General features: G+C 74.3%; 47 protein-coding genes and 1 pseudogene (1 of these 48 cut by a window edge). 30 read left to right on the top strand and 18 right to left on the bottom strand.

Going from position 1 to position 54,038, the window contains the following annotated elements:
- The 3 genes and pseudogenes from AB0E77_RS15095 to AB0E77_RS15085 all read left to right on the top strand — a co-directional run.
- Window positions 1–543, top strand: a pseudogene (locus AB0E77_RS15095) (hypothetical protein); the annotation flags it as partial.
- A 27-nt stretch (window positions 544–570) separates the two neighbouring features.
- Entirely contained in the window at window positions 571–2,313 is a 1,743-nt protein-coding gene (locus AB0E77_RS15090) for a pyruvate dehydrogenase (RefSeq protein ID WP_361569932.1), read from the top strand.
- A gap of 210 nt (window positions 2,314–2,523) precedes the next feature.
- Window positions 2,524–2,922: an ATP-binding protein gene (locus AB0E77_RS15085; protein ID WP_361569930.1), complete on the top strand. Its 399-nt coding sequence runs from the start codon at window positions 2,524–2,526 to the stop codon at window positions 2,920–2,922.
- A 58-nt stretch (window positions 2,923–2,980) separates the two neighbouring features.
- On the opposite strand, the gene AB0E77_RS15080 is transcribed toward AB0E77_RS15085, so the two are convergent.
- Together AB0E77_RS15080 and AB0E77_RS15075 are read right to left on the bottom strand one after the other, a co-directional pair.
- Window positions 2,981–4,036 carry a DUF2637 domain-containing protein gene (locus AB0E77_RS15080; protein WP_361569929.1) on the bottom strand — a complete coding sequence of 352 codons (1,056 nt, stop codon included), beginning with the start codon at window positions 4,034–4,036 and terminating at the stop codon, window positions 2,981–2,983.
- A 248-nt stretch (window positions 4,037–4,284) separates the two neighbouring features.
- Window positions 4,285–5,136 (bottom strand): (2Fe-2S)-binding protein, encoded by an 852-nt coding sequence (locus AB0E77_RS15075; RefSeq protein WP_361569928.1) that lies wholly within the window; start codon window positions 5,134–5,136, stop codon window positions 4,285–4,287.
- A 167-nt stretch (window positions 5,137–5,303) separates the two neighbouring features.
- Between AB0E77_RS15075 and AB0E77_RS15070 the strand changes: the two genes are divergently transcribed.
- Window positions 5,304–6,131, top strand: coding sequence for a GntR family transcriptional regulator (locus AB0E77_RS15070; RefSeq protein WP_361569926.1), 828 nt, complete (start codon window positions 5,304–5,306; stop codon window positions 6,129–6,131).
- 192 nt (window positions 6,132–6,323) lie between these two features.
- Here the strand turns inward: AB0E77_RS15070 and secD are convergent, their stop codons facing one another.
- The 4 genes from secD to AB0E77_RS15050 all read right to left on the bottom strand — a co-directional run bounded on the left by secD (window position 6,324) and on the right by AB0E77_RS15050 (window position 10,985).
- Entirely contained in the window at window positions 6,324–8,696 is a 2,373-nt protein-coding gene (gene secD / locus AB0E77_RS15065; protein WP_361569925.1) for a protein translocase subunit SecD, read from the bottom strand.
- An 80-nt stretch (window positions 8,697–8,776) separates the two neighbouring features.
- On the bottom strand, window positions 8,777–9,184 hold the full coding sequence (locus tag AB0E77_RS15060) for a hypothetical protein (protein WP_361569923.1): 408 nt from the start codon (window positions 9,182–9,184) through the stop codon (window positions 8,777–8,779).
- Between the two features lie 86 nt (window positions 9,185–9,270).
- Window positions 9,271–10,023 (bottom strand): response regulator transcription factor, encoded by a 753-nt coding sequence (locus AB0E77_RS15055; RefSeq protein WP_361569921.1) that lies wholly within the window; start codon window positions 10,021–10,023, stop codon window positions 9,271–9,273.
- Window positions 10,024–10,025: 2 nt separating this feature from the next.
- Window positions 10,026–10,985 (bottom strand): HAMP domain-containing sensor histidine kinase, encoded by a 960-nt coding sequence (locus AB0E77_RS15050; protein ID WP_361569919.1) that lies wholly within the window; start codon window positions 10,983–10,985, stop codon window positions 10,026–10,028.
- 336 nt (window positions 10,986–11,321) lie between these two features.
- Here AB0E77_RS15050 and AB0E77_RS15045 point away from each other — a divergent pair, with 336 nt between their 5' ends.
- From AB0E77_RS15045 to AB0E77_RS15030, 4 genes are all read left to right on the top strand, one after another.
- The gene (locus AB0E77_RS15045; protein ID WP_361569918.1) at window positions 11,322–11,645 is read left to right on the top strand and encodes a TraR/DksA C4-type zinc finger protein; all 324 of its coding nucleotides are present in this window, start codon (window positions 11,322–11,324) and stop codon (window positions 11,643–11,645) included.
- Window positions 11,646–11,706: 61 nt separating this feature from the next.
- Window positions 11,707–12,051 carry a TraR/DksA C4-type zinc finger protein gene (locus AB0E77_RS15040; RefSeq protein WP_361569945.1) on the top strand — a complete coding sequence of 115 codons (345 nt, stop codon included), beginning with the start codon at window positions 11,707–11,709 and terminating at the stop codon, window positions 12,049–12,051.
- Window positions 12,048–12,884 (top strand): rod shape-determining protein, encoded by an 837-nt coding sequence (locus AB0E77_RS15035; RefSeq protein ID WP_361569916.1) that lies wholly within the window; start codon window positions 12,048–12,050, stop codon window positions 12,882–12,884. The genes AB0E77_RS15040 and AB0E77_RS15035 overlap by 4 nt, the downstream gene beginning before the upstream one ends.
- Window positions 12,885–13,007: 123 nt before the next feature.
- Entirely contained in the window at window positions 13,008–13,643 is a 636-nt protein-coding gene (locus tag AB0E77_RS15030) for a hypothetical protein (protein WP_361569915.1), read from the top strand.
- A 61-nt stretch (window positions 13,644–13,704) separates the two neighbouring features.
- On the opposite strand, the gene AB0E77_RS15025 is transcribed toward AB0E77_RS15030, so the two are convergent.
- On the bottom strand, window positions 13,705–14,484 hold the full coding sequence (locus AB0E77_RS15025; RefSeq protein WP_361569913.1) for a hypothetical protein: 780 nt from the start codon (window positions 14,482–14,484) through the stop codon (window positions 13,705–13,707).
- 149 nt (window positions 14,485–14,633) lie between these two features.
- Window positions 14,634–16,307 carry a PucR family transcriptional regulator ligand-binding domain-containing protein gene (locus AB0E77_RS15020; RefSeq protein ID WP_361569911.1) on the bottom strand — a complete coding sequence of 558 codons (1,674 nt, stop codon included), beginning with the start codon at window positions 16,305–16,307 and terminating at the stop codon, window positions 14,634–14,636.
- 366 nt (window positions 16,308–16,673) lie between these two features.
- On the opposite strand from AB0E77_RS15020, the gene AB0E77_RS15015 reads away from it, so the two are divergent.
- The 5 genes from AB0E77_RS15015 (at window position 16,674) to AB0E77_RS14995 (ending at window position 23,335) form a co-directional block, all read left to right on the top strand.
- A complete protein-coding gene (locus tag AB0E77_RS15015) occupies window positions 16,674–17,564 on the top strand; it encodes an FAD binding domain-containing protein (protein WP_361569910.1) in 891 nt (296 codons plus the stop codon).
- Window positions 17,564–18,082, top strand: coding sequence for a (2Fe-2S)-binding protein (locus AB0E77_RS15010; RefSeq protein ID WP_361569908.1), 519 nt, complete (start codon window positions 17,564–17,566; stop codon window positions 18,080–18,082). Before AB0E77_RS15015 ends, AB0E77_RS15010 begins: the two co-directional genes overlap by 1 nt.
- A 2-nt stretch (window positions 18,083–18,084) precedes the next feature.
- Entirely contained in the window at window positions 18,085–20,469 is a 2,385-nt protein-coding gene (locus AB0E77_RS15005) for a molybdopterin cofactor-binding domain-containing protein (RefSeq protein WP_361569907.1), read from the top strand.
- A gap of 194 nt (window positions 20,470–20,663) precedes the next feature.
- Window positions 20,664–22,121, top strand: a complete 1,458-nt coding sequence (locus tag AB0E77_RS15000) for an NCS2 family permease (RefSeq protein ID WP_361569905.1) — start codon at window positions 20,664–20,666, stop codon at window positions 22,119–22,121.
- Window positions 22,122–22,171: 50 nt separating this feature from the next.
- Window positions 22,172–23,335 carry an XdhC/CoxI family protein gene (locus AB0E77_RS14995; RefSeq protein WP_361569903.1) on the top strand — a complete coding sequence of 388 codons (1,164 nt, stop codon included), beginning with the start codon at window positions 22,172–22,174 and terminating at the stop codon, window positions 23,333–23,335.
- On the opposite strand, the gene AB0E77_RS14990 is transcribed toward AB0E77_RS14995, so the two are convergent.
- Both AB0E77_RS14990 and AB0E77_RS14985 read right to left on the bottom strand, forming a co-directional pair.
- Window positions 23,322–23,762, bottom strand: coding sequence for an SRPBCC family protein (locus AB0E77_RS14990; protein ID WP_361569901.1), 441 nt, complete (start codon window positions 23,760–23,762; stop codon window positions 23,322–23,324). The genes AB0E77_RS14995 and AB0E77_RS14990 overlap by 14 nt on opposite strands.
- Before the next feature lie 76 nt (window positions 23,763–23,838).
- Window positions 23,839–24,630 (bottom strand): polysaccharide deacetylase family protein, encoded by a 792-nt coding sequence (locus AB0E77_RS14985; protein WP_361569900.1) that lies wholly within the window; start codon window positions 24,628–24,630, stop codon window positions 23,839–23,841.
- Between the two features lie 143 nt (window positions 24,631–24,773).
- Here AB0E77_RS14985 and AB0E77_RS14980 point away from each other — a divergent pair, with 143 nt between their 5' ends.
- From AB0E77_RS14980 to AB0E77_RS14925, 12 genes are all read left to right on the top strand, one after another.
- Complete coding sequence (locus tag AB0E77_RS14980; RefSeq protein WP_361569943.1) at window positions 24,774–25,736, top strand: UDP-glucuronic acid decarboxylase family protein; 963 nt, start codon at window positions 24,774–24,776, stop codon at window positions 25,734–25,736.
- A 155-nt stretch (window positions 25,737–25,891) separates the two neighbouring features.
- On the top strand, window positions 25,892–27,532 hold the full coding sequence (locus AB0E77_RS14975) for a carbamoyltransferase C-terminal domain-containing protein (RefSeq protein WP_361569899.1): 1,641 nt from the start codon (window positions 25,892–25,894) through the stop codon (window positions 27,530–27,532).
- 11 nt (window positions 27,533–27,543) lie between these two features.
- On the top strand, window positions 27,544–28,548 hold the full coding sequence (locus tag AB0E77_RS14970) for a glycosyltransferase (RefSeq protein WP_361569942.1): 1,005 nt from the start codon (window positions 27,544–27,546) through the stop codon (window positions 28,546–28,548).
- Window positions 28,545–29,171, top strand: coding sequence for an HAD family hydrolase (locus tag AB0E77_RS14965; protein ID WP_361569897.1), 627 nt, complete (start codon window positions 28,545–28,547; stop codon window positions 29,169–29,171). Before AB0E77_RS14970 ends, AB0E77_RS14965 begins: the two co-directional genes overlap by 4 nt.
- Window positions 29,168–30,157, top strand: a complete 990-nt coding sequence (locus tag AB0E77_RS14960; protein ID WP_361569895.1) for a glycosyltransferase family 9 protein — start codon at window positions 29,168–29,170, stop codon at window positions 30,155–30,157. The genes AB0E77_RS14965 and AB0E77_RS14960 overlap by 4 nt, the downstream gene beginning before the upstream one ends.
- On the top strand, window positions 30,154–31,104 hold the full coding sequence (locus tag AB0E77_RS14955; RefSeq protein WP_361569893.1) for a glycosyltransferase: 951 nt from the start codon (window positions 30,154–30,156) through the stop codon (window positions 31,102–31,104). The genes AB0E77_RS14960 and AB0E77_RS14955 overlap by 4 nt, the downstream gene beginning before the upstream one ends.
- Window positions 31,101–32,318 carry a glycosyltransferase gene (locus AB0E77_RS14950; protein ID WP_361569891.1) on the top strand — a complete coding sequence of 406 codons (1,218 nt, stop codon included), beginning with the start codon at window positions 31,101–31,103 and terminating at the stop codon, window positions 32,316–32,318. Before AB0E77_RS14955 ends, AB0E77_RS14950 begins: the two co-directional genes overlap by 4 nt.
- The gene (locus tag AB0E77_RS14945) at window positions 32,318–32,917 is read left to right on the top strand and encodes an SIS domain-containing protein (protein ID WP_361569889.1); all 600 of its coding nucleotides are present in this window, start codon (window positions 32,318–32,320) and stop codon (window positions 32,915–32,917) included. The genes AB0E77_RS14950 and AB0E77_RS14945 overlap by 1 nt, the downstream gene beginning before the upstream one ends.
- Window positions 32,918–32,925: 8 nt before the next feature.
- On the top strand, window positions 32,926–34,296 hold the full coding sequence (gene rfaE2 / locus AB0E77_RS14940) for a D-glycero-beta-D-manno-heptose 1-phosphate adenylyltransferase (RefSeq protein WP_361569887.1): 1,371 nt from the start codon (window positions 32,926–32,928) through the stop codon (window positions 34,294–34,296).
- A 263-nt stretch (window positions 34,297–34,559) separates the two neighbouring features.
- Window positions 34,560–35,552 carry a glycosyltransferase family 9 protein gene (locus AB0E77_RS14935; protein WP_361569940.1) on the top strand — a complete coding sequence of 331 codons (993 nt, stop codon included), beginning with the start codon at window positions 34,560–34,562 and terminating at the stop codon, window positions 35,550–35,552.
- Window positions 35,549–36,496, top strand: coding sequence for a glycosyltransferase (locus AB0E77_RS14930; protein WP_361569885.1), 948 nt, complete (start codon window positions 35,549–35,551; stop codon window positions 36,494–36,496). The genes AB0E77_RS14935 and AB0E77_RS14930 overlap by 4 nt, the downstream gene beginning before the upstream one ends.
- A complete protein-coding gene (locus AB0E77_RS14925; RefSeq protein ID WP_361569883.1) occupies window positions 36,493–37,389 on the top strand; it encodes a glycosyltransferase in 897 nt (298 codons plus the stop codon). The genes AB0E77_RS14930 and AB0E77_RS14925 overlap by 4 nt, the downstream gene beginning before the upstream one ends.
- Window positions 37,390–37,458: 69 nt before the next feature.
- Here AB0E77_RS14925 and AB0E77_RS14920 read toward each other — a convergent pair whose 3' ends face one another.
- From AB0E77_RS14920 to AB0E77_RS14910, 3 genes are all read right to left on the bottom strand, one after another.
- Window positions 37,459–37,770 (bottom strand): DUF3040 domain-containing protein, encoded by a 312-nt coding sequence (locus AB0E77_RS14920; protein ID WP_361569881.1) that lies wholly within the window; start codon window positions 37,768–37,770, stop codon window positions 37,459–37,461.
- 56 nt (window positions 37,771–37,826) lie between these two features.
- Entirely contained in the window at window positions 37,827–38,714 is an 888-nt protein-coding gene (locus AB0E77_RS14915) for a polysaccharide pyruvyl transferase family protein (protein ID WP_361569879.1), read from the bottom strand.
- Window positions 38,715–38,840: 126 nt separating this feature from the next.
- Window positions 38,841–39,566, bottom strand: a complete 726-nt coding sequence (locus AB0E77_RS14910; RefSeq protein WP_361569877.1) for an MgtC/SapB family protein — start codon at window positions 39,564–39,566, stop codon at window positions 38,841–38,843.
- A gap of 112 nt (window positions 39,567–39,678) precedes the next feature.
- Here AB0E77_RS14910 and AB0E77_RS14905 point away from each other — a divergent pair, with 112 nt between their 5' ends.
- Window positions 39,679–40,785 (top strand): winged helix DNA-binding domain-containing protein, encoded by a 1,107-nt coding sequence (locus AB0E77_RS14905; RefSeq protein WP_361569876.1) that lies wholly within the window; start codon window positions 39,679–39,681, stop codon window positions 40,783–40,785.
- A gap of 132 nt (window positions 40,786–40,917) precedes the next feature.
- Here the strand turns inward: AB0E77_RS14905 and AB0E77_RS14900 are convergent, their stop codons facing one another.
- Window positions 40,918–41,706 (bottom strand): serine protease, encoded by a 789-nt coding sequence (locus tag AB0E77_RS14900; protein ID WP_361569874.1) that lies wholly within the window; start codon window positions 41,704–41,706, stop codon window positions 40,918–40,920.
- Window positions 41,707–42,053: 347 nt separating this feature from the next.
- Between AB0E77_RS14900 and AB0E77_RS14895 the strand changes: the two genes are divergently transcribed.
- Window positions 42,054–42,884, top strand: a complete 831-nt coding sequence (locus AB0E77_RS14895; RefSeq protein WP_361569872.1) for an alpha/beta hydrolase — start codon at window positions 42,054–42,056, stop codon at window positions 42,882–42,884.
- 208 nt (window positions 42,885–43,092) lie between these two features.
- Here the strand turns inward: AB0E77_RS14895 and AB0E77_RS14890 are convergent, their stop codons facing one another.
- Complete coding sequence (locus AB0E77_RS14890) at window positions 43,093–45,903, bottom strand: AAA family ATPase (RefSeq protein ID WP_361569871.1); 2,811 nt, start codon at window positions 45,901–45,903, stop codon at window positions 43,093–43,095.
- Between the two features lie 239 nt (window positions 45,904–46,142).
- Entirely contained in the window at window positions 46,143–46,982 is an 840-nt protein-coding gene (locus tag AB0E77_RS14885; RefSeq protein ID WP_361569869.1) for a helix-turn-helix transcriptional regulator, read from the bottom strand.
- A gap of 124 nt (window positions 46,983–47,106) precedes the next feature.
- Between AB0E77_RS14885 and AB0E77_RS14880 the strand changes: the two genes are divergently transcribed.
- From AB0E77_RS14880 to AB0E77_RS14870, 3 genes are all read left to right on the top strand, one after another.
- The gene (locus tag AB0E77_RS14880) at window positions 47,107–48,786 is read left to right on the top strand and encodes an AMP-binding protein (RefSeq protein WP_361569867.1); all 1,680 of its coding nucleotides are present in this window, start codon (window positions 47,107–47,109) and stop codon (window positions 48,784–48,786) included.
- On the top strand, window positions 48,783–50,390 hold the full coding sequence (locus tag AB0E77_RS14875; RefSeq protein WP_361569865.1) for an AMP-binding protein: 1,608 nt from the start codon (window positions 48,783–48,785) through the stop codon (window positions 50,388–50,390). Before AB0E77_RS14880 ends, AB0E77_RS14875 begins: the two co-directional genes overlap by 4 nt.
- A gap of 402 nt (window positions 50,391–50,792) precedes the next feature.
- On the top strand, window positions 50,793–51,371 hold the full coding sequence (locus AB0E77_RS14870; protein ID WP_361569864.1) for a GNAT family protein: 579 nt from the start codon (window positions 50,793–50,795) through the stop codon (window positions 51,369–51,371).
- A 310-nt stretch (window positions 51,372–51,681) separates the two neighbouring features.
- Here the strand turns inward: AB0E77_RS14870 and AB0E77_RS14865 are convergent, their stop codons facing one another.
- Window positions 51,682–52,245 (bottom strand): hypothetical protein, encoded by a 564-nt coding sequence (locus AB0E77_RS14865; RefSeq protein WP_361569862.1) that lies wholly within the window; start codon window positions 52,243–52,245, stop codon window positions 51,682–51,684.
- Window positions 52,242–54,038, bottom strand: the 3' portion of a protein-coding gene (locus AB0E77_RS14860) for a hypothetical protein (protein WP_361569860.1). The gene runs 372 nt beyond the window's last position; 1,797 of the gene's 2,169 nt are visible here — the last part of the coding sequence; its start codon lies beyond the right edge, outside the window — the gene reads right to left on this strand; it ends in the stop codon at window positions 52,242–52,244. The genes AB0E77_RS14865 and AB0E77_RS14860 overlap by 4 nt, the downstream gene beginning before the upstream one ends.

Genomic DNA, 54,038 nt, shown 5'->3' with positions numbered 1-54,038 from the left:
CAGGGCGTCTCGTACGGGGAGTCGTACGGGAGTTCTGGTGCGCTCGGGGCGGGCTCGTTCGGGGACGGTGCGTTCGGGGACGGGTGGTACGGGCACTTCGGCGTCGGAGCGGGCGGCCTCTTCCGGCTGCGCGACGGCGCCTGGCACGACCTCGAACCGCGCTCGGGCGACATCACCGGCGAGCCCGTCGTCGGCTTCGGCTCCCCGCCGGGCGGGATACCGGGCGAGATCCCCGACGGCGACCGGCTCACCATGGACCTGGGCGTCACCACACCGGCCGGTCCGTACGCCGGACCGCCCGACGGGCCGTCCCGCGAGCCGTTCCGCTTCCGCGCCTCCGTAGCCCGCCCGGGTGATGTGCTGCTGATGTGCAGCGCGGGCCTGGCCGAGCCGCTGCTCGGCGAGCCCGAACTGGGCGAACTCCTCGCGCGCCGATGGTCCGACGCCGGGCCGCCCGGCCTCGCCGGGTTCCTCGCCGACAGCGGCGTGCGGGTCAAGGGCTACGCCGACGACCGTACGGCCGCCGCCGTTTGGGAGGCGTGACGCCGCCCGCTGTGCCTCCATGGAGCCATGGCCAAACAGAACGTCGCGGAACAGTTCGTCGACATCCTCACCCGTGCCGGAGTGGAACGCCTCTACGGAGTCGTGGGTGACAGCCTCAACCCGGTCGTGGACGCGGTGCGCCGCCATCCCGGCATCGACTGGGTCCATGTGCGGCACGAGGAGACCGCCGCCTTCGCCGCCGGCGCGGAGGCCCAGATCACCGGGAAGCTGGCCGCCTGCGCCGGCTCCTGCGGCCCCGGAAACCTCCACCTCATCAACGGGCTGTACGACGCCAACCGCTCCATGGCCCCGGTGCTCGCCCTGGCCTCGCAGATCCCGTCCGGCGAGATCGGCCTCGGCTACTTCCAGGAGACCCACCCCGAGCAGCTCTTCCGCGAGTGCAGCCAGTACTGCGAGCTGATCTCCAGTCCCCAGCAGATGCCCCGGCTGCTCACCACCGCCATCCAGCACGCGATCGGCCGCTCCGGCGTCAGCGTCGTCACCCTGCCCGGCGACATCGCGGGGCAGCCCGCCCCGGAGAAGACCGCCGAGACGGCTCTGGTCACCTCCCGGCCGTCCGTCCGCCCCGGCGACGAGGAGATCGACCGGCTGGTGCGGCTGATCGACGACGCCGACAAGGTCACCCTGTTCTGCGGCAGCGGCACGGCGGGCGCGCACGCCGAGGTGATGGAGTTCGCCGGGAAGATCAAGTCACCGGTGGGGCACGCGCTGCGCGGCAAGGAATTCATCCAGTACGACAATCCGTTCGACGTCGGGATGAGCGGGCTGCTCGGGTACGGCGCCGCCTACGAGGCCACCCAGGAGTGCGACCTGCTGGTCCTCATCGGCACGGACTTCCCGTACAACGCCTTCCTCCCCGACGACGTGCGGATCGCCCAGATCGACATCCGGCCCGAGAACCTCGGCCGGCGCTCCAAGCTGGACCTCGCGGTGTGGGGCGACGCCAAGGAGACCCTGCGCTGTCTGATCCCCCGGGTGAAGGAGAAGAAGAACCGCCGCTTCCTCGACCGGATGCTCAAGAAGCACACGGACGCGCTGGAGGGCGTCGTCAAGGCGTACACCCGCAAGGTCGACAAGCACGTGCCGATCCACCCCGAGTACGTCGCCGCCGTGCTGGACGAACTCGCCGACGACGACGCGGTGTTCACCGTCGACACCGGCATGTGCAACGTCTGGGCGGCCCGGTACATCACGCCCAACGGCCGCCGCCGCATCATCGGTTCCTTCTCGCACGGCTCGATGGCCAACGCGCTGCCGATGGCCATCGGCGCCCAGCTTCCCGACCGGCGCCGGCAGGTGGTCTCGATGTCCGGCGACGGCGGCTTCACCATGCTGATGGGCGACTTCCTCACTCTCGTCCAGCAGGACCTGCCGGTGAAGGTCGTGCTGTTCAACAACTCCTCCCTCGGCATGGTCGAGCTGGAGATGCTGGTGGCGGGCCTGCCCTCGTACGGCGTGGCCAACCGCAACCCCGACTTCGCCGCCGTCGCCGAGGCCTGTGGCGCCTTCGGGGTGCGGGTGGAGAAGCCGAAGGAGCTGGCCGGGGCGCTGAAGGCGGCCTTCAAGCACAAGGGACCGGCCCTGGTCGACGTCGTCACCGACCCCAACGCCCTGTCCATCCCGCCGAAGATCAGCGCCGATATGGTCACCGGATTCGCCCTGTCGGCCTCGAAGATCGTCCTGGACGGCGGTGTGGGCCGGATGCTGCAGATGGCCCGGTCGAACCTGCGCAACGTGCCGCGGCCGTAGCCCCGGCGGCCCCACGGGTCCGTGGCCGGATCCGATCGGTCCGGCCGCCCCGGTGACCGGCCGGGCGCCGGTCGGTCAGGTGAGATGACTGGCCGGGGTCCAGTCGGGCAAGGATTCCCCCGTGAACGTGTTCGAGGACTGGACATTCGAGTACCAGCCGCTCGAGAACCGGACAGAAGGGGAATCGACATCGTTACGCGGACGGGGGACATGGAGAGGCAGGCGGGGCCACAGCTCAGGCGCAGACTCGGCCGGGCGGACCTGCGGGCGGTGCCCGAGGCCCGCCGGGCGCTGCGCGAACTGCTGCGGCACTGGGGCAGACCGGGACGGTCGGAGATCGCGGAGCTGCTCACCAGCGAGCTCGTCACCAACGCGCTCGTCCACACCGACGACGACGCGGTGCTGACCGCCACGGTCTCGGAGCGCGGGCTGCGGGTGGAGGTGCGGGACCGTGTCGCCCGGCTGCCCCGGCAGCGCGCCCCGGAGCCGGACGAGAGCACGCACGGCAGGGGCCTGGTCCTGGTGCAGTCGCTGGCCGACGCGTGGGGGGTGCGGTCGCTCGACGGGGGGAAGTCGGTCTGGTTCGAACTGGGCACGGAGGCCGCGTGAACGCCGGAGGGGCGCGACACCCGGTCACGCCCCTTCGCCGGTGCGACGGCGGTACGCCCTAGCCGAACTGCTGCTCCAGGTCCTTGAGCTTGCGCTCCAAGGAGTCCAGGCGCGGCAGGGCCTGGGTGTCGTCCTCCGCGGTGAGGTCGACGGTGTGCTGGTCAGCCCCGCCACGCACGGGCTGGAGTGAGGGAAGCCGGCGCACGGGCAGCTGCTCCGCGGGAGCCGATATGGCAGGCTCCGCGGCGGCCCGGTCCGAACCGCGCTCCACCTGCTGCACGTCCACCTCGACCTGCCGGCTGCCGCGGCCGGGCAAGCCCCGGTGGCCGTGGCCCCGGCTGATCGCCTTCAGCTGGGCCCGCTCCAGGCGCTCCTGCTCGCGACGGCGCTGCTTGGCCTCCTCCTTCTGGCGCCGGTCGTCGCGCACCTCCTCGACCGCCTCGTCCAGACTGCGCACGCCCTCCAGGAGCATCAACGACCAGGCGCGGTAGGTCTCCCGGGGGGCCCGCAGCCAGCGGACCATACGGATCTGCGGCAGCGGACGCGGCACCAGGCCCTGCTCGCGCAGCGCGGCCCGGCGGGTCTGCTTCAGGGCCCGGTCGAACAGCACCGCCGCCGACAGGGACATGCCCGCGAAGAAGTGCGGGGCGCCCGCGTGCCCGATGCCCCGGGGCGCGTGCACCCAGTTGAACCAGGCCGCGGCACAGGCGAAGGCCCACACGAGTATGCGGGAGCCGAGGGCCGCGTCACCGTGGCTGGCCTCGCGCACCGCGAGCACGGAGCAGAACATCGCCGCCCCGTCGAGCCCGAACGGGACCAGATACTGCCAGCCGTCGCTCAGACCGAGGTTCTGCTCGCCGAAGCCGACCAGGCCGTGGAAGGAGAGGGCCGCGGCGACCGCGGCGCAGCAGAAGAGCAGCACGTAGGAGAAGGTGCCGTAGAGGGCCTCCTTGCGCCGGCGGCGCTCCTCCATGCGCTCCCACGAGTCGTCCGCGCCCGCGTCCTTCCCCGAGGATCGCTTTCCGCGCGCGAGCACCGCCACCGCCGCCAGCATGCCCAGGAGCAGTACGGCGCCCGGAAGCAGCCAGTTCAGCGATATGTCGGTCAATCTCATCTGGGGTCCCTTGCCTTGGGATAGGGCGTAACGCCCGCCATGGTGGCCCAAACCCGGCAGCCCTCAGGGGGTTTCGGGGCAAGAGGCCGCCGAGGGAGTGAGGGGGGATGCCCGGGGACGGCGTTCTGCTCGAACTGCCGCTTGAGGGTCGGGAGTTGAGTTCGAATTAGGATACCCGTACGGGTGGTTCCGCGGGAACTTCCCGCGGCGCGTGGGATAGTTGTGAGCGGACCGTGGGCGAGGACGGCTCAACCGGCAGTGGCGAGCAGCTTGCCGACGCGGTCCGCGTCGCAGGTGCGCGGGCAGGTGGCGCACGTGTCCTCGGGGCGCAGCGTGTAGAACATGCAGCAGCTGGCCCGGTCCCGGGTGTGCAGCGGCTCGCCGTCGGGGCCGGTCAGCTCCCGGAACGCGGCCGTGCCCACGTACGGCTTGGTCGCCCCCGGCAGCAGCAGCTCCAGCTCCCGCCGGGCGCGCTCCTGCTCGCCGAACAGATGGGCGACGTACCACAGGCCCTCGACGACCTCGTCGGTCGCCATGCCCCACAGCGCCCGTCCGCGACGGCGCATACGCGGCCCGAAACCGGCCAGCACCGGTTCCAGGTGCTCGGCGACCGCCGCCCGCACCTCGGCCCGCAGCTCCTCCTCGTCGGCGACCACCCGGGCACCGGGCAGCGCGGCGACCGGGTCGCCGGGCAGGCAGGCGAAGCCGGCGGGGCGCGCGGCCATGCGGCCCAGCGGGAGTCCCTCGGCGGTGCGGTCGAAGGCGACGTGCGCGGCCGGGTACCGGGGCACCCTGCGGTGCAGGAACCAGGGGACCGTGATCAGCAGACAGGCCGGCCAGGCGTAGCGGTGCAGACCGAAGCTCGCGATCACGTCCGGCCGGGCCCGCTGCCCGTAGTCCCGGATCACCTGGGCGTCGTCCCAGGCGAGGAAGGCCTCCAGCTCGGCGCCGCCGGCCGCGAGCCCGGAGGCGGTGACCCAGCCGCCCCCGCCCGGCAGCTCCTCCCCGGCGTCCGGCACGGTGACGCCCAGTCCCGGCAGGACCTCGGACAGACGCGCGTACGCGTAGGAGTCCGCGACGGCCGGGTGGGAGACGGGCATGCGGGACCACCGATCCACATCAGAGCGACGGATTGCTTGAGGTAAGCCTTACCTTACCCATAATCCGCGGCAGGGGAAGTGGCGGGCCGTGCCCTTAGGCTGCTGGAGGACCGGACGGCGACCCGCCGTCGTGGACCCCGCTGCCGACACGTCCTGGAGGAGGACCCGTGAAGCAGGACACGCAGGGCTTCGCCGGGACGGGCGACCCGCGTCCGGGCGCCGCCCGGGTACCGGCCCAGCCCGGTGCCGCGGACCGCCACCGCACCCGCGGCCGGGACGGCGCCCAGGACCCGGCCGGCACCGCGCGCGGCGAGCACACGCACGGGGAGCAGGCGCACGGTGCACGGCCGCTCGACGGCCCCCGCGCCCTCGTACGGCGTTCCTCCGTGCGCGGCCAGGTCCTCGACGCCCTGCGCACCGCACTGGTCGCCGGGGAGCTGCGCCCCGGCGAGGTCTATTCGGCGCCCGTGCTCGGCGAGCGGTTCGGCGTCTCCGCCACCCCCGTGCGCGAGGCCATGCAGCAGCTCGCCCTGGAGGGCGCCGTCGAGGTCGTCCCCAACCGCGGCTTCCGCGTCGTCGAGCGGGACGTCCGGGAACTGGCCGAGCTCGCCGAGGTCCGTGCCCTGCTCGAGGTCCCGGTGCTGCTGCGGCTGGCCCGTACGGTGCCCGCCGAGCGCTGGGCCCGGCTGCGCCCCGTCGCCGAGGCCACCGTCCGGGCCGCGTCCTCCGGCTGCCCGGTGACCTACGCCGAGGCCGACCGCGCCTTCCACCGGGAGGTGCTCACGCTCGCCGGCAACGACCAGCTCGTCCGGATCGCCGGCGATCTGCACCGCCGCGCGCAGTGGCCGCCGGCCGGCGCCCCCGCGACCCGGGGACGGGCCGACCTGATCGCCGACGCGCACGAGCACACGGCACTGCTCGACGCGCTGATCGCCGGCGACCAGGACACGGTGCGGGCGCTGGTGACGGAGCACTACGCCACCGGCGCCTCCTAGCCCTGTCGTCGAACTCCCGCCTGCCTCGCGACGCCACGCACGCTCCCCCGGAGGGGGCACCCCCACTCGCCGCACCGGGCCCTGACCCGAGTGCATCCAGTACGAGGATCGGAGCCCGGCACGCCGAGAGCACGCACCTGACGCAGCGAGGCCCCGCCCTCCGAGCGGACGGTGGGAGTTCGACGACGGGGCCTAGGACACCCCCTGCGCCGTCTCCCGGGGCTCACGCGGCCGCGGCGCCGGCTTCCCGCCGTTCGCTCTCCCGCCCGGGCGGCGCGAGCCGCGCCGTCCGGTGCCGCGGTCGTGCAGCTCCACGGCGAGCGGCGCGGCGGTGAACACCGACGAGTAGGTGCCGACCACCACACCGATCAGCAGGGCGAGGGCGAAGTCGGTGAGCGAGTCCTGGGCGAGCACCGCCAGCGAGGCGAGGATCAGCACCGCGCCCATCCCGGTGTTCACCGTGCGGGGCAGCGTCTGCAGGATCGCCAGGTTGGTGAGCCGGGCGAACGGCGTCCCCCGGTCCTTCTTCCCGAGCAGCTCGCGGATCCGGTCGAAGAGGACCACCGAGTCGTTGACCGAGTAGCCGATGACGGTCAGCAGCGCCGCCAGGAACACCCCGTCGATGGGCTTGCCGAGCCAGGCGAACACCCCGACCAGGATGACCACGTCGTGTGCGAGCGCGCCGACCGCGGCGGTGCCGAACAGGAGGCGGAAGCGCGCGGCGAGGTACAGCAGCTGGGCGCCCAGCGCCAGGCCGAGGGCGATGAGGGCGTCCCGGCGCAGTTCCTCGCCGAGGCTCGGGCCGATCAGCTCGTCGCGGACCTTCTCCGTCTCGCCGCCGAGCCCGCCGACCGTCTCGGTGACGGTGGCCGCCTCCGCGTCGGTCAGCTGCTCGGTGCGCACCGTGAGGCCGTGGTCGCCGGAGGACTGCACGACCGCCCGCGGGAAGCCCGCCTCGGCGAGCGCGGTGCGGGCCCGGCCGGGATCGACCTCGGTCGCGGTGGAGTACTCGATGAGCCGTCCGCCGGTGAACTCGATGCCGAAGTCGAGCCCCCGGACCACGATGCCCGAGCCGGCCAGCACCAGGACCACTCCGGAAGCCGCCAGCCAGCGGCGCGGCCGGCGCATCAGGAACGGGTTCCGGCGCAGCAGGGCGTCGCGGACCGGGCCCGTGGTGGAGATGCCGGTGAGGTGCGGGCGGCGGAAGACCGACGGGCGGCCCGCGGCGAACTCGGCCAGCACCCGGGTGATCACCAGAGCGCTGACCATGGAGGCGAGGACACCGATGCCCAGCGTGACGCCGAAGCCCTTCACGGGGCCGGAGGCCAGGAAGAACAGCAGGGCGGCGGCGATCAGCGTGGTGATGTTGGAGTCGGCGATCGCGCTGAAGGCGCTGCGGAAACCGGTGGTCAGCGCCGACCGCGTACTGGGCCGGGTGCGCAGGGCCTGTTCCTCCCGCGCCCGTTCGAAGACCAGGACGTTGGCGTCCACCGCCATGCCGATCGCCAGGACGAAACCGGCCAGGCCCGGCAGGGTCAGCGTCGCGCCGACCGCGGCCAGGGCGGCGTACGAGATGACGCCGTAGCAGAGCAGGGCGACGGTGGCGAGGACGCCCATGAGCCGGTAGACGACGATGATGAACAGCGCGGTCAGCGCCGTGCCGATGACGGCGGCCCAGGCGCCGGCCGAGATGGCCTCGTCGCCGAGGGTGGCGCCGATGGTGCGCTGCTCCACGGTCTCCACCGGCACGGGCAGGGCGCCGCCCTTGACGAGCAGGGCCAGCTCGCGGGCCTCGGCGTCGTCGAAGGACCCGGTGATCTGCGTGGAGCCGCCGGCGATGCCCGCACCGCAGGCCACCGAGGGGTCGACCTGCGGCGAGGAGATGATCTTGTCGTCGAGCACGATGGCCACCCGGCGCTGCGGGTCGCCGGCCGGGTGGCAGGCGGCCTCACCGGTCACCTCGGCCCACCGGTCGCCGCCCTTGTCCTTGAAGTCGACGGTGACGTGCCAGCCGGCGCCGCCCTGCTGGTCGAACCGGGCGTCGGCGCCCTCGACGTCCTGACCGGTCAGGGAGGCCGGTGCGAGCCGCAGCGACCCGCCGGACTCGTCCGGCAGGACCCGTTCCTTCGACGCGTCGGCGGGCTGCTCGGCGGAGTCGCCCGGAGCCCCGGCGACGCCGAGCACCGGATGGACGGTGAGCTGCGCGGTGCGGCCCAGCACGTCGGCCGCCCGCTTCGGGTCCTGCACACCGGGCAGTTCGACGACGATGCGCTTCTCGCCGGAGCGGACGATGGTCGGCTCGGCGACGCCGAGCGCGTCGATCCGGCCGCGCAGCACCTCCACGGTGCGGTCGGTGGCCTCGCGGCCGGCCTTCGTGGTGGACGTGGACCTGGTCTCGAGCACGATCTGGGTGCCGCCGCGCAGATCGAGTCCCAGGCGGACCGGCATGGTCAGGGTGACGGCCACGGAGGCGGCCATCACGGCCAGGGCGATCAGCGCGCGGATCCGCAGTGCGCGGGACTGCGCGCGGGACCGGGGACGGGTACGGGGACGTGAACGTTTCACACGGGCCTCCGGCAGGCATGCCGCGGCGGCGGCCGGCGCGGCCGCGGCGAAGAGGGTGGGGAAGGGACGGACGAGGAACGTCAGGTGCCGGAGGGCGCGGGAGGCGCACGCCCGCGGTCGTGTCCCGTGCGGCCGGGGGAGACGGACGGGGAGCCGCGCGTCGTCGCGGCCCGCCGTCCGTGGGCGGCCGGGACGACGCCGGTCCCGGCTGCGGTGACGACGAGCTGGTCCGGTGCCGGGGGGCGCTCGCCGAGGTGCTCGTGGCGGGACCTCGCCTGGGTGGCGCAGGTGCCCGGACAGCCGTCGTCGGCGTGGAGCCCGGTGTCCGGGCGGGGGACGGCGGTGGCCGAGTGGACGGGGAGCGCACCGGAGACGACGCCCGCGCCCGGCACGGGCCACGCCGGCACGAGGGCCAGCAGGACGGCCAGCAGCACGGTGACCGCCCCCGCGAGCCGACGACCGCCGGCGAGAGGGTCCGCGGGGCGCATGCGCCGTCCCCTTTCGTGGTGGGTGAACCCGGGACTCCGGCCGGGGAGTGGGCGACCAGAGCCCCGGGCGGTCCGGGGGAGGGGGGTCAGGGTTCGATGAGGCCGGCGCGGATGGCGTACCGGGTCAGGTCCAGCCGGTCGCGCAGGCCGAGCTTCTGCAACAGGTTCGCCCGGTGGCGCTGGACGGTCTTGACGCTGATGAAGAGGATCTCGGCGATCTCCTTCGACGAATGGCCCTCGGCGACGAGCTTGAGGACCTCCTCCTCGCGGGGGGTCAGGATGTGGCCGGCGGTCTCCTCGCCGTGCCGGACCCGGTCGAGGTAGTTGCGGATCAGGGCCGTGACCGCGCCGGGGTACAGGAACGGCTCGTCGCGCATCGCGGCCCGGCACGCGGCGACCAGATCCCGGTCGGCGACGGACTTCAGGACGTACCCGCAGGCCCCCGACTTCAGCGCCTGGAACAGGTACTGCTCGTTGTCGTGCATCGTCAGCATCAGGATGCGCAGGCCCGGTTTCAGCGCGGACAGCTCCCGGGCGGCCTGGAGACCGGTCAGCCGGGGCATCGCGATGTCCAGCACGGCGAGATCCACGGCGTGGGCGCGGGCCATCTCGATGGCCTCGGCGCCGTCCCCGGCCTCGGCGACCACCTCGAGGTCCGGCTCCCGGTCGAGGATGAGGCGCACACCGCGGCGCACCAGCGCGTGGTCGTCGGCGAGCAGGATGCGGATCCGGGACGGATCCCGGGCGGGCGGCCCGGACGCGGCCGGTGCGGACGCGGGGGCCGCGAAAGCCGGCGGAGCGGACGCTGCGGACGGGTCGGGCAGGGACGGGTCGGACATGGTCAGGGCTGCTTCCTGGACGCGGGTACGGGTGCGGTGAGCCGGATCCGGGTGCCGGCCCCGGGCGCCGAGGTGATGTCGAGGGCGGCCCCGATCAGCAGGGCCCGTTCACGCATGCCGCGGATCCCCGCGCCCTCGGTCGCCGCCTCGATGCCGCGGCCGTCGTCGGTGATCGTGAGCACCACCGCGCCGTCGCCCCGGCCGAGGCACACCTCCAGGCGTTCGGCGTCCGCGTGGCGGGCGGCGTTGGTCAGGCTCTCCTGCGCGACGCGGTAGAGGACCAGCTCCGTCTCGTGGTCCAGGGCGGGCAGGTCGGCCTCGAAGCGGCGGGTGACCCGCAGGCCGGTGTGGGTGGCGAAGTCGTGCGTGAGCGAGGTCAGCGCGCTGATCAGACCGAGGTCGTCCAGGACCCCGGGCCGCAGCCGGCGCACCAGGCGGCGGACCTCGTCCAGGGACTCCCGGGTGATCTCCTGCGCCTGGTGCAGTTCGTCGCGCAGCGGCGGGTCGGCGTCGTCCGCCGCGCGCCCCAGCACCAGCAGGATCGCCGTCATGCTCTGCCCGACCTCGTCGTGCAGTTCCTGCGCGATCCGGCGCCGCTCCGCCTCCTGGGCGAGCAGGACGCGGGCGCTGCTGGTGGCACGCTCGTGCTCCAGACGGTCGAGCATGGCGTTGAAGGTGCGGATCAGCTCGGGGACCTCACCGCCGCCGGAGACCGGGAGCCGCTGGCCGGGGCGCAGCAGGTCGACCGTGGTCATGAGCTTCGTGAGCCGGTCCAGCGGCGACAGGCCCCAGCGCAGCAGGGCGCCGTTGGCGACCAGCATGACGGCCATGCCGCACACCAGGACGGCGGCCTCGGTGAGCAGGACCGGTACGGAGACGGTCACCGGAGCCCACAGCAGCAGTGCCGTGGCAAAGCCCAGCACCACCGCGTTGAGCCCGAAGATCCGCCAGAACAGGGACAACGGGGGTACGCCTCCTTCTGCGACGCGGCAAGCCTCTACTTTCGGTCATCGCGCACCCCGGACGGAGCTGCGGCCCTTGATCACGACCGAGCCGGTCCCCAGCCTCCCCCTTCCGACGCGCCGGGTCGATGGGGTCCGACCCCCATTTCCGGGGAGCGCCGCACCCATACGGCCGCCCGTGGACACCGTGGAGTGGATGCTGCACCCCCGGGCAAATGGGGTCTGCGCCCGATGGGAAACGGCCGCCGGGTCGGCCAGGGTCGAGGGTGACCAGGAGTTCGTCCCGTACTCCCGCACCGCCTACGGCCCGCCGTACTCCCGAGAGAAGGACCCATCGTGTCGCTCGACGCCTCCCGCATCGAACCCCGCCCCGAGCGGCTGACCGCTCACGAGGCCCGCCAGCGCCTCGAGCACGCGCGCAACACCCGGATGACCCAGCTCCGGGCCCTCGGCGAGAGCAGCCAGGACGACCAGTTGATGTCCGCGCAGAAGACGGCCATCGAGCGGGTCCTCAAGGAGATCGAGGAGGCCTTCGCGCGCGTCGAGAACGGCAGCTACGGCACCTGCCTCGGGTGCGGCAAGCCCGTGCCCGGCGAGCGCCTGGAGATCCTCCCCTACACGCGGTACTGCGTCGCCTGCCAGCGCCGCGCCGCCGCCTGAGCACCGCCCCGTCCAGTCGTCCTCTCCCGCCCTGCCGAGGGGTGAAGTGGTGAACCAACAGATGACCGTCGACCGCGAGCCGCGGCTGTCGCCCGAGGACCTCGCCGCGCTCCGGGACGGCCTGCTCGAGCAGCGGCTGTTCCGCCGGGAGCAGCTGCGGCAGATCACGGCCGCTCCGGCCCGTGCCGGCGACCGCTCCGCCGCGCGGACCGAGGTCCGGGTCCAGCTCGCGGCCTCCGCGCGCATGGTCCTCGCCGACGTGGAGGCGGCCCTCGAGCGCATGGCCGAGGGACGCTACGGCTCCTGCCATCTGTGCCGGCGCCCCATCGCCCGCGAGCGCCTCGCGATCGTGCCGCAGGCCCGTTACTGCGCGCGCTGCCAGCAGGTGCGGGAGGCCGGACGATGACCGTGGTCCGGCGGCCCCGTGCCGCCCTCTCCCGGCACCGGCCGTGGCCCATGTGCCGGCAGTGCAGCGGCGTCGCCCTCGACATGGGCAGCGCCCGCACCCGTGCCTGGGTCGCCGGGCGGGGCATGATCCTCGACGTGCCGACGGTGACGTTCCCCGGCGCCGGGGCCGTGTATCCCATCCAGCGCGGCTCCATCGTCGACACCCAGGGAACGGCCCGGATGCTCGACCGGCTGCTCGGTCACCGCCTGCCCCGCTTCACCCGCCCGCTGGTCGTGGTGACCGCGCCCGTCCTGGACGGCTTCGCCTACCGCACCGAGGCGCGCACGGCGGTGGAGGTGCTGCGTCCGCGCTCCGTGCTGACCGTGCCCAGCGCGCGGGCCGTCGCCCTGGCGGCCGGGGCCGACCTGTCCCGGCCGCTGCTGGTGGTGGACCTCGGCGCCCATCTCACCGAGGTCGTGCTGCTGGTGGACGGTGCCGTCTTCGACGCGCGCCGCACCGCGCTGGGCACGGGCGACCTGGACGCCGCCACGCCCGCGACGCGGATCGCGGACGCGGTGGCCGACATGGTGACGTCGATGCTGCGCCAGGACCGTACGTCCCTGACCGTCGACGCCCTGGGGCGGGGGCCGCTGCTGGCCGGCGGGGGCGCCCTGCGGCCCGAGATCACCTGCCGTCTCACCGCCCGGCTGCACGCACCGCTGCGGGCCGTGCCGGCGCCTCACACCGCCGCGGTCCGGGGGGCCGCGAAGCTCCTGGAGGCCGCCCACGCACACCCGTCGACGACGGACCCCGACACGGACGCGGACCCGCCGGACCCCTGCCCGCACTGACCACGGCCGCGGCCCCACCCCCGGGTCCGGTCGCGGCGGCGACGTCCCCGTCCCCCGCCGCCGCGGCCGGCCCGGCACCCGCGGCCCCGCTCCGGCTGCCCGGACCCTGGAAGGAGGCACACCGTGGCCGGTGACACACCGCGAGCGCAGCCGCCTCCGGCTGCCGCACCCCGGCATCATCCGCACCTCCTGCTGTGGCGGTGGCGCCGCAACCCCTTGCGGCGCCGTACCGACCGGACGCAGGCGTGGATCGCCCTCGGCCTGCTGCTCGCCGTGCTGGTGGCGTCCCCGGCGGCGATGTTCGCGGCCGGCGACGCGGCGTACCGCCACTACCGCGCCACCGCCGCGCACCAGGAACGCACCCGGGACCACGTCCCCGCGGCCCTCGTCCACGACGCCCCGCGCCACCCGGAACCGGGGTCGGACGAGGCGCGCAGGACCCGCTACCCGGTCGAGGTCCGCTTCACGGCGCCGGACGGCGCCACGCACACCGGGAAGGCCGACGTCGAACCCGGGCTGCCCGCGGACAGCACCGTCCTGGTGTGGGTGGACACGGCCGGCACGATCACCGAACCGCCCCTGGACGCCGACCAGATCCGCAGCCGCGCGATGGGCTGGGCGATCCTCGCCTTCCTGGCCGTCGCCCTCACCGGCCTGGCGGCCCACGCCCTCACGGGCCTGCTCCTGCACCGCCGCAACCTCGCCGACTGGGCCACGGCCTGGGCGGCGACGTCCCCGCGCTGGAGCAGATCCCCCTGACCGGCACGGGCCCCGGCGTCGCCGCGGGGCGGGTGGCGGAGGACGGATCCCGCTGGGCCCGTCAGGCCGTCGCCGCCGGTGGTGTCAGCCGGCGGGCCAGCCAGGTCGGTACGCCGCCGAGGAGGCGCAGGAGGCGGCGGGCCTCCTCCCGGAGCCGGGACGCCTCCGGTTCCGACTCCGCGTCCGCGAGGGACACCAGCGCCGGAGCCGTACCGACCAGGTACCCCAGCTCCTCCCGGATGCGGAGCGACTCGGCGAAGCCGTGCCGTGCGTCCGCCAGCTCGCCCTCCCGGAGCGCGAGCCCGGCCAGATGCCGCCAGGTGGACGACACGAGCAGCGGATCCCCCTGCGCGGTCGCCCCGGCGTGCGCCCGCCGGTACGCCGCGCGGGCGGCCTGCGGCGAGCGGGTCAGGTTCTCCGCGACCAGCCCGCGCCGGAAGTCCAGCAGCGCCCGCCCCCGCGCCCCCGGCGCGATCAGCGCCGCCGCCCGGCCCAGCGCGGCCCGCGCCTCGTCGGCCCGGTCGCGCACCCCGTGCACGGTGGCGGCGTAGGCGAGCTGGCCGCGTTCACAGGCGGCGGCCCCGCGCTCGTCGTCGGTGTGGGCCAGCGCCTCCGCGGTGCGCAGCGCGTCCTCCGCCTCCGCCCAGCCCTGCTCGGTGTACAGGCACCGCTCCACCAGCAGCGCGGCCCGCTGCAGCGCGGTGGCCGCGGTGACCGGCTGCAACAGCGCCACCGCGTCGGCCCAGCAGGCGCGCGAGCGCAGCCGCCACACCGCGGTCTGGAGCGGATCGTCACCCTCGGTCGTTCCCCAACCAGAACCAGCCATGGCGGAATGCGCCACGTCGCCCTCCCCAAGCACGCCATCGAGCCGTCGAGTGGTGGCCGCATCTCAGCACGGATCGAGGGGCCCGGCCAAGAGGGTGGGTGAAAGATTTCACAAAGTTGGCGGGAGTTTCGGCGCCGAGGTTCGGGGCCCTCGGACACCGTCGGTCAGCTCATGCGCAGGGCCAGGAAGAAATCGAGCTTGTCCTCCAGGCGCGACAGGTCACGCCCCGTCAACTGCTCGATCCGCCCGACGCGGTAGCGCAGCGTGTTGACGTGCAGGTGGAGCCGGGTCGCGCAGCGCGTCCAGGAGCCGTCGCAGTCGAGGAAGGCCTCCAGGGTCGGGATCAGCTCGGCGCGGTGGCGGCGGTCGTAGTCGCGCAGCGGGTCGAGCAGCCGGGCCGTGAAGGCGCGGCGCACGTCGTCCGGGACGAAGGGGAGCAGCAGCACGTGCGAGGCCAGCTCCTGGTGGCCGGCCGCGCAGACCCGGCCGGGCCGGGCCGCGGCGACCCGCCGCGCGTGCCGGGCCTCCTCCAGCGCACCGCGCAGCCCCTCCGCCGAGTGCACGGCCGCGCTGACGCCCAGCGTGAGCCGCCCGTCGCCGTCCAGGCCGGCCGACAGCGGATCCCGCACGGACGCCAGCAGCGCGTCGGCGAGGATCCCGGCCTCGGAGCCGTCGTGCTCGCTGGAGACCGCCGGCAGCGGCACCAGCGCGATGGCCTCCTCGCCGGTGTGCGCCACGGCGATGCGGTCGGAGGGCTCGGGGCCCGCGGCCTGCGGGTCCACGAGGATCTCCTCCAGGAGCCGCTGGGCGACCGGCCCGTCCTCGACCTCGCCGTCCTCCCACTCGACGCGGGCCACGACGACCTGCCAGTGCGGTGCCGCGCCGAGCCCGGGCAGCAGCACCGGCGCCGCGACCCGCAGCCGGGCCGCGATCTCGGCGGGCGCCGCACCCGTCTGCACCAGTTCGAGCACCTCCTGCGCGAGCCGCCGCCGCACCGTGCGCGCCGCGTCCCGCCGGTCCCGCTCGACGGCTATCAGCTGGGTGACGCCGTACAGCAGGTCGAGCCGCTCCTCGGCCCACTCCCCGGCGTCCGCCTCCACGGCCAGCAGCCAGTCGGACAGCACGCTCTCGCGCACGTCCCGCGCGGCCTGCGGCGCACGTCCGGTGCTGCGCACCGGGAACAGGCTGTACGTCGTCCCGTCCACCGTCACCCGGTGCGGTGCCCGGCGGCCCGCGCGGGCCGCGGCCAGATGCTCCGCCGCCAGCTTCGCGCACACCTCCGCGGGCAGCGCCGGGCCCGAGTCCTTGGGCCCGGCGACGGGCCGGCCGGCCGGGGACAGCACCCAGGCCCGCAGGTCGAGGTCGGAACCGAGCAGGTCCAGGACCACGTCGGGGCCGCCGCCCGCCGGCCCGGAGGTCATCATCCGCCGGTGCCGGTCCACCACCGCCGCCAGGTCACCGGCCCGCTCGCCGGACACCTGGCGCACCACGTGCTCCGTGATGGTCGCGAACGCCACCGACTCGTGCACCGCGAACAGCGGCAGCCGGTGCCGCGCGCACGCCACCACCAGATCCTCCGGCACACTGCCGAGCTCGGCCTCACCGGCGGCGAGGGCCGTCACCCCGGCCTGCACCAGGATCCGTACGAACGGCTCGGAGTCCGCGGTGTCCCGGCGCCAGGCCAGGCCGGTGAGGACCAGTTCCCCGCCGGCGAGATAGCGGCTGGGGTCCCGCAGGTCGGTGGTCATCACGCCCCGGACGGAGCGGTCCAGCTCGTCCTCGCCGCCGAGCAGCTTGAGGCCCAGCGCGTCGGTGTCCAGCAGTGCGCGCAGCCGCATTCTCGTCGCCGCCGTTCTTTCGTCTCGAAATGTTCGCTTCATCGGGGGTGGGCCCGGGTCAGGGGACCGGTCGGCGGGCCGGCGAGCGCCGCTCGCCCGCTTCCGAGCTGTGTTCCAGGTCACGCGGCTGTTTCGCCCGTTTCCAGAGGAAGACGAGGAGGTCACCGAGGACCCCCGTTCATACGAATCTACAAGATGCCCGCCGTGGCCAGCCAACTCCTTCATGGTTTCTGCGACTGACCCAGGTGGAGCACCGGGCGGTGTACTGAGCCCACTCCACGTGAACAGCACATGAACGAGCCGGGCCCCGCCGCCCACGGAATGGCTGGAACCGCACGCCCCCCAAGACGATGAAGAGAGCCGGTCATGGACTTCCTTCGCCCCGCCAGCTGGGAGGAGGCGCTCGCCGCGAAGGCCGAGCACCCCACCGCTGTGCCGCTTGCGGGTGGCACCGACGTCATGGTCGAGATCAACTTCGACCGGCGCCGGCCCGAATACCTCATGGACCTGGGCCGCATCGACGACCTGACCGAGTGGGAGGTCCAGGAGGATTCCGTACGGCTCGGTGCCTCCGTGTCCTATACGAAGATCATGGAGAACCTGAGCACCGAGCTGCCGGGTCTCGCCCTCGCCTCGCACACGGTCGCCTCCCCGCAGATCCGTCACCGCGGCGGCGTGGGCGGGAACCTCGGCACCGCATCCCCGGCCGGCGACGCCCACCCGGCCCTGCTCGCCGCCGGTGCCGAGGTGGAGGCCGCGTCGGTGCGCGGCACGCGGCGCATCCCGGTCGACGCCTTCTACACCGGCGTGAAGCGCAACGCGCTGGCGCCCGACGAGCTGATCCGCGCCGTGCACATCAAGAGGGCCGACGGCCCGCAGCAGTTCTCCAAGGCCGGCACGCGCAACGCCATGGTCATCGCCGTGTGCGCCTTCGGCCTGGCCCTGCACCCCCGCACCCGCACGGTCCGCACCGGCGTCGGCTCGGCCGCGCCCACCCCCGTGCGGGCCACGGCCGCCGAGGACTTCCTGAACGCGGCGCTCGACGAGGGCGGCTTCTGGGACAACGGAAAGATCATCACGCCGTCGGCCGTCAAGCGGTTCGCGGACCTGTGCTCCGCCGCCTGCGAGCCGATCGACGACGTACGGGGCACCGCGAGCTACCGCCGCCACGCGGTCGGCGTGATGGCCCGCCGCACCCTCACCTGGACCTGGGAGGCGTACCGCGGAGCCCGCCGTACCCGGGAAGGAGCGGCGTGATGCGCGTCAACCTGACGGTCAACGGACGCCCGCAGGAGGCCGACGACGTCTGGGAGGGAGAGTCCCTGCTCTACCTGCTGCGCGAGCGGCTCGGCCTGCCCGGCTCCAAGAACGCCTGCGAGCAGGGCGAGTGCGGCTCCTGCACGGTCCGCCTGGACGGCGTGCCGGTGTGCGCCTGCCTGGTCGCCGCCGGCCAGGCCGAGGGCCGCGAGGTCGTCACCGTCGAGGGACTGGCGGACCTCGCCCGGCGGCGCGCCGGCGGCCCCGGCCCGCGGCCCGCGGACGACGCCGGACTCGCCCCCGTCCAGCAGGCGTTCATCGACGCCGGAGCCGTCCAGTGCGGCTTCTGCACGCCGGGTCTGCTGGTCGCCGCCGACGAACTGCTGGAGCGCGACCCGGACCCGTCCGACGCGGACATCCGCGAGGCGCTGTCCGGCAACCTGTGCCGCTGCACGGGCTACGAGACGATCATGGACGCGGTCCGCCTGGCGGCCGCCCGCGGCTCCGAGGGGGTGTGACCGTGGCCGTCGACGGAGCACCCACCGGAATCACCCAGGACGCGAGGACCAGGGGCGGCATCGGCGAGTCCACGCTGCGCCCGGACGCCGTCCTCAAGGTCACCGGCGAGTTCGCGTACTCCTCCGACCTGTGGCACGAGGACATGCTCTGGGGCCAGATCCTGCGCTCCCCGGTCGCGCACGCCGAGATCGTCTCCCTCGACCTCGGCGAGGCCCTGGCCCAGCCCGGCGTGCACGCCGTCATGACGTACGACGATCTGCCGGCCGACGTTCGCCACTACGGCCTGGAGATCCGGGACACCCCGGTCCTCGCCCACGGGAAGATCCGCCACCACGGCGAGCCGGTCGCGATCGTCGCCGCCGACCACCCGGAGACCGCACGCCGCGCCGCCGCCAAGATCAGGGCCGAGTACCGGGAACTGCCCGTCATCACCGACGAGGCCTCCGCCACCGCCCCCGACGCGGTCCTCGTCCACGAGCACCGCGACGACCGCCACCGCGGCCACGTCCCGCACCCGAACATCCTGTACCGCCAGCCCATCGTCCGCGGCGACGCCGACGCGGCCGCGCGGCGCGCCGACGTGACCGTCACGGGCGACTACCGGTTCGGCATGCAGGACCAGGCCTTCCTCGGCCCCGAGTCCGGCCTCGCGGTACCGGCCGAGGACGGCGGCGTCGACCTGTACGTCGCCACCCAGTGGCTCCACGCCGACCTGCGCCAGATCGCGCCCGTCCTCGGCCTGCCCGAGGACAAGGTGCGCATGACGCTCTCCGGTGTCGGCGGCGCCTTCGGCGGGCGGGAGGACCTGTCGATGCAGATCCACGCCTGTCTGCTGGCCCTGCGCACCGGCCGGCCCGTCAAGATGGTCTACAACCGCTCCGAGTCCTTCTTCGGCCACGTGCACCGCCACCCGGCCCGGCTGCACTACGAGCACGGCGCCACCCGGGACGGCCGGCTCACCCACATGAAGTGCCGGATCGTCCTGGACGGCGGCGCCTACGCCTCCACCTCCCCGGCCGTCGTCGGCAACGCCGCCTCGCTCTCCGCCGGCCCGTACGCGATCGACGACGTCGACATCGAGGCGCTCGCCCTCTACACCAACAACCCGCCCTGCGGGGCCATGCGCGGCTTCGGCGCCGTCCAGGCGTGCTTCGCCTACGAGGCGCAGATGGACAAGCTGGCGGCGGAACTCGGCATGGACCCGGTGGAGTTCCGCCAGATCAACGCCATGGAGCAGGGCACGCTCATGCCCACCGGCCAGCCGGTCGACTCCCCGGCCCCGGTCGCCGAACTCCTGCGCCGCGTCAAGGCGATGCCGATGCCGCCGGAGCGCCAGTGGGAGTCCAGCGAGGGGGCGGACCTGCGCGAGCTGCCCGGAGGCCTGTCCAACACCACGCACGGCGAGGGCGTCGTACGGGGCGTCGGCTACGCGGTCGGCATCAAGAACGTCGGCTTCTCCGAGGGCTTCGACGACTACTCCACCGCCAGGGTCCGCCTGGAGGTCGTGGGCGGGGCGCCCGTCGCCACCGTGCACACGGCGATGGCCGAGGTGGGCCAGGGCGGCGTCACCGTCCACGCGCAGATCGCCCGCACCGAGCTGGGCGTCGCGCAGGTCACCCTCCGCCCCGCCGACACCCGGGTGGGCTCGGCCGGCTCCACCTCGGCCTCCCGGCAGACGTACGTCACCGGCGGCGCCGTCAAGCACGCCTGCGAGCTGGTGCGCGAGAAGGTCCTGGAGACCGGGCGCCGCAAGTTCGGCTCCCACCACCCGGCCTGGGCCACCGCCGGACTGCGTCTGGAGGACGGCAAGGTCGTCACCGACGGCGGCGAGGTCCTCGCCGGCCTCGCGGACGTCCTGGAGGACCAGGCCGTGGAGGCCGAGGAGGAGTGGCGGCACCGGCCGACCGAACCCTTCGACCGGCACACCGGCCAGGGCCGCGGCCACGTCCAGTACTCCTTCGCCGCACACCGCGCCGTCGTCGAGGTCGACACCGAGCTCGGCCTGGTCAAGGTCGTCGAACTGGCCTGCGCCCAGGATGTCGGCAAGGCCCTCAACCCCCTCTCCGTCACCGGCCAGATCCAGGGCGGCACCGTCCAGGGCCTGGGCATCGCGGTGATGGAGGAGATCGTCGTCGACCCGAAGACGGCCCGGGTCAGGAACCCGTCCTTCACGGACTACCTGCTCCCCACGATCCTCGACACGCCGACCATCCCCGTCGACGTGCTCGAACTCGCCGACGACCACGCCCCGTACGGGCTGCGCGGCGTCGGCGAGGCACCCACCCTGTCGTCCACCCCGGCGGTCCTCGCGGCCGTGCGGGACGCGACCGGGCTGGCGCTGGACCGCACGCCGGTACGGCCGGAACACCTCACCGGTACGGCGTGAGCAGACCCTCCGGGCGGCGCACGGAACGTCACACACTCCGCGCCGCCCGGAGCACCCCGGGGACCGCCGCTCGCGGGCCCCACCATCACCACCCATGCGTTCGTCTCGGGCCGTCCCCCGGGTCGTGCACGTCCCAAATCCCCTGACCGCCCCAGCGGTCGCGGGTGCCCCTCTGAACCTTGGGAGACGACCCCATGACCCAGCAGTCAGTCGAGCCCAAGACCACAGCCGAGGACGCGGGCGCGGGTTCCCGCGTCCCGGCCGGCCGGTCCTGGCTCGACCGCTACTTCCACATAACCCACCGCGGTTCCACGGTGGCGCGTGAGGTGCGCGGCGGCATCACCACCTTCATGGCGATGGCGTACATCGTGCTGCTCAACCCCATCCTGCTCGGCGGCGAGGACGTCGCCGGCAACACGCTCAGCCAGAAGGCCCTGATCACGGCGACGGCGCTCGCCGCCGCGGTCACCACGCTCCTGATGGGCTTCGTCGGCAAGGTGCCGCTCGCCCTGGCCGCCGGGCTCTCGGTGTCCGGAGTGATCGCCGGCCAGGTCGTCCCCCAGATGACCTGGGGACAGGCCATGGCCATGTGCGTGATGTACGGCGTGGTCATCATGCTGCTCGTGGTCACCGGGCTCCGCGAGATGATCATGAACGCGATCCCGCTCGCCCTCAAGCACGGCATCACCATGGGCATCGGCCTGTTCATCGCGATCATCGGTCTGGTGAAGGGCGGTTTCGTCCACCCGGGCAAGGCCACCCCGCTCACCCTCGGCCCCGCCGGTGAACTCGCCGGCTGGCCGGTCCTGCTCTTCGCGGGCACCCTGCTGCTGATCTTCATGCTCCAGGCGCGCAACACCCCCGGCGCGATCCTGATCGGCATCGTCACCGGAACCGTCGTCGCGGCCGTGCTGAACGCCACGGGGGTCATCGACCCCGAGCAGTGGGCGAACGGGGCTCCCGAGCTGCACGGCAGCGCCGTCTCCATGCCGGACTTCTCGGTCTTCGGGCACCTGGAGTTCGGCGGCTGGGGCGACGTCGGCGCGATGACCGTCGGCATGATCGTCTTCACGCTGGTGCTGGCCGGGTTCTTCGACGCGATGGCCACCATCATCGGCGTCGGCACCGAGGCCAATCTCGCCGACGACAAGGGCCGTATGCCGGGCCTGTCGAAGGCGCTGTTCATCGACGGCGCCGGCGGCGCCATCGGCGGTGTGGCGGGCGGCTCCGGCCAGACCGTCTTCGTCGAGTCCGCGACCGGCGTCGGCGAGGGGGCCCGCACCGGGCTCGCCTCGGTCGTCACCGGCGCGTTCTTCGCGGCCTGCCTGTTCTTCACCCCGATCACCGCGCTGGTGCCGCAGGAGGTCGCCTCGGCGGCCCTGGTCGTCATCGGCGCGATGATGATGATGAACGCCCGGCACGTGGACTGGGCCGACCGGGCCACCGCGATCCCGGTCTTCCTGACCGTCGTCCTGATGCCGTTCACGTACACCATCACCACCGGTGTCGCCGCCGGCGTCATCTCCTACGTCGCCATCAAGGTCGCGCAGGGCAAGGCGCGGGAGATCGGCGCGTTCATGTGGGCACTGACGGTGATCTTCTTCGTCTACTTCGCCCTCAACCCCATCGAGAGCTGGATGGGCGTGCACTAGCCGCTCCCGTGGGAACCCCTTCCACAGGACCGCGGGCAAGGAGACCGACCATGCTGGACATCGCCGAAGAGCTGCACCGGTGGGTCGAGCAGGGGCGTGACGTCGCCGTGGCCACCGTCGTGGCCGTCGGCGGCAGCGCACCCCGTCCGCCCGGCGCCGCCCTCGCGGTGGACGCCGGGGGCACGGTGATCGGCTCCGTCTCCGGCGGCTGTGTGGAAGGGGCCGTGTACGAGCTGTGCCGGCAGTCGCTGCAGGACGGCCGGGCCGTCGTGGAGCGCTTCGGCCACAGCGACGACGACGCTCTCGCCGCGGGTCTGACCTGCGGCGGAGTCATCGACGTCCTCATCATGCCGGTACGGGCGGACCACCCCGCCCGCCCGGCCGTCGCCGCCGCTCTCGCCGCCGCGGCGCGGGGTGAGGCGACGGCGCTGGCACGGATCGTCAGCGGCCCGGCGGAGCTGACGGGCCGCGCCCTGGCCGTCCGCCCGGACGGCTCCCCGGCCGGCGGCTTCGGCGCGCACCCCGCACTGGACCGCACGGTGGCGGCGGAGGCCTGCGCCTTCCTGGACGCCGGCCGCACCGGCACGCTGGAGATCGGCACGGAGGGCTCGCGCTGCGGAGCGCCGCTGACCCTGCTGATCGAGTCCTCCGTCCCCGCCCCCCGCATGATCGTCTTCGGGGCGATCGACTTCGCCTCGGCACTGGCCCGCGTCGGCCGGTTCCTCGGCCACCACGTCACGGTGTGCGACGCGCGCCCCGTCTTCGCGACGCGGGAGCGCTTCCCGGACGCCGACGAGGTCGTCGTCGAGTGGCCCCACGCCTACCTGGAGCGCACCGACGTCGACGCCCGCACGGTGCTGTGCGTCCTGACCCACGACACCAAGTTCGACGTGCCGCTCCTCGAGATCGCCCTGCGCCTGCCGGTCGCGTACGTCGGCGCGATGGGCTCCCGACGCACCCACCTGGAGCGCGACCGGCGCCTGCGCGAGGCCGGCCTCACCGACCGGGAGCTGGCCCGGCTCAGGTCGCCCATCGGCCTGGACCTCGGCGCCCGTACGCCCGAGGAGACGGCCCTGTCGATCGCGGCGGAGATCGTCGCCGCCCGGCGCGGCGGCAGCGGCGTCCCGCTGAGGGGCGCCCGCACCCCGATCCACCACGAGGACCCGCCGCTCCCGGCCGGGGGGACCGGCACGCGTCCCGTCACGGCTGCCTGAGCAGCCGGTTCACCGCCCGCCCGAACACGTACCGGCCCGATCGGCCCAGCACCCCGTCGCACACGGACGGCAGCAGCCGCACGTCCAGTTCCTCGCGCCAGACGACGCGCGCCCGGCCGCCGGGGCCGGGGCGGACCTCGATCTCCGCCCAGCCCCTGACCAGCCGGCCCCGCTTCTCCAGCCGGCACCGGCCCGGGGCGCCGTCCCGCGGAGGCTGCCAGACGGTCACCTCCATCGTGTCGTCGAAGGCGAACGGCCCGGCCCCCGTGCGGGCGACGACCACCGTGCCCACCCGGGTGGGCGGGGGAGTGGACACCCGGACCCGGGTCAGGGGCACCGCGCCCCCGTGCCGCTGCCATGCGGTGAGCCGGCGCCAGGCCTCGTCGGGGGAGAGCGGGGCGGTGCGTTCGAGGGAGAAGATGACCACGCGGCGATCCTAAGCAGCGACCCCACCCCCGCCGCGCCCGTCCCGGGAGCTGTCTGACGGAAGTTGCCGGACAGGCCTAGCGGTACACCTTGCCCGGCTCGGCCTTCCCCGGGGCGAGGAGCTGCGGCACCGTCACGAACACGTAGCCGCGCTCCTTGAGGGCGTCGATGATGCCGGGCACGGCGGGGACGGTGCCGTCGTAGATGTCGTGCAGCAGGATGATGCCGTCGCGCGACGACTGGTCCAGGACGCGTTCGGTGATCAGATCGGAGTCGTCGGTCTGGTAGTCCTTGGCGGTCACACTCCACAGCACCTCCGCCAGGCCCAGCTCGCGGCAGATGTCGTGCACCGTGTCGTCCGTACGGCCCTGCGGCGGGCGCATCAGGGTGGGGCGGTGCCCGGTCAGGCGCGCTATCTCCTTGTTGGGGCGCTCCAGCTCCTCGCGTATCTCGTCCGGCTCGGCGTCCGTGAGGATCTTGTGCGTCCAGGTGTGGCTGGCCACCTCGTGGCCCTCGGCGGCCATGCGCCTGACAAGTTCGGGGTACGTGTCGATGTGCCGCCTGCCGAGCAGGAAGAAGGTCGCCGGGACCTGCTTCTCCTTGAGTATGTCGAGCAGCCGCGCGGAGTTCTCGCTCGGTCCGGCGTCGAAGGTCAGGGCTATGCACTTGGCCCGGCGGCAGTCGACGGTGCCGAACCCGGCGGCCGCTCGTGCCTGGCCGCCGGCCGCGCCCCGCGCCGAGCTGGGCGCGGTCGTCTCGAGCTTCGTGCAGCCGCTCAGCGCCAGTGTCAGCGAGGCGGCCGCCGCGAGAATCGCGGCTCCGCGCAACCTGGTCCCCGTTTTCGTCATCTTGCTGGTCAGCGAAGGCATGCGAGGACTATACACAGCGAGTATATACGGGGTGTATAGCGCTCAGCCGTATGTGCGTTCGAGGTAGTGGGGCGGTGACCGGGTTACTCAGCCGACACGTCAGTGCAGGCGAGAGTGAGGAGAAGCCCGTGAGCGAGAGTCCCGTGCGTGAACGTGCCTGGCGCCGGGCCCTGGTGACCGGCGGCGCCGGATTCGTGGGATCCCACCTGTGCGGCCGGCTGCTGGACGCCGGCGCGGACGTCGTCTGCCTCGACAACCTGGCCACCGGCTCCCGGAGCAACGTGGCCGAGCTGGAGCGGCACCGCGGCTTCCGCTTCGTCCGGGCCGACGCGACCGACCCGGCGGCCCTGCGCAAACTGCCCGGCCGCTTCGACCTCGTGCTGCACTTCGCCTGCCCGGCCTCGCCCGCCGACTATCTCCGCCTGCCCCTGGAGACCCTCGAGGTCGGCAGCACCGGCACCCGCAACGCCCTGGAGCGGGCCCGCGCCGACGGCGCCCGCTTCCTGCTCGCCTCCACCTCCGAGGTCTACGGCGACCCGCTGGAACACCCGCAGCGCGAGACGTACTGGGGCAACGTCAACCCCATCGGCCCGCGCAGCGTCTACGACGAGTCCAAGCGCTTCGCCGAGGCCCTGGTCACCGCCCACCGCCGGGTGCACGGCACCGACACCGCCATCGTCCGCATCTTCAACACCTACGGCCCGCGCATGCGGACGGGCGACGGCCGCGCCGTGCCGACCTTCATCGCGCAGGCCCTGGACGGCATGCCCCTGACCGTCGCCGGGGACGGCGGTCAGACGCGCTCCCTGTGCTACGTCGACGACACCGTCTCCGGCGTCCTCGCCCTCGCCGCCTCCGGCGAGAGCGGCCCGGTGAACATCGGCGGCACCGACGAGATCACCATGCTCGAGCTGGCCCGGCGCGTCGTCGAGCTCACCGGCTCCGGCTCCCGCATCCGCTTCGTCGAGCGCCCCGTCGACGACCCCGGCCGGCGCAGGCCGGACACCACCCTGGCCCGCGAGCGGCTCGGCTGGAGTCCGCGCGTCGGCTGGAGCGAGGGGCTGGAGCGGACCATCGGCTGGTTCGCGCACTCCGTCGCCGCGTAGGCCTGGGAACGGAGAGCCGTCGGGCCTCCTCAACTCTGTGTGAGATATCCACTCATGTCCGGAATTGAGTTGTCTCCAAGTGTTTGAGGCAACCGCCCCGCGGCACCCGCGAGCCGAGACAGACCCCACCAGTCCCCCGGGACGGAGCACAGCCCATGCGCATCCTTGGTATCAACGCCCTGTTCCACGACCCGGCCGCCGCACTCGTCGTGGACGGCCGGACCGTTGCGGCCGCCGAGGAAGAGCGTTTCAGCCGCCGCAAGCACGGCAAGCGTCCGGTGCCCTTCTCCGCGTGGGAGGTGCCGGAGCTGTCGGCGCGGTGGTGCCTGGAACACGCCGGGGTCCGGCCCGAGCAGCTCGACGCCGTCGCGTACTCCTTCGACCCCCGGCTCGCCCGGCCCGCCCGCGCCATGGGGCTCGACGACCCCTGGGACCCGCTGCGCCTCGAATACGCCCGCAGGGCACCGCAGTTCCTCGCCGAGGCGCTCCCCGGACTCGACCCCGACCAGGTCGTCTTCGTCCCGCACCACGTGGCCCACGCCGCCTCCGCCGGACCGGCCTCGCCCCACCCCGACAACGACGTCCTCGTCCTCGACGGGCGCGGCGAGTGCGCCTCCCACCTGGCCGGCCGCTACCGCGACGGCAAGCTCGACACCCTCGCCACCCAGGCCCTGCCGCACTCGCTGGGCCTCGTCTACGAGGAACTGACCGAGCACCTCGGCTTCCTGCGCAGCAGCGACGAGTACAAGGTGATGGCCCTCGCCTCCTACGGCACCCCCCGCCACCTGGAGCGGCTGCGCGAGCACGTCCACGCCACCGGCGACGGCGGCTTCCGCGCCCACGGCGTCGACTGGGCGGCCCTCGCCCCGGCCCGCGCGAAGGGCGAGGACTGGACGCAGGACCACGCCGACCTCGCCGCCAGCACCCAGGCCGTGCTGGAGGAACTGCTCCTCGAACTCGCCCACTGGCTGCACCGCGAGGCCGGCGGCGAGGCCCTCACCATGGCCGGCGGCGTCGCCCTGAACTGCGTCGCCAACTCCCGGATCGCCGCGCGCGGCCCGTACCGGCACGTGTGGGTGCAGCCCGCCGCCGGCGACGCCGGCACCGCGCTGGGCGCCGCCCTGCACGTGGCCGCCGCCCGGGAGGGCGCCGCGCCCGAGCCGATGCCCGGCGCCGACCTCGGCCGCGGCTGGAGCGACGACGAGATCCGCGCCTGGCTGGAGACGGCCGCGATCCCCTACGAGGAACCGGGCGACATCGCCGAGACGGTCGCCGAGGAACTCGCCCGGGACGGGATCGTCGCCTGGTTCCAGGGCCGCAGCGAGTTCGGACCGCGCGCCCTCGGACACCGCTCCCTGCTGGCCCACCCGGGCCGCGCCGAGAACCTGGAGCGCCTCAACCACGTCAAGGGCCGCGAGGAGTTCCGTCCCGTCGCCCCGATGGTGCTCGCCGACCGCGCCGCCGAGATCTTCACCGGGCCGATGCCCAGCCCGTACATGCTCTTCGTGCACGACGTCGCCCCCGCCTGGCGCGACCGGATCCCGGCCGTCGTCCACGTCGACGGCACCGCACGCATCCAGACCGTCGAGGAGCGCCGTGAGCCGCTCGTGGCGCGGATGCTGGCCGCCTTCGAGCGGCGCACCGGGCTGCCCGTCGTCGTCAACACCAGCCTCAACACCGCCGGCCGGCCCATGGTCGACGACCCGCGCGACGCGCTGGAGTGCTTCGGCTCCGCGCCCGTCGACCTGCTGGCCATCGGGCCGTTCGCGGTGCGCCGGGGGAAGGCCTTCGCATGACCGGCGCCCCCATGAACGGCTACGCCGTCGTCATCCCCACCCTCGCCCGCGCCACACTGGCCGACTGCCTGGCCGCGCTGGCCGCGGCCCACGGACCCCGCCCCGACGAGATCGTCCTCGTCGACGACCGGCCCGCGCCCGACGCCGACCCGGCGGCGCTGGAACACGCGCTGAGCGTCCTCGGCGACCTGCGCGAACGCACGGTGGTGCTGAGCAGCGGGGGCCGCGGGCCCGCCGCCGCCCGCAACACCGGCCTGCGCGCGGTGACCTCGCCGTGGACCGCGTTCCTCGACGACGACGTCCAGGTCGGCCCGCACTGGTGCGACCAACTGGTCCAGGACCTCGCCGAGACCGCCCCCGACACCGGCGCCGTCCAGGGCGTCATCGCCGTACCGCTGCCCGGCGAACGCCGGCCCACCGACTGGGAACGCGGTACGGCGGGACTCGCCGGGGCCCGCTGGATCACCGCCGACATGGCGTACCGCACCGACGTGCTCAAGCAGGTCCGCGGCTTCGACGAACGCTTCCCGCGCGCCTACCGCGAGGACGCCGACCTCGCGCTGCGCGTCCTCGACGCCGGCTGGCGCATCCAGCGGGGCCGCCGCACCACCCGCCACCCCGTACGCCCCGCCTCCCGCTGGGTCTCCCTGCGACAGCAGCGCGGCAACGCCGACGACGCCCTGATGCGGCGCCTGCACGGCCCCGCCTGGTGGTCCAAGGCGGTGGCCCCCCGGGGCCGGATCCGCCGGCACGCCGCGATCACCGCCGCCGGTGCCGCCGCCCTCGCCCTCGCGGCCGCCGGACGCCCCCGGGCCGCCGCGCTCGCCGGGCTCGGCTGGGCCGCGGGCACCGCCGAGTTCGCCTGGGCCCGGATCGCCCCCGGACCGCGCACCCGCCACGAGGTGACGACCATGCTCGTCACCAGCGTGCTCATCCCGCCCGCCGCGACCTGGCACCGGCTGAGCGGAGTGTGGCGGCACCGCGGCGCCCGCCCCTGGCAGGAGGTGGCCGCATGAGTCCCGTGCAGGCGGTGCTCTTCGACCGCGACGGCACCCTCGTCCACGACGTCCCCTACAACGGCGACCCCGAACGGGTCCGGCCCGTCGACGGCGCCCGCGAGGCGGTGGCGCTGCTGCGGGCGCACGGCATCCGCGCCGGCGTCGTCACCAACCAGTCCGGCGTCGCCCGCGGGCTGATCGGCGAGGCCGACGTCCACCGCGTCAACCGGCGCGTCGACGAGCTGATCGGCCCCTTCGACGTCTGGGAGGTCTGCCCGCACGGCCCCGACGGCGGCTGCCCCTGCCGCAAGCCGCGGCCCGGCCTGGTGCTGCGGGCCGCCGAACGCGCCGGCGCCGCCCCCGGCGACTGTGTCGTCATCGGCGACATCGGCGCCGACGTCGAGGCCGCGCGGCGGGCGGGCGCCCACGGCATCCTCGTCCCGAACGCGCAGACCCGCCCCGAGGAGACGGCCGCCGCGGACCATGTCGCCCCCGACGTCCTGACCGCCGTACGCGCCCTCGTCGCCGGCGTGCCGGAGGGCGGGGTCCTGGTGAACGAACGCCCCGTGCGGGCCGCGTTCGCCGCACCGGGCCCGTCCGGCCCCGCCGCCGGCGTCGACACCCGTGGGAGGCCCCGATGAAGGCCCTGGTCGCCCGGCTCGACAGCTTCGGCGACGTGCTGCTCGCCGGTCCCGCCGTGCGGGCCGTCGCCGCCCGCGCCGACCACGTCACCCTGCTGTGCGGCCCGCGCGGCGCGCCCGCGGCCCGGCTGCTGCCCGGCGTGGACGAGGTGCTGGTGTGGGACGCGCCGTGGGGCGGGTTCGCGCCGCCCGACGTCAGCCGGGAGGACATCGACGCCCTGGTGGAGCGGATCGACGCCGACACCGCGCTGGTCCTCACCTCCTTCCACCAGTCCCCGCTGCCCACCGCCCTGGTGCTGCGCCTGGCCGGCGTCCGGTACATCGCCGCCGACAGCGTCGACTACCCCGGCTCGCTGCTCGACCTGCGCCACCGGCGCGCCCCGCACGCCCACGAGGCCGAGGCCGCCCTCGGCCTCGCCGAGGCCGCCGGGTTCCCGCGCCCCGACGACGGGCGGCTCCGCGTGCACCCGCCGCCCCCCGCCGACGGCCTCACCGGACCAGGGCCGTACGTCGTCCTGCACCCGGGCGCCAGCGTCCCCGCCCGCGCCTGGAGCCCCGGGCGCTGCGCCGAGGCCGTACGCGAACTCGCCGCCGCCGGACACCGCGTGCTGGTCACCGGCGGCCCCGACGAGCGCGCCCTCACCGCCCACGTCGCGGGCGCCCACGGCACCGACCTCGGCGGCCGCACCGAGGCCTCCGAGCTGGCCGCCGTCCTCGCGGGCGCGTCCGTCGTCGTCACCGGCAACACCGCGCCCGCCCACCTCGCCGCCGCCGTCGGCACCCCCGTCGTGTCCCTGTTCGCCCCGGTCGTCCCGGCCGAACGCTGGCGGCCGTACGGCGTCCCCTACGTCCTGCTCGGCGACCAGGACGCGCCCTGCGCCGACAGCAGGGCCCGGGACTGCCCCGTCCCCGGGCACCCCTGCCTGAACACCGTCACGGCCACCGACGTGGCCGCCGCCGTCGAGAAACTCCTGGGGGAGGCATGAGGATCCTCATCTGGCACGTGCACGGGTCGTGGACCACGGCCTTCGTACAGGGGCCGCACACCTACCTCGTCCCGGTCACCCCGGACCGCGGACCCGACGGCCTGGGCCGCGCCCGCACCTGGGACTGGCCCGAGTCGGTGATCGAGGTCCCGCCGGAGAAGCTGCGGGACGAGGACATAGACCTGGTGATCCTCCAGCGTCCGCACGAACTCGCCCTGGTCGACCAGTGGCTCGGCCGCCGCCCGCCCCTGGTCTACCTCGAGCACAACGCCCCCGACGGTGACGTCCCCGACACCCGCCACCCCGCCGCGGACATCCCCGGCGTCACCCTCGTCCACGTCACCCACTTCAACCGGCTGATGTGGGACTCCGGACCGGCTCCGGCCACCGTGATCGAGCACGGCGTCGTCGACCCCGGCCACCGCTGGACCGGCGAGCTCGACCGGGCGGCCGTCGTCGTCAACGAGCCGGTCCGGCGCGGCCGTACGACCGGCACCGACCTGCTGCCCGCGTTCGCCCGCGCCGCCCCGCTCGACGTGTTCGGCATGCGCACCGAGAACCTCGCCGAGCACCTCGGCCTCGACCCGGAGCGCTGCCGCACGCGGGACGTCGTCCAGAGCGACCTGCACACCGAACTCGCCCGCCGGCGCGTCTACGTCCACCCGGTCCGCTGGACCTCCCTCGGCCTGTCCCTGCTGGAGGCCATGCACCTGGGCATGCCCGTGGTCGCGCTCGCCACCACGGAGGTGACCGAAGCGGTGCCCCCGGGCGCCGGGGTCGTCTCCAACCGCATCGACGTACTGACCGACGCCGTACGCGACTTCCTCGCCGACCCGCTGCACGCACGCACGGTCGGCGACGGGGCGCGTGCGGCGGCCCTGTCCCGCTACGGGCTGTCCCGCTTCCTGGACGACTGGGAGCGGCTGCTGAAGGAGGTGACCCGATGAGGATCGCCATGGTGTCCGAGCACGCGAGTCCGCTCGCCGCGCTCGGCGGCGTCGACGCCGGTGGACAGAACGTCTACGTGGCCCGTCTCACCGAGGAGTTGGCCAAGCGCGGCCACGACGTCACGGTCTACACCCGCCGTGACTCGCTGGACCTGCCCGACCGGGTGCCGCTGCCGGGCGGCGGCATCGTGGAACACGTCCCGGCCGGACCGGCCGAGGCCGTCCCCAAGGACGACCTGTTCCCGCACATGCCCGCCTTCGGCGCGTACCTGGCGCGCGCGTGGAGCCGCGAGCGGCCCGACGTGGTCCACGCCCACTTCTGGATGTCCGGCCTGGCCTCCCAGGCCGGCACCGGACCGCACGGCGTCCCCCTCGTGCAGACCTTCCACGCCCTCGGCACCGTCAAGCGACGCCACCAGGGCATGCGGGACACCAGCCCGTACGAGCGCATCGGCATCGAGCGGCAGCTCGGCCGCACCTGCGCCCGGGTGCTGGCCACCTGCACCGACGAGGTCGTCGAACTCGGCGACATGGGGGTACCGCCCCGCCAGGTGTCCGTCGTGCCCTGCGGCGTCGACGCGGGGCACTTCCGCCCCGGTGCCGCCTCCGGCCGCACCCCCGCCCGACGGCAGCGGCACCGCCTGCTGGCCTGCGGCCGGCTGGTGCCCCGCAAGGGCTACGACCAGGCGATCCAGGCCCTCGTCGACATCCCCGACACCGAGCTCCTCGTCGCGGGCGGCCCGCCCTCCGACGCCCTGGACGCCGACCCCGAGGCACGGCGGCTGACCGCGCTCGCCCACCGCGCCGGCGTCGCCGACCGGGTCAGGCTGCTCGGCGCGGTCGACCCGCGCGACATGCCCGCCCTGCTCGGCAGCGCCGACCTGGTGCTGTGCACCCCGGTCTACGAGCCCTTCGGCATCGTCCCGCTGGAGGCCATGGCCTGCGCCGTGCCCGTCCTCGCCACCGACGTCGGCGGCCACCGCGACTCCGTCGCCGACGGCGTCACCGGCCGTCTCGTCGCGCCCCAGGACCCGGCCGCCGTCGCCGAGACCGCCTGCGACCTCCTCGCCGACGACGGACTGCGCCGCCGCTACGGCGCGGCCGGCCGTGAACGCGTCCTGCGGCACTACACGTGGCAGCGCGTCGCCGACGGTGCGGAACAGGTGTACCGCCTGACCCTCGCCGACCACGCCCTGGCGACGGAGGTGGCGTGATGACCGTGCACCCGCCCGTCGTCGGACACTGCGACGAACTCCACGAGGCGCTGCGGGCGTTCCGCGCCTCCGCGCACGTCACCGAGCGCTGGGGCGCGCGGCTCGCGGGCGTCCTGTCCGGCGGCGGCAGGCTGCTGGCCGCGGGCAACGGCGGCAGCGCCGCCCAGGCCCAGCACCTGACCGCCGAGCTCGTCGGCCGCTACCGCGACGACCGGCCGCCGTTCTCCGCGATCGCCCTGCACGCGGACACGTCCAGCACGACCGCGATCGCCAACGACTACGGCGTCGACGAGGTGTTCGCCCGCCAGGTGCGCGCCCACGGCCGCGACGGCGACGTGCTGATGCTGCTGTCCACGTCCGGCGCCAGCGCCAACCTGCTCTCCGCCGCCGACGCGGCCCGCGCGGCCGGCGTCCGGGTCTGGGCCCTCACCGGCTGCGCCCCCAACCCGCTGATGGCGGGCAGCGACGAGTCCCTGTGCGTGGACGCCCCCTCGACGGCCACCGTCCAGGAGATCCACCTGGTCGCCGTGCACATGATCTGCGCGGCCTTCGACGCCGCCCTGGAACGGGGCGTGCCCGCCAAGAGGACGCGGAGGTGACGCGCCGCATGGCGGGCAGGACCCCGCTGGTGGTGGTCGGCGACGCCCTGCTCGACCGCGACCTGACCGGCTCCGCCGACCGGCTCGCACCCGACGCGCCCGTACCGGTCGTGTCGGAGTGCGCCGAACGCGTACGGCCCGGCGGCGCCGCACTCGCCGCCTACCTCGCCGCCCGCGACGGCCGCGAGGTCACCCTGATCGCGGGCGTCGGCGACGACCCCGCGAGCCAGGTCCTGCGCGAACTGCTGGAACCGTGGCTGACGTTGGTTCCCCTGCCGCTGACCGGCACGCTGCCCGAGAAGACTCGCGTCCTCGCCCGGGACCGCCCCGTCGTCCGCCTCGACCGCGGCGGCGGGCGGGCCCGCGAGGCCACCGACGAGGCCCGCACGGCGGTGCGGTCCGCGCGGGCCGTGCTGGTCTCCGACTACGGCCGAGGCGCGGCGGACGCCCTGCTGGACGTCCTGACCGCCGGCCCGCCCCTGGTCTGGGACCCGCACCCGCGCGGCGGCGCCCCCGTGCCCGGCACCCGGCTGGTGACGCCCGCCGAGCAGGAGGCGCGGGGCTTCGCGGCCCGGGACGGCGACGCCGGCGGCGGGCTGCGCGCCGCCGCCGACCACGCCGCCGCGCTCGTCCGCGACTGGCGGGTGGCCGCGGTGACGGTGACCCTCGGGGCGCGCGGCGCGCTGCTGTCCTACGGGGAACACCCGCTGCTCGTCCCCGCGCCCGCCGCCCACCACGGCGACTCGTGCGGCGCGGGCGACCGCTTCGCCGCCACCGCCGCCGGGCTGCTCGCCGACGGGGCGCTGGTGGGGGAGGCGGTCGAGGGCGCGGTGGGCTCCGCGACGGCGTTCGTCGCCGCGGGCGGCGCGGGCGCCCTGCCGCCCGCCGGCTCGGGCCCGCTCACCGCCCCCTCACCCGACACCGGCGACCCGCACGCCCTGGCCGCCCGCGTCCGCGCCCAGCACGGCACCGTCGTCGCCGCGGGCGGCTGCTTCGACCTGCTGCACGCCGGGCACGTGGGCCTCCTCCAGGCCGCCCGGCGGCTCGGCGACTGCCTGGTCGTCTGCGTCAACTCCGACGCCTCCGTCCGGCGCCGCAAGGGCGACGGCCGCCCCGTCAACCCCCTCGCCGACCGCGTCCGCGTCCTGCGCGCCCTGGCCTGCGTCGACGCGGTCGCCGTCTTCGACGAGGACACCCCGGAACGCCTCCTGGGAGACCTGCGCCCCGACGTCTGGGTCAAGGGCGGCGACTACGCGGGCGCGGACCTGCCGGAGGCGGCCCTGCTCCAGGAATGGGGTGGCCAGGCGGTCCTGCTCCCGTACCTCGACGGCCGCTCCTCGACCACCCTGATGGCCCGAGCGGCGGAGGGCACCCGATGACGGCCCCCACCCCGCCCTCGGCCGGCGGCCCGGTGACGGGGGACCCGGTGCATCCGCCGCCCGCCGGCGCCCCGTACCCCGGCGGCGGGGCGACCCGGTGTGGCGCTGCCCGCACGGCGCGGGATCGTGGCCGGACGGCACGGGACGGCGACCGCCGTGCCCCTGCCCGGCCGGCGGCGGGGGAGAAGGCGGCGCGTCCGCCCTCGGCCGGCGGCCCGGTGACGGGGGACCCGGTGCATCCGCCGCCCGCCGGCGCCGCGTCCGTGCGGTCCGCCGGTCCCGCGCCCGGAGGGCACCCGCCGCCTCGGGTGCTGGTGCTGCGGGCCCTCGGGCTCGGGGATCTGCTCGCCGGGGTGCCCGCGCTGCGCGCGCTGCGGCGGGCGTATCCCGGGCACGAGCTGGTGCTGGCCACCCCCTCCGAACTGGCGCCCGTCGCCGCGGCGACCGGGGCCGTGGACCGGGTGCTGCCCGCCGCCGAACCGGGCCGGGCCGTGCCGCGCAGCCTCGACTGGAGCGGCCCGCCCCCCGACGTCGCCGTCGACCTGCACGGCAACGGACCGCCCAGCCACCGGCTGCTGATGCGCCTGCGCCCGCGCCGGCTGCTGGCGTTCGCGCACCCGGAGACCCCGGAGGTCGACGGCCCGCCCTGGTACGCCGACGAGCACGAACGCGACCGCTGGTGCCGCCTCCTGACGGCCTACGGCATCGACGCCGACCCCACCGACCTGCGCCTGCCCCGCCCGGCCACCCCCTCACCGGCGCCCGGCGCGATCGTCCTGCACCCCGGCGCGGGCGCACCCTCGCGGTGCTGGCCCGTCGAGCGGTACGCCGCCGTCGCCGAGGCCCTGCGCGCCCGCGGCCGGCGGGTCGTGGTGACCGGGGGAGCGGACGAGGGCGACCTCGTGGCCCGCCTCGTCAAGCGCGCCGGCCTGCCCGACACGGACGTGTTCGCCGGCGGCCTGCCCCACGACCGGCTCTCCGCCCTGGTGGCCGGCGCCCGCGCCGTGGTCAGTGGCGACACCGGCATCGCCCACCTCGCCGTCGCCCACGCCGTCCCCTCCGTCACCCTCTTCGGCCCCGTCCCGCCCAGCCGTTGGGGCCCGCCGGACCACCCCCGCCACCGCGCCCTGTGGCACCCGGGTCCGGACGGCGACCCGCACGGCCACGAGACCGACCCCGCGCTGCTGCGGATCGGCACCGACGAGGTTCTCGAGGCGCTCGACGCCCTGGACGCCCTCCGGGAGGCAGCACCATGAACCACCGCACCCCCCACACCACCGGCGCCGCCCGTGCCGCCGCGACGGCCACCCGCGAACGCCCCCGCACCGACCCCGCCCGGCACGCCCCCGTCGGCGTCGTCATCGCCACCCGCAACCGCTCCGCGAGCCTCGCCGTGACCCTGCGTCACCTGCTCGCGCTGCCCGAGCGCCCCGAGGTCCTCGTCGCCGACAACGCCTCCACCGACGACACCCGCGCCATGCTCGCCCGGGACTTCCCCCGCGTCCGCGTCCTCGCGCTGCCCTTCAACCGCGGCGCCCTCGCCCGCACCCACGGCGTCCGCGCGCTCGACACGCCGTACGTGGCGTTCAGCGACGACGACTCCTGGTGGGCGCCCGGCGCGCTCGCCACCGCGGCCCGCCTCTTCGACGGGCACCGGCGGCTCGGCCTGCTCTCCGCCCGCACCCTCGTCGGCCCCGCCGACGAACCCGACCCGCTCAACGACGTGCTCGCCGGCTCTCCCCTCGGCCCGGCCGCCGACCTGCCCGGCACCCAGGTGCTCGGCTTCCTCGGCTGCGCCGCCGTCGCCCGCCGCGAGGCCTATCTCGACGCCGGCGGCTACCACCCCCTGCTGTTCTTCGGCGCCGAGGAGACCCTCCTCGCCTACGACCTCGCCGCCCGCGGCTGGGGCGTCACCCACTGCCCCGAAGTCGTCGCCCATCACCACCCGGACCCCGGCCCGCGTACCGGCCGCCCGGCCGTCGTCCGCCGCAACGAGCTCCTCACCGCCTGGCTGCGCCGCCCCCTCCCGTACGCCCTCGCCCGCACCCGCGCCCTGGCCGCCGAGGCCCGCCGCGACCCGCACGCCCGCCGCGCCCTGCGCGAGACGCTCGTCCGCCTGCCCTCCGCCCTGCGCGCCCGCAGCCCCCTGCCCCCGTACGTGGAACGCGGCGCCCGCCTCCTGGAGGAGGCGACCTCATGACGGACCCCCGCACGACCGTCGTCGTCATCACCCACAACCGGCGCCCCGAACTCCTGCACACCCTGGACCGCCTCGCCGAACTTCCCGAGAGGCCACCGGTGATCGTCACCGACAACGCCTCCACCGACGGCACCGCCGACGCCGTCGCCCGCCACCACCCGGAGGTACGCCTGCTGCGCCCCGGCCGCAATCTCGGCGCCGTCGGGCGCAATCTGGCGGTCCGCCAGGTCACCACGCCCTACGTGGCGTTCTGCGACGACGACTCCTGGTGGGCGCCGGGCTCGCTGTCCGGGGCCGCCGGCCTGCTCGACCGGTACCCCGCGGTCGGCTCGGTGACGGCCCGCATCGTCGTCGAACCGGACGGCACCGAGGACCCGATCGTCCGAGAGCTGCGCGACTCGCCCGTGCCCCGCCCCGACTGGCTTCCCGGACCCGCGCTCGGCTCCTTCCTGGCCGCCGCGACCGTCCTGCGCACCGACGCCTTCCGGGCCGCGGGCGGCTTCCACCCCCGGCTGTGGCTGGGCGGCGAGGAGGAACTGCTCGCCGCCGACCTGGCCGCCGACGGCTGGTGGCTGACGTACGACGACGATCTGACGATCCATCATCGCCCGTCGGAGGCACGCGACTCGACGCTCCGCAGGGCGCACGGCATCCGCAACACCCTGTGGTTCACCTGGCTGCGCCGCCCGGCCGGTTACGCACTGCGCCGCACCCTGCACCTGGCCAGGACCGTCCCGCGCGACACCACGTCCCTGCGGGCCTTCGCCGAGGCGACGGCCGCCCTGCCGTGGGTGCTGCGCGAACGCCGGGTGCTGCCCGCCGAGGTGGAGGCGCGGCTGCGCGCCCTGGAGCCGGCCCAGCGCGCGTCCACCGCGCGCAGCTACACGGGCTGAGGGACCGCACGCACCCGGCCCCCCGCCGAGGGGACGGGAGGCCGGGTGCGTGTGCGGGGCGAGGCGCCGTCAGCCCCGCGACCGGCGGTGCCGCAGCAGCCGCAGCGCCGCGAACAGCGCCGGCGGCCAGACGAGGGCGAAGGCCCAGATCACGGCGGGTTCGGAGGTGACCACGCCGGTCACCAGGAGGGTGACGGACAGGGCGAGCAGCGCGACGACCGCCGGGGTGCGCGGGCGGTAGGACGCCAGGCGCGAGAGGTCGGGGCCGCGGTGCAGCCGCAGGGTCCGCAGCCGCCGGTCGAGCCGGCGGTCGCGGCGCAGCGCCCGCTCCACCTCGTCGAGTATGCGCTGTTCGTGATCGGGGAGGCGGCTGATGGTCATGAGGGTTCCTCCTGGGCGCGGGCCGACGACCACCGGGTGCCCGTCCCCGGGCGGAGTCAACCGGCCCGCCGCACTCCGAGCGCCGCCAGGAGACCGTCGGCGCCGTCCGGCCGCTCGTCCGCCCGGAAGCCGGCGCCGATCCGCCGTGCGGCCTCCCGCCCGTCGCTCAGGCACCACCGCCACCAGCGTTCCAGCACCCCCGCCTCCACCCGGTCGGCGGCCACCAGCGCCGGCCAGCCGCAGGCGCGGGCCTGCGCCGTCACCTTCGCGCCGCCCGCGACCGGGTCCACCGCCAGCGCGGGCGTCCCGGCCCGCAGCGCCAGCACCAGCCCGTGCAGCCGGTCGGTGACGACCAGGTCCAGCCGGGACAGGACGGCCTCCAGCTGGGCCGGCGTGCCGCACAGCCGCCAGTCGTGCGCGTCCAGCCGGGTCTCCAGCTCCAGTCGCGCGCAGTCCCGGCCGGCCAGCCAGCGCGTCACCTCCGCGGCGACCGTGTCGTGCCGGCGCCGGTCCCCGTACTCGTGCTGCCCGTGGGTGAGCACCACCCCGACCACCGGACGGGCGGGCAGTGCGGGGGCGCGGGCCGCGAGGTCCAAGGTCGGTTCGGCGCCGGCGGAGTCCCGGAGCAGGACGTGGTCGAAGCCGGTGACGGCCGGGGAGGAGGGGTCCACGACGGAGACGCCGACCGCGATCCGCACGCAGTGCGCGAACCGCCGGTGCAACTCCTCGACCTGCGGCCCGTGCGCCGGCCCGCACACGAACACCAGATGCGACCAGTCCGCCGGGTCCACGTCCGCGAAGTGCGGCGCGTCCGCCCGGAACCCCGGGCTCCACACCACGCCGTGGGTGAGCCCGGCGTCCCGCAGCACCTCCTCGACCCGGCGCAGCGCCAGCACGTCCCCGGCGGTCGCCTCCCCGTCCGGGAAGCTGAACCAGCCGGTCACCAGCACCCGGGCCCGCCGGTCCCGGCCTTCGCGTCCGCTCGATTCCCGTAGTCCCTGCACAGTGGCCCCGAGTGCCCGCCCGGCCGCACGGGAACCCCCGTGTCCCCCGTTCGGCCAGGGCGGGCCCTACTCCTCCTCCGCGACGTTCATGTCGGCGTCGAGCACCCCTTCGGCGTGGAACAGGTCGGAGGTCAGCCGCACCGCGTCCCCGGTGCCCTCCAGCCGCAGCAGGACCCGGGCCGCCGGATCCGTACGGCCCGGCAGCCGGTCGGCGGTCACCCGCAGGATGCGGAACCCGCGCCGCGTGCACGTCTCCATCAGCTGCGGCAGCAGCGCCCGGCCGGTCAGATAGGTCAGCCGGACCTCCACCGTGGTGGCGGTCTCCTTCGCGATGCGCGAGGCCAGGGCCGGATAGCCGCGCACGACCACGAAGTGCAGCGCGGTGGTCGCCATGGCCAGGATCGGCAGCCCCCCGCCGCAGGCCATGCCGACCGCGCAGGTCAGCCAGATGGTCGCGGCCGTCGTCAGCCCCCGTACCGCGTCCCGGCGTACGAAGATCAGGCCGCCGCCGATGAAGCCGATCCCGGAGACGATCTGGGCCGCCACCCGGGACGGGTCCAGGGAGACGCCGTCCATGCCCAGCACGCCGGTGAAGCCGTGCTGGGAGATCTCCATCATCAGCGCGCTGGCCACGCCGACCAGGGTGTGGGTGCGCAGCCCGGCGCTCTTCTGCTGGGCCTCGCGCTCCCAGCCGATCAGGCTGGACAGCAGCAGCGCGAGGCCGAGCTCGGCCAGCTGCCGCAGCCCCTGCCCGTTGCCCACGTCCCACAGCGACACCGCCAGCTCGCGCATCCGCGGCCTCCCTCGCGATCCCGTCGTCGCCCCATCGGACCGGCTCTCCTCGCGATCATCCCCCAGGACCGCCCCACCGGCCCGCCGGACACCCGGCGGTACCGTGCACGGCATGACGCCCAAGGCATCCACGACGGCCCCCGCGCTCGGCGAGCGCGCGCTCAACCGCGCCACCCTCGCCCGGCAGTTGCTGCTGCGGCGGGCGCCGATGTCCGCGGAGGACGCGGTCGCGCACCTGGTCGGGCTCCAGGCCCAGAACGTGAAGCCCCCGTACTACGCGCTCGCCGCACGCCTCGACGGTTTCGTCCCCGACGCCCTGTCCGCGCCGATGGCCGAACGCCGGGTCGCCCGCCTCGTCACCCTGCGCTCGACCATCCACACCCACACCGCCGACGACTGCCTGACCCTGCGTCCGCTGGTGCAGGCCGCCCGCGACCGTGAGCTGGGAGCCTTCCGCAAGGGGCTGGTGGGCGTCGACCTGGACCGGCTCGCCGTCGTCGCCCGCGAGCTGGTGGAGGCCGAGCCGCGCACCCTGAAGGAACTGCGCCAGGCGCTGCTCGCCGAGTGGCCCGACGCCGACCCGCAGGCCCTGTCCGCGGCGGCGCGCTGCACGCTTCCGCTGGTCCAGGTGACCCCGCGCGGGCTGTGGGGCCGCAGCGGCCAGGTCACGCTCACCACCGCCGAGCACTGGCTGGGCCGCCCCGCGAGTCCGGCACCGGCGCCGGACGGCACCGTGCTGCGCTATCTGGCCGCCTTCGGCCCGGCGTCCGTGAAGGACATGCAGACCTGGGCCGGCCTGACCCGGCTGCGGGACGCCTTCGAACGGCTCCGTCCCCGGCTCGTCACCTTCCGCGGCCCCGACGGCACCGAACTGTTCGACCTGCCCGACGCCCCGCGCCCCGGCCCGGACACCCCGGCCCCGCCGCGCTTCCTGCCCGAGTTCGACAACCTGCTCCTGTCCCACGCCGACCGCACCCGCGTGATCCCGGCGGAGCACAAGGGCCGCACCTGGCGCGGGAACCAGGCGTACCGCGTCCTGCTGGTCGACGGCTTCGTGGCCGGGCTGTGGAAGCTGGAGGACGGCGCTCTGGTCGTGGAGGCGTTCGGCCGGCTCGGCAGGGCGCAGCGGGACGAGGTGCTGGGCGAGGGGGAGCGGATGCTGGCGACGCTGCACCCGGGGGAGCCGTACGACCTCCGGTTCGGCACCGTGCGCGGCTGACCGGCGGCGTGGTCCGGCGGCGCCGTCCGGGCCGCGGACGTGGAGAGGGGGCGCTGCGGGCCGCTCGTGGTGGCTCGCAACGCCCCCCGGTCTTGCACCTGAGGGGTACTCAGGAGTCCTGCTGGGGCGGGGCTAGGAGGTGACCTGCGCGGTCACCAGGTCCGAGAAGGTGGTCAGCCGGGAGTAGACTCCCGGGTAGCCGGCCCGGGCGCAGCCCTCGCCCCAGGAAGTGATCCCTGCCAGGACGCCCCCTATGAGAAGGGGCCCGCCGCTGTCGCCCTGGCAGGTGTCCACGCCGCCGGAGGTGTATCCGGCGCAGACCATGTCGCTCGCGACGAAGTCGGAGCCGTAGGAGGTGCGGCAGCCGGAGTCGGACACGATCGGCACGGTCGCGGTCCGCAGCTGGTTGGAGGAGCTGCCGTTCTCCCGGGTCGTGCCCCAGCCGAGGACGCGGGCGGTGGTGCCGGCCGCGTAGACGGAGGTGTCCGAGGAGGAGACGTACGACGCCGGCGTGTACGGCATCGACGTCGACAGGGTCAGCACGGCCACGTCGTCGCCGTTGGTGGCGTCGGTGTAGGCCGGGTCGATCCAGATCTTGCTGACCTGGGCGACCGTGCCGTTGGTGCCGTTGAGGTAGGTGCGCCCGCCGACGACGCGCACGCTGCGGGTGGTCTCGCCGACCATGCAGTGGGCGGCCGTGACCACCTTGGTGGGGGAGACGAGGGTGCCGCCGCAGAACTGGTTCTGCGAGGCGTCGGTGATCTGCATGACGAACGGGTAGGCGCTGGTCGTGGTGGTCGTACCGCCCACGATGGGCTGCGGCGCGGCCTGTGCGGCGGGGGCGGCCAGCAGGGCGGCCGCGGCGGCGGCGGTGGTGGCCAGGGCGGCGGCGGTCGATCTGGCGCGAGTGAGCCCGGACATGAGTCTCCTCAGGATTGCCGGTGGGGGGCGCCCGGGTGTGGGGGGTGTGCACGGGGGTCTCGGGACAGACCCCCGTAATGCCCGGGCGAGCGGCACGCCCTCACGCTAGAACCGACGGCACCGGCCCCCCAATGAGGGAAGCCCCTAAGGGAGTCGGGCAGGGATAACCCTCGGTCGGCCCCCGCCAAACCCCTCGCCGGACACCCGGCCCCGCCGCCCTTCTCCGACGTGCCGCGGGGCGTCCCGGTTCCCTTCCCGCCGCTCCTCCTGCGATGCCTTGACAGTCGAGGCTAACGGTGTTAGCTTCAAGCTAACAATGTTAGCCAGTTCTCGAACCGGGGGATGCCATGACCGAGTACCTTGCCGTCGACGGCGGCACGATCGCCTACGAGGTGACCGGGAACGGCCCCCTGATCGTGCTCGCCCACGGCGTGGGCGACAGCCGCGCCGCCTACCGTGCCGTCGCCCCCGCCCTGGTGGCGGCCGGCCACCGCGTCGCCGCCGTCGACCTGCGCGGCTGCGGCGAGTCCAGCGTCGACTGGCCCGCCTGGAGCCGCACCGACATCGCCGGCGACCTCCTCGCCCTGATCCGCCACCTCGGCGGACCGGCCGTCCTCGTGGGCCACTCGGTCTCCGGCGGCGCCGCCACCATCGCCGCCGCACGGGAACCCGCCCTGGTCACAGCCGTCGTGGAGCTGGCGCCGTTCACCCGCAAGCAGTCGGTCCGCCTCGGCGACCTGCGGGTGAGGCGCTTCCGGCGGGGCATGCTGCGGCTGCTCGGCGCCGGGGTGTTCGGCAGCCTGCCGCTGTGGCGCTCGTACCTGGACGTGGCCTACCCCGGCCTCAGGCCGGCCGACTGGACCGAGCGGCTCGGCCGCATCGAGGCCCTGCTGCGCGAGCCCGGCCGGATGAAAGCCATGCAGGCCATGGGCCGCAGTGCCCCGACCGACGCCGGTGCGCGGCTCCCGGACGTCCGCTGCCCGGTCCTGGTCGTGATGGGCACCCTCGACCCCGACTGGGCCGACCCGCACGCCGAGGGCTCCGCGATCGTCGCCGCCCTGCCGCCAGGCCTCGGCCGCCTGGAGATGATCGAGGGCGCCGGCCACTACCCGCACGACCAGTTCCCCGACCGCGTCGCGGCGCTCACCCTGGACTTCGCCCGCGCGGCGGTGGCCTAGGGGCGTGTTCGCCCCAGGGGCTGTCTGACGATTCCCGTCGTCGCCCGAAGGGCGGCCGCGCGGCGTCAGGTGCGTGCTCTCGGCGTGCCGGCCCCGGACCCGCGTACTGGACGTACTCGGGTCCGAGGCCGGTGCGGCGAGTGGGGGTGCCCCCTCAGGGGGGAGCGTGCATGGCGTCGCGCGGCAGACGGGAATCGTCAGACAGCCCCTAGCCCCTGCGGCCCGCCGCCAGTCTGACGATGTCGACCCGTGACCGTATCCCGAGCTTGCGGTAGACCCGGGTCAGCGTCGCCTCGACCGTCTTGACGCTGACGAACAGCCGGGCGGCTATCTCCCGGTTGGTGGCACCCTCCATGACCAGCGACGCCACCTGACGCTCCATCGCGGCCAGCCCCGCCAGACAGTCCGGGGCCGCCGCGTGCCGCGCGGGGGCCGGCTCGGCCGCGGCCGCCCGCGCCGCGACGGCCGCCTCCACCTGCCGCAGCCAGGGCAGCGCCCGGCAGCGCCTGAAGAGCCGCGCCGCCTCGTCGTAGGACGTCGGCCCCGGCCGGTCCGCCCGCAGCTCCGCCAGCGTGAACGCCGCCCGCGCCTCCTCCAGCCCGAACCCCAGCTCGCCGAGCCGGTCCCGCGCCGACACCAACCGGGCCACGGCCGACCGGTGTTCGCCCCGCGCCGCCCGCAGCCGCGCCTCCGCCCGGTCCAGCACGGCCAGCACGCTCCCGCGGTCCAGCCGCAGCGCGTGCGCCCGCGTGACCTCGATGACCTCCTGCGCCTCCGCCGGCTGCCCGGTCAGCACCAGCGCCTCCGCGAGATCGCCCTGCCACCGGCCGCGCGCCGGGTCGGTGATGCCCGCGCCCGCCTCCAACTCCCGTACCCGGCGCAGCGCGTCCACGGCCGCACCGGCGTCGCCCGCCACCAGGTGGGCGTGACCGAGCGCGGCCAGCGCCCGGGAGAGATACACGGCGTCGCCGTCCTCCTCGGCCCGCCGCACCGCCTCCCGCGCCAGCGCCAGCGCCCGCTCCACGTCCCCGCCCGCGGCCTCCGCGAGCGCCGCCTGCATCGCCCCCGCCCCCTCGCCGATGCCCGCGTCCCGCGCCAGCGTCAGGCTCTCCCGGGCCAGTTCCAGGGCCCGGCCGCAGTGCCCGGCGTGCAGTTCGGTCTCGGAGAGGAAGCGCAGGTAGTGCACCTCGCTCTCGGCCATGCCGCGCCGCCGCGCCTCGCGCAGCAGCGCGGAGACGGTGGTCCGCGCCTCGGCCAGCCGGTCGCTCATCACCAGCCAGCGGTACCGCGTCGAGCCGGCCCCGTTGTGGTGGCAGGCCACCCGCGGGTCCTGCGGCTCCTGCCGCGCCCGCTCGATGGTCGTCGGCGCGTCCGGATGCCCCATCAGCGTCTCGGCCTGCGCCTGGAAGGCGAGCGCGAGCAGCTCGGTGCTGCGGTCCCCGGCCCGCGCCGCCAGCCGGGCCGCGTGCGCAGCCTCCTCCCGGCCCTGCGCGAAGTCGCCCTGCACCACCAGACCCCGCCAGGCCAGCTGGTAGTGGACCAGGGCCAGCAGCCGTGGGTCGTCGCCCGCGTCGGCCAGGGCCTGCGGGAAGACGGCGTCGACGTCGCCGATGGCCTGTCCGGCCGCCTCGATGACCACCATCCAGGCCCGCACGCGCTCGCCCGGCGCGGTGGCCCGGGTCAGCACCTCGCGGGCGACGTCCCGGGCGAGGTCGACCTCGCCCGCGGTGATCGCGTCCTCGGCGGCCTGGAGCCGGCGCTCGTCCGGACCCGGCGTGCCGTCCGCCGGGGTGTGCCGGGCCGCCAGCAGCCCCAGCGAGGCCGCCACCGACGGCGCACCGCGGTCCCGGGCCAGCGCGGCGGCCTCCGCGAGCCGCGCCGCCACCTCCGGGTCGGTGCCGATGGTGGCCAGCGCCAGATGCCGGGCCCGCTCGATCGGGTCCGACGCCGCCGTGGACAGCGCGGCGTGCGCGGCCCGCCGTTCCGGCGCCGGCGCCTCGGCGTACAGGGCGGCCGAGATCAGCGGATGCGCGAACCGTACGGCCGGGTCCTCCGGGTCGGTCGCCAGCAGACCCAGCGCGGCGGCCTGGGCGGTCTCGGCCTCGGCGCCCGCCCGGCCGGCCGCGTGCAGCAGGGCCGTGGTGGGCCGGGCACCCGCGCTGGCCACCAGCAGGGTGCGGCGGGCCTCCTCCGACAGCATCTCCAGCCGGCTGAGCACCAGCGCGCGCAGCGAGGTCGGCACCGGCAGCGCCTCGCCCGGCCGGGGCGGGGTGGGGCTCTCGGCCAGGGCACGGCCCAGCTCCAGCGCGAACAGCGGGTTGCCGCCGCTGGTGCGGTGGATGTCGCGGACCGTGGAACGGGGCAGCCCGGAGAAACCGCGCTGGTCGAGCAGCGCCGACACCTGGGCGCGGGTCAGCGGCTCCAGGCGCACCGCCCGGGTGTCCGGCGGCGAGGCGCGCAGATGACGGTCGTACTCCTGCCCGTCGGTCCGCACCGCGCACAGCAGCCGTACGGGGGTGTCGCCCAGCCGGCGGGCGGCGAAGCCGAGCAGCTCGGTGCTGGCCGGGTCCAGCCACTGCAGGTCGTCGGCGACGACGAGGACGGGGCCCTCGGCGGCGAGGGCGCGCAGCGCGGACAGCACGGCGAGGCGCAGCGCGAGCCCGTCCCGCTGGAGCGTGGACTCGCCGCGGCCCGTGAGGGCCGACTCCAGCGCGGTGCGCTGCGCGGCGGGCAGGGCGCCGGACACCTCGTCCAGGACCGGGCCGAGGAGGTCGGCGAGGGCGAGGAAGGGGAGATGTGATTCGGACTCCGTGGCCGAGCAGCGCAACACGGTCTGTGCCGTGCGGGCATATTCGGCGGCCAGTGTCCGCAGGACGGCCGACTTTCCAATTCCGGCGGGGCCGTGCAGGAGCACACTGCCCCCTCGCGCGAGCTGCTCACGGGCCGCGCCGAACGGTGCCTCCCGCCCGATGACCAGGTCCGAGCGGCACCCGGCAGGCTCCGTGAAGTCCCGTCGCACGGTGACCGCTCCCCTCGCGTGTCGTGTCCCGGCCAATATTAGGCGTCGGGGCAATGAATTACGGGGGACTGAGGAGGTGAGGGAAATAACAGGCGACGGAACCCAGAATACAAACCCCGGAGAATGCCCCTCCCGCCGGGTGCACGGAGCCTCCCTCCGCGGACCGCCTCCGCACCGTCACCCCCAGGGGCGCGGGGAACCGTGCGCCGGGCCCCGACGCCACGCACCCCACCCGACGACTACGGAAGGCACCCGGCCCGCCGGGCCGCCACCACCGCCTCCCCCCGCGTCCGCGCCCCCAGCTTCCGCATCGCCGACCGCAGATACCCCTTCACCGTCTCCGCCCCCACCCCCAGCCGTTCCGCGGCCACCGCGTTCGTCGCACCGGCGGCGACACACGCCAGCACGTCCACTTCCCGCGGAGCCAGCCGCACCCCGCCCCCCTGCACACCGGCGCCGCCCGCCAGCATCCCGCACGCCCGCAGCAGTTCCTCCCGCAGCGCCGGGTCCGGGATCCTCGGCGCCAGCGCCCGCAGCGCGGCATGCGCCTCCCGCACCTGCTCCCACGCCGCCGGGTCCGCCCGATCACGCGCCGGCTCGGGCCGGGCCGCCGCCAGCAGCTCACCCGCCTCGTCCCGCAGCACCAGCGCCTGCTCCACGTCCCGCGCCGCCTCCACGGCAGCGCTCAGCGTCCGGTCGCCCAGCGGCCGGGCCGTGCGCAGGGCGCCGTACAGCACACCGCGCACCCGGCGCCGTACCACCACCGGCACCGCCACCACCGAGCGCAGCCCCTCCGCGGCGACCGGGAGGTCGTACTCGTGGCTGATCTGCCGGGAGACGGAGTAGTCGGTGACCGCGCAGGGCCGGGTGAGCGCGACCGCCTTGCCGCCCAGACCGTTGCCGGAGGTCACCGCGAGGGCGCTGAGCGCGGCCGTCGCGGTGCCGCTGAGCTCGCTGATGCGCACCTGCCGGCGCCCGGACTCCACCAGCCCGCCGAAGGCGACCGGCAGCCCGGTGGTGCGCCGCAGCCGCACCAGCGCACTGCGGATCTCCCCCGTGTCAGCCGCGTCCACCGCCACTGCGCTCACTCCTTCGCGGCCCGTTCCGTCGCGCACACCCCCGTTCGGGGGTAGTGAGACCTGCATCACGGATTACACGATGGCAGAGAGCCGCCCGGCAATGGTCCGGCACCGAGGAGGACAGATGACGACGGCGACCGAACTGTTCCGCAGCGCACGCGATTTCCTGCTGGAACACCGCGAGGACTACGCCAGCGCCTACGAGGGCTTCACCTGGCCGCGCCCCCAGTACTTCAACTGGGCGCTGGACTGGTTCGACGTCATCGCCGAGGGCAACGAGCGCACGGCGCTGCACATCGTGGAGGAGGACGGCTCCGAGGTCCGGGTCTCCTTCGCGCAGATGTCGGCCCGCTCCGACCGTGTCGCGAACTGGCTGCGCGAGCGGGGCGTCCGCGCCGAGGACCGCATCCTCGTCATGCTCGGCAACCAGGCCGAGCTGTGGGAGACGGCCCTCGCGGCGATGAAGCTGCGCGCCGTGGTCATTCCGGCCACCACCCTCCTCGGCCCCGCCGACCTGCGTGACCGCGTCGACCGGGGCCGGGTGCGGCACGTCATCGCCCGCTCCGAGGACACCGGCAAGTTCGACGACGTACCCGGCGACTACACGCGCATCGCGGTCGGCGCCACCACGGCCCCGTCCCCCGGCTGGCTGGCGTACGAGGACGCAGCCTCGGCCCCGGCCGGCTTCGCCCCGGACGGCCCCACCGCCGCCGACGACCCGCTGATGCTCTACTTCACCTCGGGCACGACCGCCCGCCCCAAGCTGGTCGAGCACACCCACGTGTCGTACCCGGTCGGCCATCTGGCGACGATGTACTGGATCGGTCTGAAGCCGGGCGACGTGCACCTGAACATCTCCTCGCCCGGCTGGGCCAAGCACGCCTGGTCGAACCTGTTCGCGCCGTGGAACGCCGAGGCGACCGTCTTCCTGCACAACTACACCCGCTTCGACGCGGCCCGGCTGATGGCCGAGATGGACCGGGCCGGGGTGACGACGTTCTGCGCGCCGCCGACGGTGTGGCGGATGCTCATCCAGGCCGACCTGTCCCAGCTCGCCACCCCGCCGCGCGAGGTCGTCGCCGCCGGTGAGCCCCTCAACCCCGAGGTCATCGAGCAGGTCCGCCGGGCCTGGGGCGTCACCATCCGGGACGGCTTCGGACAGACCGAGACCGCCGTGCAGGTGTCCAACAGCCCCGGCCAGGTCCTGAAGACCGGCTCCATGGGCCGCCCCAGCCCGGGCTACCGCGTCGAACTCCTCGACCCGGTCACCGGCGCCCCCGGCGCCGAAGAGGGAGAGATCGCGCTCGACCTGTCGGGCCGCCCCGTCGGCCTGATGACGGGCTACCACGGCGACCCCGACCGCACCGCCGAGGCCATGGCCGGCGGCTACTACCGCACCGGCGACATCGGCTCCCGCGACGCCGACGGCTACCTCACCTATGTGGGCCGCGCCGACGACGTCTTCAAGGCCAGCGACTACAAGATCAGCCCCTTCGAGCTGGAGAGCGCCCTGCTGGAGCACGAGGCGGTCGCCGAGGCCGCGGTCGTGCCGGCCCCCGACGAGCTGCGGCTCGCGGTGCCGAAGGCCTACGTCGTCCTGGCGGCGGGCTGGGAGCCCGGCCCGGACACCGCGAAGGTCCTCTTCGAGCACTCCCGCGAGATCCTCGCCCCGTACAAGCGCGTGCGCCGCCTGGAGTTCGGCGAGCTGCCCAAGACCGTGTCCGGCAAGATCCGCCGCATCGAACTGCGCGAGGCCACGGCGGCCGGCTCCCCGGACGAGTACCGCGAGGAGGACTTCCGGTGACCGCACCGTCCTACGCCCACGGCACCAGCGAGACCCCGCTCCTCGGCGACACCATCGGCGCCAACCTCGACCGGGCGATCGCCGCCCACCCGGACCGCGAGGCCCTGGTCGACGTGCCGTCCGGCCGGCGCTGGACGTACGCCGAGTTCGGCGCCGCCGTCGACGAGGTGGCGCGCGGACTGCTGGCGAAGGGCGTCACCAAGGGCGACCGGGTCGGCATCTGGGCGGTCAACTGCCCCGAGTGGGTCCTCGTCCAGTACGCCACCGCCCGCATCGGCGTCATCATGGTGAACGTCAACCCGGCCTACCGGGCACACGAGCTGGAGTACGTGCTCAAGCAGTCCGGCATCAGCGTGCTCGTCGCCTCCCTCGCCCACAAGAGCAGCGACTACCGCGCGATCGTGGACCAGGTCCGCGGCCGGTGCCCGGCGCTGCGTGAGACGGTGTACATCGGCGACGCCTCCTGGGACGCGCTGACGGCGGGCGCGGCGTCGGTGCCGCAGGAGCGGGTGGACGCGCTCGCCGCCGAGCTGAGCTGCGACGACCCGGTCAACATCCAGTACACCTCGGGCACGACCGGCTTCCCCAAGGGCGCCACCCTCTCGCACCACAACATCCTCAACAACGGCTACTGGGTGGGCCGTACGGTCGGCTACACGGAGCGGGACCGGGTCTGTCTGCCGGTCCCCTTCTACCACTGCTTCGGCATGGTCATGGGCAACCTGGGCGCCACCTCCCACGCCGCCTGCATCGTCATCCCGGCCCCGTCCTTCGAGCCGGCGGCGACGCTGGAGGCGGTGCAGCGGGAGCGGTGCACGTCGCTGTACGGCGTCCCGACCATGTTCATCGCGGAGCTGAACCACCCGGACTTCGCGTCGTACGACCTCTCCACGCTGCGCACCGGCATCATGGCGGGCTCGCCGTGCCCGGTGGAGGTGATGAAACGGGTGGTCGCCGAGATGCACATGGAGCAGGTCTCCATCTGCTACGGCATGACGGAGACCTCCCCGGTCTCCCTGCAGACCCGCATGGACGACGACCTCGAACACCGCACCGGCACCGTCGGCCGTGTACTGCCCCACATCGAGGTCAAGGTCGTCGACCCGGTCACCGGCGTGACCGTCCCCCGCGGCGAGGCCGGCGAGCTGCGCACCCGCGGCTACAGCGTGATGCTCGGCTACTGGGACGAGCCGGAGAAGACCGCCGAGGCGATCGACCAGGGCCGCTGGATGCACACCGGCGACCTCGCGACGATGCGCGAGGACGGCTACGTGGAGATCGTCGGCCGCATCAAGGACATGATCATCCGCGGCGGGGAGAACATCTACCCCCGTGAGGTGGAGGAGTTCCTCTACGCCCACCCGAAGATCGCGGACGTCCAGGTCGTCAGCGTCCCGCACGAGCGCTACGGCGAGGAGGTCCTGGCCTGCGTGATCCCCCGCGACCCGGCCGACCCCCTGACCCTCGACGAACTGCGCACGTACTGCGACGGCCAACTGGCCCACTACAAGATCCCGAGCCGCGTACAGAACCTGGACGCCTTCCCGATGACGGTCTCGGGGAAGGTGCGCAAGATCGAGCTGCGGGAGACGTACGGCAACTAGCGCGATGACCGCGGGCGTTCACCGGGCCGCCGATCAGGACGGGCGACCCGGCGCGCCGTGCCGTCGCCACGCGGTGGTGGGCGCGGAGCGTGGGCGACGCCGTCCGTCTCGTCGTGCCGTTGCTGTCCGTGCCGCACCGGTCCCGGCCTTCCTGACGCCGGGACCGGTGCGGCCGTGGGGGAGCGGGTGATGACCGCCTGCTACCTGCCGTTGGTCGCGCGGGGGCCGCTGTCGGCCGTCGTCACCGTGCACTACTGCCGGCGTCGCACTCGTCCTTGACCGCCGTCGCGGTCCACGTGGGGCGGCATCTCGAGGCCACGAGGAGGCCCCCACCGGGAAACCCCGTTGCGCGGGACCCCCGGCCGATGTCTGATGGGGCGGCCGCCGATCAGGGAGGGAAACATGACGGTGCCGCTGCCCACCCCCACGTTGCACACACCGCGTCTTCGACTGCGGGCCTTCGAGGACACGGATGCGGACGACCTCTTCGCACTGCACAGCAACCCGCACATCCTGCGGTACTGGGACTCGCCGCCGTGGACCGAGCGTTCGCGGGCCGAGACGTTCCTCGGGGTGTGCCGGCGGGTGGAGCGGGAGGGTACCGGGGCGCGGCTGGCCGCGGAGCGGGTCTCCGACGGGGCGTTCATCGGCTGGTGCAACCTGGGGAGCTGGAACCCGGACTTCCGCAGTGCGGTGTTCGGCTACTGCTACGACGATGCGGTGTGGGGGCAGGGCTACGCCACCGAGGCCGCCCGTGCTGTGCTGGGGTGGGCCTTCGACACGCTGGACCTGAACCGTGTCCAGGCCGAGGTCGACACCCGCAACGCGCCGTCCGCCCGTGTGCTGGAGAAGCTCGGCTTCGTGCGGGAGGGGACGTTGCGCGAGGACTGCGTCGTCAACGGCGACGTCTCCGACTCGTGGATCTACGGGCTGCTCCGACGTGACTGGCAGCCGTCGGCCCGGCCGGTTCCCACCCACTGAGTTCCAGCGCTCGGCACGCGGAACCGGCTACCTGCGGCTGACACCGCGAGGAGGGCAGTCGGTGACGGCCGTGTCCGCGGTGCGAGCGGCGCCTCCGGTGTCCCGGTCGCGGGCCGTGGCGGGAGCGGAGGTGTTCTGCGGGACCGTCAGACGTTCCTGTCGCCGGTCGCCCGTGGGCGGGCGGCGACTCGAAACACCGCCTCGCGCCCACGGACACGACGCTCCGCCCTGCCTGACCTGCGGCCGTCCGGTGCGGTGCCGACGGCCGCCGAGATCATGAGGCGCTGGCCTCAAGAGGGACGGGTTCTCCTCACCTGCACCAGGCCTCGGTCAGGTCGGGGATGTAGGAACGCAGGAATCGTTCCAAGTCCGCTCGGTGATCGGCCGCTTTGTCGGAGTCCTTGACCGCGGCAGCGGTATGAATCTTCAGCACCAGGTGCGTAAACGGGAAGTCAGGCATCTCTTCCTGGGGTTGACCGGGTCGGGGCCGGCACGTCATCCATGCCACGGCGCCGCCGTCCCCGACTCCCGCGCTCGTCACGGGCCTTTCCAGGGAGATTTTCCTGAAGTTCCGGAACTCCTCTTCCCCGGATTTCGCGGCGTCATCGACTGCAACGTCGCGCGCCACCGTCATGGCCAGCTCCGTCTTCTTCTCGACGACCACCCGGCACGTATGGCGTTCCCAGTCGTGGGCCCCCTCTGTGACTGCTCCCTCTTCCCCCGGGGGAAGGAGCGACTTCAGCGCCGACTGGTCGACTCCGACGCCGCACATTTGTGAGGGAATCGCATAGCCGTATCCCGGTTTGCCGCTCGAGCAGCCGGAAGCGAGGAGAGCGGCAGTTACGAGTATGCCGCAGAGGTGGATACGTTTCATGAGCCCTTACCTGCCAGACCGCGAGCAGTACTGTTCCCGTCGTTCACAGTGCCATTTATTTTCGAGATCGTGGTGTCTATCGATTCACCATCGAGGTGATTGGGGTTTGCCTGTCTCCAGATATCGGCCAAAGCTGCGACGCGCTTTTCCTGGTCGAGGGAGGACTCTGTATTGTCATGCGCCAGTCCATCGTTGATTCTCTGAGTCTCGTCCTCGAGCCATCTGGATGTCAGGACATCGACGCCGCGCTGCGCGGCATCACCTGCATGCGGGATGAAGTTCACGACACCGCCCCAGGTGTGATAGTCCATTTTCGCTTCCCAGGCGGCCTTGCTCTTGGCGTCGTCGGCATCCACGGCCAGCCCTTGGTATCTGGCTTCTTCCAGGAATCCGACGGTATGGCCTGCTTTTCTCCACGTCTCTTCATGGCCGCCCACTCCGGTGTTGATGTCGTGGACGATTTCCCGGTTGATGGAGTCCTGCAGCGTGAAGTAGGAAAAGCGGTCGCGTGAGATCTGCTTCGCCACTTCGAGGACTTCGCTGCGGTCCAGCGGACTGCGCGACTCGAGCTGGGCGCTCGCCGTTGCGTGCACCTCGTCGCCGTAGTTGCCCATGACCATCGCCATCGGGGTGCGCAGGCTCGGCGGGAAGTCGTTGCCCTCCGCGGACAGGTGCTTCAGGGTGTTCTCGAACACGCGGTTGTTGGCTTCGGAGTGCTGGACGAAACCGCTGCCCGAGTTGTTCGGGTCGATGCCCGTCGTTGCTGCCACCAACGCTGCGCCGAACCCGGCTCTGCCCTGCGCATCCTCGATGTCCGAACTGCGAAGGGGGTCGCCCCACATGCTGTCGGGGTCGTGCGGGTTGCGCATGTGGGGGTTTCCGTCGACGACATCCCAGTCCCGCTTCCTCGTCAGGTACTCCAGTCGGTCGTTTCCTTCCTTCTTTCCGTCGTCCGGGTGGGGATCGGACTCGGGATCGAGGAACGTTGCCGATGCCTCTGGGTCCTCGCTCATGATGCCGAGAAGGCCGTCGAGGGGGTCGTTCGCGAACCACTCGTCACGTGAGGTGACGAACGCCTTGGGCAGATCCCAGTTGTCGTCGCCCTTGTCCGCCTTCTCGGCGGCGATCAGATCGTCTCCAAGGTCGTGCATCAAGTGGGCCGGGTACCCTTCGCCGTGTTGCATCAGCGTGACAAGGGACTGGTATCCGCGGACCTTCTCGCCCTGCCACTCGTACCGCTTCATGCCGGCTTCCTTCAGGCCGGCATGAAAGTCCTTGTAGAACTTCGAATTCCGGTCCTTCGTGGCGGTGGCCAGCGCGTTGGCAAGTCCCTGCTCGGCTCCCAGGTAATGCTGCTTGTTCCCCGTGTCCGAGTCGTAGGCGAAGGTGTTGAGCTGATTGGTGATCTTGATGGTCCCCTCGGGGTCCAGGTGGTTGAGTACTGTCTGGCTGAACTTTGTGTCATCGGAGTTGTCGCGCATCAGTCGCGCCCATTCCTCCGGGTCGGCCGGTTTTTCCCCCGCCAGGATCTGGTCCGCGTACTTGTTCGCCTCGCGTGCCTCGACGACTTCAATGTCTCCGACCGCGTCGGCGTTGAAGTCGTGACCGGTACCGCGAGCAGTGTCAAACATCTCCTCGAAGAAGTTTTTGATGCCGGCGGCATCCCGAAGCGCCAGTTTGGCGCCTTGGTCCGCGTCATCCACTGCTTGTACTGCTGCGGCAACAGCAGTTGTCCAGCTGGCCTCCAGCATGGCGCGCTCTGTAGCGTCCCAGAGGAAGCCGCTTCCTGTGTC

This window comes from Streptomyces sp. NPDC032940 (genome assembly GCF_040636935.1).
In the GTDB taxonomy this organism is placed as follows: domain Bacteria; phylum Actinomycetota; class Actinomycetes; order Streptomycetales; family Streptomycetaceae; genus Streptomyces.
The sequence above is the reverse complement of the archived record's forward strand: the minus strand, read 5'-3'. Positions and strand labels throughout refer to the sequence as shown.

Bases quoted from the DNA above. Each gene is read 5' to 3' on its own strand.
- AB0E77_RS14870 (WP_361569864.1), top strand. From the start codon at position 50,793: ATGACGGTGCCGCTGCCCACCCCCACGTTGCACACACCGCGTCTTCGA.
- AB0E77_RS14965 (WP_361569897.1), top strand. From the start codon at position 28,545: ATGAGTCCCGTGCAGGCGGTGCTCTTCGACCGCGACGGCACCCTCGTC.
- AB0E77_RS14895 (WP_361569872.1), top strand. From the start codon at position 42,054: ATGACCGAGTACCTTGCCGTCGACGGCGGCACGATCGCCTACGAGGTG.
- AB0E77_RS14950 (WP_361569891.1), top strand. From the start codon at position 31,101: ATGAGGATCGCCATGGTGTCCGAGCACGCGAGTCCGCTCGCCGCGCTC.
- AB0E77_RS15090 (WP_361569932.1), top strand. From the start codon at position 571: ATGGCCAAACAGAACGTCGCGGAACAGTTCGTCGACATCCTCACCCGT.
- AB0E77_RS15040 (WP_361569945.1), top strand. From the start codon at position 11,707: ATGACCGTCGACCGCGAGCCGCGGCTGTCGCCCGAGGACCTCGCCGCG.
- AB0E77_RS14905 (WP_361569876.1), top strand. From the start codon at position 39,679: ATGACGCCCAAGGCATCCACGACGGCCCCCGCGCTCGGCGAGCGCGCG.
- AB0E77_RS15055 (WP_361569921.1), bottom strand. From the start codon at position 10,023: ATGTCCGACCCGTCCCTGCCCGACCCGTCCGCAGCGTCCGCTCCGCCG.
- AB0E77_RS14945 (WP_361569889.1), top strand. From the start codon at position 32,318: ATGACCGTGCACCCGCCCGTCGTCGGACACTGCGACGAACTCCACGAG.
- AB0E77_RS14900 (WP_361569874.1), bottom strand. From the start codon at position 41,706: ATGTCCGGGCTCACTCGCGCCAGATCGACCGCCGCCGCCCTGGCCACC.
- AB0E77_RS15020 (WP_361569911.1), bottom strand. From the start codon at position 16,307: ATGCGGCTGCGCGCACTGCTGGACACCGACGCGCTGGGCCTCAAGCTG.
- AB0E77_RS14960 (WP_361569895.1), top strand. From the start codon at position 29,168: ATGAAGGCCCTGGTCGCCCGGCTCGACAGCTTCGGCGACGTGCTGCTC.
- AB0E77_RS14880 (WP_361569867.1), top strand. From the start codon at position 47,107: ATGACGACGGCGACCGAACTGTTCCGCAGCGCACGCGATTTCCTGCTG.
- AB0E77_RS14970 (WP_361569942.1), top strand. From the start codon at position 27,544: ATGAACGGCTACGCCGTCGTCATCCCCACCCTCGCCCGCGCCACACTG.
- AB0E77_RS15060 (WP_361569923.1), bottom strand. From the start codon at position 9,184: ATGCGCCCCGCGGACCCTCTCGCCGGCGGTCGTCGGCTCGCGGGGGCG.
- AB0E77_RS14995 (WP_361569903.1), top strand. From the start codon at position 22,172: ATGCTGGACATCGCCGAAGAGCTGCACCGGTGGGTCGAGCAGGGGCGT.
- AB0E77_RS14985 (WP_361569900.1), bottom strand. From the start codon at position 24,630: ATGCCTTCGCTGACCAGCAAGATGACGAAAACGGGGACCAGGTTGCGC.
- AB0E77_RS15010 (WP_361569908.1), top strand. From the start codon at position 17,564: ATGCGCGTCAACCTGACGGTCAACGGACGCCCGCAGGAGGCCGACGAC.
- AB0E77_RS14925 (WP_361569883.1), top strand. From the start codon at position 36,493: ATGACGGACCCCCGCACGACCGTCGTCGTCATCACCCACAACCGGCGC.
- AB0E77_RS15080 (WP_361569929.1), bottom strand. From the start codon at position 4,036: ATGAGATTGACCGACATATCGCTGAACTGGCTGCTTCCGGGCGCCGTA.
- AB0E77_RS15035 (WP_361569916.1), top strand. From the start codon at position 12,048: ATGACCGTGGTCCGGCGGCCCCGTGCCGCCCTCTCCCGGCACCGGCCG.
- AB0E77_RS14865 (WP_361569862.1), bottom strand. From the start codon at position 52,245: ATGAAACGTATCCACCTCTGCGGCATACTCGTAACTGCCGCTCTCCTC.
- AB0E77_RS15015 (WP_361569910.1), top strand. From the start codon at position 16,674: ATGGACTTCCTTCGCCCCGCCAGCTGGGAGGAGGCGCTCGCCGCGAAG.
- AB0E77_RS15075 (WP_361569928.1), bottom strand. From the start codon at position 5,136: ATGCCCGTCTCCCACCCGGCCGTCGCGGACTCCTACGCGTACGCGCGT.
- AB0E77_RS15085 (WP_361569930.1), top strand. From the start codon at position 2,524: ATGGAGAGGCAGGCGGGGCCACAGCTCAGGCGCAGACTCGGCCGGGCG.
- AB0E77_RS14920 (WP_361569881.1), bottom strand. From the start codon at position 37,770: ATGACCATCAGCCGCCTCCCCGATCACGAACAGCGCATACTCGACGAG.
- AB0E77_RS14930 (WP_361569885.1), top strand. From the start codon at position 35,549: ATGAACCACCGCACCCCCCACACCACCGGCGCCGCCCGTGCCGCCGCG.
- AB0E77_RS14910 (WP_361569877.1), bottom strand. From the start codon at position 39,566: ATGCGCGAGCTGGCGGTGTCGCTGTGGGACGTGGGCAACGGGCAGGGG.
- rfaE2 (WP_361569887.1), top strand. From the start codon at position 32,926: ATGGCGGGCAGGACCCCGCTGGTGGTGGTCGGCGACGCCCTGCTCGAC.
- AB0E77_RS14975 (WP_361569899.1), top strand. From the start codon at position 25,892: ATGCGCATCCTTGGTATCAACGCCCTGTTCCACGACCCGGCCGCCGCA.
- AB0E77_RS15000 (WP_361569905.1), top strand. From the start codon at position 20,664: ATGACCCAGCAGTCAGTCGAGCCCAAGACCACAGCCGAGGACGCGGGC.
- AB0E77_RS14955 (WP_361569893.1), top strand. From the start codon at position 30,154: ATGAGGATCCTCATCTGGCACGTGCACGGGTCGTGGACCACGGCCTTC.